The organism is Desulfotomaculum sp. 1211_IL3151, from assembly GCF_036763075.1.
Lineage (GTDB): Bacteria > Bacillota > Desulfotomaculia > Desulfotomaculales > Desulfotomaculaceae > Desulfotomaculum.
Genome location: NZ_JBAIYV010000011.1, coordinates 1 through 57,671 on the forward strand (window position 1 = coordinate 1; position 57,671 = coordinate 57,671).

Below are 57,671 nucleotides of genomic sequence, written 5' to 3' on the forward strand. Positions count from 1 at the left end.
ATTAAACAATTCATGGATTGTGTGAAAGTACCCTTTGTATGGTATCAACTTGATTCCTTTGACAACGACCCTGTAAAGTTTTTCGAATATTTAGTAAAGGGCCTCGTGACAGCTTTACCAGATTTTCGGGTTATTTTACCCGAGTTTAACCCGGAAGATATAAAGGCCGATAAAAAATTTTATAGACTAATGGTTTCTATTATTAACGAACTAGAAAATAAAGCGAATAATGGACTGATTATTGTTTTTGATGATTTACATTCGCTAAAAGAGACAGATGTATTAGAGTTTATAGAATATTTTATTAGTTATATTCCGAGTACAGTCCATGTCATCATTTCCTGTAGGTATCAACCAAATTTTTATCTGTTAAACCTCAAGGCCAGTGGGAGTATCGTAGAAATAAACCAGCAGGACCTGAAATTCACGTCAACAGAAACTACTATGTTATTTAATGTAACAGATGAGTGCTGTTTTGATGAAGAATATCTCGCAGCAGTTCACGGTAAACTGAGCGGCTGGGCTTTGGGTTTAAAGCTCTTTAAATTGGCATTTAGAGATGCATTGGATCAATCAACGGATACTGCATTATTAAAGGCCAAGCATGAAATATTTGACAACATCTTCAACGAGTTATATATGGGTCTCCCACCGGAAATTCAAAAATTTTTACGGTATACTTCCGTACTCGAAAACATGACGCCGGGGGCCTGTAATTATATGCTTGAAATACAGGATGCTGGGAAGAAGTTAAAATATATTGAGAAGAAAAACCTCTTTATTACAGTTACAGGTTCGGGGGACAAGATTTCATACAGGTATCATGATGTTTTTAAGGAATATTTAGTTAGTTTGATTGAAAATAAAAATGAAGTCTATGCCAAAGCTGGCCACTACTATTTACAAAGTGCGTCCAATGAACAAGCAGTAGAATGTTTCAGATTAGCCAATCATGATTTCATGCTGATTAAAGCGATCGAACAGACAGGAGAGCAAATGCTTCAACAAGGAAGATTAAAGACTGTCGAAGCTTGGCTTTCCGTACTGGAGGAAAGGGGGCTTTTAAACAGTCCAGTATTAATCATGCTAAAAGTAGAGCTTCTGTCTTATAGCGGAAGTTTTGGTGAGGCAGGGGACTGGATTAATCAAGCCTTCAATTTATTCAAGGAGACTGGCGACAAAGAAAGGTTGGTGAGAACAGCAATCCACAAGGCCAGGATTCTTAGGTATCGAGTTTCCTTTTCAGAAAGTACAAAATTTATAGACCGCTTTATGGAAGCTACAGAAGAAATTCCGGATATGTATAGACTGGAAATAGCTGCTGAAAAGGTTTACAATCAATGGCTGACGGGAAATATAACGGCAGCCATCGAAACGGCAAAATTAGCCCTAAGCCATAAAGAAAGCCGGAAGAATGAGAAAGCAGCGGCAAGACTTTCCAAGTATATGGCTGTTTTATACAGCCTGCGAGGGAGTTACTCCACTGCGTTGGAGCTTTATCAACAGATTTTAGATTCCTGCCAGGGCAATGAGGATACCCTCGAACAGGGGTCCATTCCACTGTATATGTCCTGTATATACAGAGAACGGGGCGATCCGGCAAGGGCACTTGATATGATGAAACGATCGTTGGACAGGAAACAAAGGGTCGGTTTTACCGAGGATTTGCATCTGATTTATTTCAATATAGCAATTACCTTACTCGGTTATGGGGAACTGCGAGAAATTGACCACTACTGCCGGCTAGCACAGGATGCTTTTAAACAAGCCGGAGGACAGCTTACATATTATGAAATGATGCTGAAAGCTTTTCAAAGTGCAATTTTAACATATTTTAAGGGAGAAGCTTCCCAAGAGGCAGAATCTTTGATGGAAAAAACGGTTAGTACTCTTAATAATGAATCGAAGTATCTGCTGGTTTATATAACATCTTATTTCGTCATTTATTATCTTAAATACAAACAGCATGAGAAGGCCAATGGGCTATTAAAACTGGTTCTAGCTGTGGAAGAAGCCAGCGGACTTAAATCTCAAGTAGCCATTCTCTATGGTCTAAAGGCCGTGGTCTTAAAAGAAAAAGGTGACCAAAAAGGTGCAATTGCATTTACTAAACAAAGTTTAGAGCTGGCTGCGGCTGAACGGTATGAAAGGTTTTTTCTGACCTTTCCAGAGCTGTTTCCCTGCCTGGAAACTGCTTTTGTAAATGGGATCGAACAGGAATTTGTAGAAAAAATAATTTCCCGTTTTGATGCGCGGTTCATGCCACTGCTTTTAAACTTACTAAAGCATCCAGACACCAAAGTCCGCGGCAAGGTGGTAAAGCTGATAAAAAGCGGTAATTACGGGCCAATACGAAAGGAAATAGAGTTGCTTTTCTTTGATCCCGATATACGGGTGAGAGACACGGGGTTTGCTTTATTAAAAGAGATGGCTGCAGAAGAGGAACAAAGGACAAAACTTTTTATTCGTTGTTTAGGAAACCTAAAGGTGTACCGATACGATGACTGGAACAATCCCTTGGTTTGGCGCACATCAAAAGCAAAGGAGCTTTTTGCCTATCTCTTGCACTGGCAAGAACAACCTGTTTTAACCGAAAGGATTTTGGCCGACCTATGGCCGGATACCAATATTGATAAAGCCCGCAATCTTTTTCATACAAATCTGACACATGTAAAAAAACTTCTAAAACAGTGTGGGCTTAAAGATAATTTGCAGAAGCACCAAACTGGATATGCACTGGCTGCTCGGGGCATGGTCTGTGATCTTTGGCTGCCTAATGTCGGTGGATGCAGCGGTGTATATCTTGAGGATATCTATTCTGACTGGCCGGAGGTCAGGCGATTAGAACTGGAGCAATAGGTTCATTTAGCTTCCTCTACAGGAAGATATTTATCGGGGCACGGGATGTGCCCTTTTTTGTTTTGCAAAACAGCAATAATCACCGAAAATTGAGCACGGATTTAATATTCTGTTTTCTATAATTTACATATAATTAATGTGCGCGAAGTAGCTCCGTGTTTCTCTGCATCTTGTGGTCTTCTTAGCGTATGTATTTCCGGGAAAACAGTTCAAGTGAAAATTGTAAAATGAAAAATGGAAGGGCGTGTAACAGTTTTTTAATTGGCTCGTGCCCTGACAGGCTGGCAGGCGCAATTGAAAGTAAAGTCTTGTTTGGAAAATGTTTGGAGATGCGATGTAAAATTCTCTTAGGAAAAAAGCCCCATAATGATGAACGATCTGAATGTAAGTGTATGGTGCTGCTAAGTTTGTTACCTAAAATTGGATGGTGGCAAAAGTTGAAATTTACAGTCTCAACCACAGATAAGGCACGAATAAAAATATTATTGCTGGCACTGACCCTGCTGGTGGTAATTATGACCTATACAGGAATCCTGAACTACATGACTTATGCAGATAATTATAAAAAATCCCTGGTAACCACTTATTCTGTTGCCGGCAATGAGTTAGTTAGGAAAATAGAATATGCCTTATATTACGGGAAGTCGCTGGAAAATTTTTACGGCATGAGCGATACCTTAAAGGAGTTAAAAGAAATTGTTAAAGAGGTTGAGCAAGTCAATATCATTTCGCCCGATGGGGAGATCCTATATGATTTGAACGGTTTTGCAACGAATAAAACATTGCCTGAGGAGTTGCTAAAAACAGCTTTTTTTCAGCAGGGGATGATAAATGATAAATGCAGCTACCAGTCATTCGCAGGGAAGCATTATATATTCCTAAAGATTTTTGGCCCTGATGCAAAAGCTATTGCTGCCTTGGAAATGGTTTTTCCAAAGGAATTATTTCAAAACTCGATCGATAAAAACCAAAAGGAATTAGTTGTATATTTGGGTGGAGTAGTCTTAATAGCATTTTCTTTATTATACCTACTTCTATTAAAGACCAACCTTTTAACCACAGACAGTAAGGTAAATAGGAAAAGGATTTTTATTACTTTTATTGCAGTTTTAAGTTCGGTTCAGTTGTTGTATTGCGGCCTTAACTATCATCTTTTTAAAAAGGCCTATGTCAACTTGGCCCTGCAAAGTAAAGGCTTTGTCGAGATCACGGTGGCCCAAAACATAGAAAAGGTTTACCGCATGGGGATCAGCTTGGAAAATGTGGACGGGGTAGAAGAATATTTGGAAAACATTAAGGCCGGGCTGCCATTAATTGAAAGCATCGATGTTATAAAGCCAGGCAGGGGTGCGGCGGAAGTTGTGCTTGATCCAGCTAATTCCCTTGAGGTTGCCCAGGTTAGAGCCAGTATTTCCTCTGCTTATATTGAACGGCTGATGTTCAAAATTTTGCTGGACATGATAACTGTCTTGGTGATTTCTTTCCTTTTTATGATTGAATTGACCCTATTGGCAACCATCTTAATGAGGAGAACCAGCTCCCAGGGAGAACAGGAGCTGTTTAAACCACCTCTTCTGCATGCTTCCGAGTTAATCAGAGGGTTAATATTTACTGTTAATATTTGCGTTTTTATGTCTATTACCTTTGTTCCCATCGTGATGCAAAAGTTAGATCAACCCCTGCTGGGCTTACCCCGGGACGTGGTGCTGGGGCTGCCAATTTCTGCTGAAATGCTGGGAGGTATCCTGGCCATTTTAGTGGCCGGGTTACTGATAGATAAAAAGGGCTGGAGAAAAATTTTTTATACCGGCGCAGTATTGATCGCAGTGGGAAATTTGTTTTCGGGGCTAAGCTCCAGTGCGATTCTTTTTATTTTTTCCAGAACCCTAGCCGGCCTGGGCATTGGCTTTATCTTAATGGCTTTGCGCAGTTTAGCGGTCTCCTTGCCGGAAAGAAATATTGCCATTGCAGAGTTTTCTGCTGGTTCCATAGCTGGATTAAATTGTGGTGCAGTTATCGGGGGCATGTTGGCCGACAGAATTGGCTATCAGCCTGTTTTTTGCTTATCTGCAGCCATGGTGCTCTTTTCCTGTGTTTACGTAAACAGGTTAATGGCAGGTTTAGAAATTGGGTGCAGGGTTACCAGTGAAATCTCTGCCTGGCATAAGTTTATCAATTTTATATCCGACAGAAGTGTCCAGGTATTTTTGTTGTTGATATTCGCTCCCTTCTTTATTGCCGGAACATTTCTGGATTATTACTTCCCATTGTTTGCCAAAGGACATGGTCTCTCCCAAGGGGACATCAGCCGGGCTTTCTTGTTAAACGGCTTGTGCATCATATACCTTGGCCCGGTTTTAACCAAGTTTGTGACCCACTTCGGGGATAAAAAAGGGATTGTGGCTTCTTTGTGCGTGTGTGCTTGTGCGTTGGCGGCTTTTACCCTTTGGGGCACCATTCCCGCAGCTATTGTAACAGTTATTCTACTGGGTATTGCCGAAAGCTTCGGGGTGGCCATGCAGACAAGTTATTTTTTAAACCTAAAAACAGTTAAAAACTTGGAGATAAGCAAAGCCATTGCCTATTTTAGTGTAATGGTCAACGCCAGCAGGATGGTTGGTCCTATTATTTTTGGTTTCACCCTAGCCCTGGATCTGAGAATGGGAATGGGGTTGATAGCTGGGATTTTATTTATTTTGCTGATCATATTTATGCTTATACCTCATAGATACCATGAGCAAAGCCAATAAAAAGGGGAAATGGGGGCGGTGATATGAATAGGATTACCAAAATACTGTTGATTTGCCTTTTTTTATTATCTACAATAACTGGCTGTTTTAGTGCAGATTTGGCTAAACAAAGAGCAAAACAGGCTGGCAAAGGAGCTAGCATTATGATTGGAGTTCCTGTTCCCCGTGAATTTACCGAAAAAAATACCGGCTTTTTAAAGGGTCTAACCTTAGCCCTTGAGGATATTAATGCCAAGGGCATAAATGGTAAAAAAATTCAGTTGGAAATTGCGGATGATCAGGCGGTTTTTAAAGATGCTGTGGACATCGCTCAAAAATTTTCCCAAAACACCCGCATGACGGCAGTAATCGGTCACTGGTACTCAGATATTTGTATTCCGGTGGCAGCTATCTATGAAAAAGCTGGCATGTTGGACATCGTGCCCACCGTATCGAACCCTGAACTGACGGAAAATAATTTCCGGTACGTCTTTCAAAACATACCCAGTGATAAAAAAGTGGCAGAAAAGTTGTGCCGGTATGCTTTGCAGCAGGGGTATAAGAAGCTGGTCATTTATTATGAAGATAGCTCCTATGGGCGGAACCTGGCCGATGCCTTTGAAAGAGAAGCAGAAGCGAAGGACATGAAAGTTATTGATAGAAGTTCAGGCCTGGTAAGTGATGTAGACCTTAAAAAGGCCCATGATAAATGGCAGGCCTTGGATTTTGATGCTGTCTTCCTGGCCTTGAATATGCCCGAAGGTGCACTGTTCATTAAAGAAATCAGAAAAGTTAATCCAAGCATCCCTATTTTATCCGGCGATGGTCTGGATGTACATGAATTTATCGGAACCCTGGGAAAGGATAGCGAGGGTGTGGTCATTGCCACCATATCGAACCCCCATAATGAAAAACCTGAATTTAAGAAATTTGCCAACCGATATAAGCAGAGGTATGGTGAAGAACCAGATGTATGGGCTGTACAGGGCTATGATTCACTTCAACTAATTGCACAGGCAATTGAACAAACGGATAGCTGCTCACCGGCGGTGTTGGCTGCCTATCTACGGGATATGGAAAGCATGAAGCTTATTTCAGGTGATATTTCTTTTAACGAGGACGGGGAAATTCAGGGCAGAGAAATATATATGAAAAAAGTAGTGAAAGGCACCTTTGAATATCTTGATTAACCATAACAACCGGAGGGGGTAATGGCATTATGGCTGAAAATAAGGTTTTTCGAAAAGTATCCCTGGATCGCCTATCTTCACCGGAGGAGTTGGATCAGCGCCTAACAGTTACATCGCCGATGGGTTGGCTGGCCTGCCTGGCTATTATTCTACTGGCTGCAGCCGGCATTATTTGGGGTATATTCGGGAAAATACCTGACAAGGCCATGGGTGAAGGAATTATTATTTCCAGCGGCGGTGTTACGAATGTAATTTCCCAGGTCGATGGACATATAACCGATGTCAAGGCCCAGGAAGGTGATTACGTCAAAAAGGGAGATGTCATTGCCAGGGTAGAACAAACGGAAATTGTCGATAAAGTAAATCAACTTAAAGAGGATTTGGAAGTTATCAAAAATTTGGACACGGATAACCCCCGGACAGCAGCTAATAAGCTAAATTTAAATGTTTATGGGCAAATAATTGAAAATATTGAGGATATGGAATACGCCAGGACAAACCTTGACGTTCAGAGAGCAAATTTAACATCTGCACATAAAAGTCAGGCTATCAATCTGGAGCAGGCTAAATGGGAACTGGAGCAGGCAACGTTGCAGCTGGAAAAGGACAAGGATCATTATGAAAAATCAAAATACCTGTTTGAGCATGCTGCGTTATCCCAACAAGAATTCACAGATGCTGAGCGTAATTTTATATTGAGCGAAGCAGCTTTACAAAACAAAAAAGAGAAACTGCAGAATCTAATAGCGGAGGCCAATGTATTACCTCGGTCACAAGTTCTACAGGCTGAGCAGAATTTAGATGTATTAAAACAAAAGCTCAAGGATACCAGGTTGTTAATGGAAAAGGATTTGGAAAAACAAATTGCCAGGATGCAGTTGGAGCTTATAAATAGTAGTGAGATCACTGCTGATGTTTCCGGACGTGTTGTGGAGTTACAGGTTAAAAAAGGTGGAATGCTGGGAGCCGGCAACAGTGTTTGCAGTATTGCCAGACAGGAAAAAGAAGCAGAATCGCTGACAGTGGTAATATACATGCCTGTGGAGCAAGGAAAAAAAGTACGGCCTGGTATGGCGGTCAACATTTCACCCAGCACAGTTAAAAAAGAAGAGGATGGCTTTATGCTGGGAAACGTGAAGTCAGTTTCCGAATATCCAGCCAGCAGTCAGGGCATGATGCTTACCCTGGGCAACTCGGAACTGGTAAATCGATTGACGGGTCAGGGTTCGCCCATAGAGATTAGGGTGGAATTGGTAAGGGATAGCAATACAGTTAGCGGATATAAATGGTCCACACCCGAGGGGCCGGAAATGATCATTGATAGTGGTACTTTGTGTTTGGGAGAAGTTAAGGTAAGTGAACAGAGGCCCATCAGTATGGTTATTCCCTTTATAAAAAGGATATTGCCTATTTAATTAAGCGCTTCAATATTGGGGTGATTGCCTTGAAAAAAAAAGGTGAGATAAAAAAGGTTCCGTCTATTTTACAAATGGAAGCAGTGGAATGCGGTGCTGCATCCCTGGCCATGATTTTTGCCTATTATAAAAAATATCTCTCCCTAGAGCAACTTCGGGTTGATTGCGGGGTTACCCGGGACGGTGTAAAAGCAGTCAATATACTCAAGGCCGCCCGGAGACACGGATTTGATGCCAAAGGCTTTCGCAAAGAACCGGAAGGTCTGAAGGAGATGACCTTGCCTGCCATTATTCACTGGAACTTTAATCATTTTGTTGTTCTTGAGGGGTTTAGTGAAGGCAAGGTTTATATTAATGATCCAGGCAGTGGGCCTAAGGTGATTTCAGAAGAAGAGTTTGATCTATCCTTTACCGGAGTAATCTTGACCTTTCAACCCGGGCCAGATTTTCAACCCAGCGGTCAAAAAAGTAACTTTTTAGACTCTTTAAAAAACTGGGTCAAGGGTTCTCAAACAACACTGGTTTATCTGGTTGTTATTGGATTATTAATGGTTATACCGGGGCTCATTGTTCCTGCCTTTGCCAAGATATTTATTGATAATATTTTACTGGCCGGCAAGGAAGACTGGCTTAAACCTTTACTTTGGGCTATGGGCACAGTGGTTGTTTTACAGGCTGCCCTTACCTGGCTGCAGCAGTATTACCTACTGCGAATGGAAACAAAAATAGCCCTGACCAATGCGGGAAAATTCTTTTGGCATATTTTCAGACTGCCGGTGCTCTTTTTTCAACAGAGATCCGCCGGTGATATTTCCAACAGGATGCAAAGCAATGACCAGGTAGCTGCCTTTTTATCAAGGGAATTGGCCGAAACTGTCATCGGTATGATAACTCTGATCTTTTATTTAATTGTGATGTTGCAGTACAGTGTGTACTTGACCCTTATTTCCCTAGTTATTGGTGGCATAAGTATTGTCTATCTGATTTATTCGTCCAATAAGATCGAAACGATGAATAAAAAACTGTTGCAAGATAAAGGTAAGGTGATGGGTTTTTCTATTTCCGGCTTATATATTATTGAGACCTTAAAGGCAACTGGTTCTGAGTCGGACTTTTTTGCAAAATGGTCAGGTTACCATGCCAAGGAGATTAATGCCCAGCAGAAGTTAGGCCGAACCACGCAAATCCTATTTCACCTGCCAAATTTCTTAGCGGAGTTTGCCGATGTCATTATCCTGTTTGTGGGTGGGATTATCATTATTAACGGCAACCTGACCATTGGTTCCTTAATTGCTTTCCAGGGTTTGCTGGCCAGTTTCATGAATCCGGTCAACAGTTTGACCCAAATGGGTATGAGGATTAAGCAGGTTCAGGGGGATATCAACCGACTGGAGGATGTTTTTAAATACAAAGTTGATGAAAATGTCAACCGAGAGATAACAGTCAACAACGAAGAGGACAATTATAAAAAGCTGGAGGGATATATAGAGATCCAGGATCTAACCTTTGGCTATAACCCCTGGGACCCTCCATTAATTGAAAACTTTAACCTTACATTAAAGCCTGGTTCCCGGGTGGCACTGGTAGGTGGTTCCGGCAGTGGAAAAAGTACCGTGGCCAGGTTAATTACAGGTATTTATCAGCCATGGTCTGGGAAAATTCTGCTGGATGGCGTGAATAAAGACCAGCTTCCACGGAGTGTAATAACGAATTCGTTAGCTGTGGTTGACCAAGATATCACGATGTTTGATGGGACTATTAGAGAGAATCTCACCATGTGGGATGCTACGATACCGGAATTTGAGCTTATACGTGCTGCCAAGGATGCCTGCATCCATGATGTTATTTCTACCAGGGATAAAGGATACGAGTACAGGGTACGTGAAGGCGGCGCGAACTTTAGCGGCGGACAGAGGCAACGATTCGAAATTGCCAGGGCTTTAACCGGCAACCCTGCGATCTTGATACTGGACGAAGCAACCAGTGCCCTGGATGTGCAAACGGAAAAGATGGTTGATGAAAACATTCGCCGGCGCGGCTGTACCTGCGTGATTGTTGCCCATCGTTTGAGTACAATTCGGGATTGTGATGAAATAATCGTCATGGATAAAGGAAAAATTGTTCAGCGCGGTACCCATGAGGAAATGAAAAACACCGGCGGGCCTTACGCTGAGCTAATAAATGCCAGTTAGTACTACAGCAGTATCAGAGCAAATGGGGGTTGGACCGTGGACATTTTATTGGACTTGGAATTTAACGAGATAAGGGCTGAGGGCAACAACCCTTTAATCCTTGATGCCGGTAAAATGTGGGTTGTTAAAAACGGACAAATTGATATATTTGTTGCCAAGGTTGCAGCCGGTAATACAATTGGCCGCAGAAGATATTTGTTTACCTGTGCAAAAGGGGACATCCTTCTGGGAAATGAGCCCATTGTCAGGGAGCAGGAGCAGTACAGGTTACTGGCCGTGGGGAGCACGGGAACCAGTTTGCTGGAGACTGAATTTTTGCAGTTATTTAATGTGACTATTGGTGAAAATATCAAATTTCTAATGGATCTATTAGAAAAATGGGTCAGGCATTGGGACGGTACTGGTATTAAGGAAAAACCCCAGTTTGAACTGGCTACTACACGAAACGCTATACTGGATGCCATTGTTGAGTTTAATAAAGCAGCTTTTAACCAGGTTGTGGAACTATATATTACTGAAAAAAAGCAAGAATTATTAAGGAATAAACTAAAAAAAGAAAAAGATGATTATTTCATGGGTGCCGGTTTGCGCAAGCTGGCCAACTCAATGAAGCGGCAAAAAGAACCCACTGCAACTGAACAGGAATTTTCGGTGGATAATTTGCTGTTCAGGGCTTGTGCGGCGGTGGGCAGGGCTAAGAATATAAAAATTGTCCCTTCCAACGAGCTCAAAAAAGGAAACCCAGCGTCAAAGGATCTACTGGGGGATATCGCTAGATCATCCCAGATTAGAATAAGACAAATTATTTTAAAAGACCGATGGTGGCAAGAGGATAACGGTGCTTTGCTGGTTTACAAAGAAGAAGACGGGCGACCGGTGGCATTATTGCCACTGTCGCCGACAAAGTACGAGTTATACGACCCTTTCGACGAGACCAAGGTCGTTGTCGATGACAGTGTAGCCGGTTCTCTTAAGCCCCATGCCTATACCTTTTATCGTCCCCTTCCCCAAAAGGTCATCGGTTATAGTGATTTGCTTAAATTTTTAGCTGGTGGGATTTGGCAAAGGGATCTTACGATGCTTTTGACCATGGGTATTTTGGGGGGATTATTGGGCATGCTGACCCCCGTGGTGACGGGAATAATTTTTGACAGTGTGATCCCAGACGGTGAAAGGGTACTATTGACCCAAATCGGTTTTTTGCTTATGTCAATAGCAGCAGCTACCTTTGCTTTTAACCTGACCCGGGCCTTTGCCATGCACCGGATGGAAGGAAGAACAGAGTCTGACTTGCAAGCAGCTATCTGGGATAGGTTATTAAATCTGCCTGTACCCTTTTTTAAGAATTACACCGCCGGTGAACTGGCAGGGCGGGCTATGGGCATCAGCCAGATCAGGAGTATCCTGTCTGGTGCCGTTGCCAACACGGTTATCTCAAGTATTTTCTCAGTTTTTTATTTTTTATTATTGTTTTACTACAGCTGGAAACTGGCTCTTATTTGTACGGGTATTGTCTTATTCGTGATGTCTATCTCCCTCTTATTCGGCTATTTACAAATTCGCTATGAACGACAATTGGTGGATTTGAGAAATAACCTTTCAGGGAAGATTTTTAATTTGCTCAGCGGCGTAAGCAAAATAAAAACATCCGGAGCAGAAAAGAGGGCCTTTCATAATTGGGCTGAACAATTCAGCCAGATTAGGGATATTACCTATCAAAAGGAAAGCCTGGGCAATAAGTTAGTTGTTTTTAATTCAACTGTTAATGTTATCGCAACGGGGATAATTTTTTATGCCCTGATAAAAATGCAAAATGTAGAACTGGTGGCAGGTGAATTTATCGCCTTTAACTCGGCCTTTGCAAAATTTCTAAGTTCGATGCTGCAAATATCAAATGTGGTGTTACAGCTCAATATTATCAAGCCCTTATACGAAAGAACAAAGCCTATTCTGGTAACCTTGCCCGAGTTTGACCTGGAAAAAGCGGAGCCCGGTGAACTTCAGGGCAATATAGAGGTTAGCCATGTCAATTTCCGCTATGAAAAAGACAGTCCCTTGATCTTAGACGATGTCTCACTGGAGATAAGGCAGGGGGATTATGTGGGAATTGTGGGGCCTTCGGGCAGCGGCAAATCTACCTTGTTCAGGGTACTATTGGGCTTTGAGAAGCCGGAATCCGGACAGGTTTATTATGATCAACAGGATCTGGAAAATGTTGATATACGGGGCATTCGCCGTCAACTGGGGGTGGTTCTCCAGGGCGGTCAATTAATGTCCGGCAGTATATTTGATAACATCATCGGTGCAAACCCCGGTTTAACCATTGATGATGCCTGGGCAGCGGCCCGTATGGCCGGTATGGAAGAGGACATTAAAGGTATGCCCATGGGGATGCACACCATGGTCAGTGACAGTGGCGGCACACTCTCCGGGGGACAAAAACAGCGGCTATTAATTGCCCGGGCCATCATTTCCAAGCCTAAGATTGTTTATTTTGATGAAGCTACCAGTGCCTTGGATAATAAAACCCAAAGGATCGTTAGTGATAGCTTAGCCAGACTAGATGCAACGCGAGTCGTCATTGCCCACAGATTGAGCACAATTGCCGAATGCAACAAGATCATTGTTTTGGATCGGGGACGGGTGATCGAATCTGGCACCTATGATGAGTTGTTTGAACAAAACGGTGTATTTACTCAGTTAGCTAAAAGACAACTGGCTTAGTTTTCGAGGGGGTGGGACCATGCAAGGACAATTGTTATTTCTACGGGAGAATCATTTCGAACATACCAGTGATAAGTCCTGGGAAGAGATACCCTTGCAGGATGAACTTTTTGTCCGGGATTGGAAGGAATATATAAACGATATTTCTCAACAGGGCTTTATCGCTTCGTTATCAAAAAGATTGGTGCAGCTTAATTTTCCGGTAAGGGAAGGAATGAGCCAAAATTCCAATTACCAGTTGGCAACCAGGAGAGGGGCAGACATCTCTAAAATGCCTGAAACAACGAAGGTTGAACTGAAAGAGCCTGGCCATATTGAGGTGTATCTTTATCAAACATGGGCCGGCAGAATACCGGTAATACAGGTCAGTAACAGGAGTGATTTTGAGACCTTCGTGCGTGTGTTTGCTCACCGGAATGAACCGGTACCGATACCACCTTCCATGGGAGCCTGTATGATAAAAGGCTATAACAATTGGGATCGGGTAAAAAATTACAAGGAAAAATGGCAGAGAGATAACTCTTATAAAGAAAACGCAGATTTATTGTGGCAACTGGCATTTGAAAAGATGAAATCCCAAACGGAATTTTACAGGGATACCTTTTTAATCCTAAGCGACAAGGAATACAGCAATGTCCCCGCCAAGCTGCTGGGTATTGCCGATGCAGAGTGGCGGCGATTATCCTTGCTGCTTCGCCGGGAACATGAGGCCACTCACTATTGCACCCTGCGGTTTTGGGGCTCGGCCCGCAATCATTTATTGGATGAGCTGATTGCCGATTATATGGGCCTGGTTGCTGCCACAGGCAGTTATAAGGCCCAATGGTTTCTCTGTTTTATGGGTTTAGAAGATTATCCTGCCTTCCGCACCGGGGGTAGACTGACGAATTATTTAAAGGACAGGGAGTTATCAAGTAGTGCCTTTGAGGAATTAAAGTCTTATATCCATCAGGCAGCCCATAACCTGGAAGTGTTTAGTAACAAATATGCCCCCATTGTCTATCAGGGTGAGGGAAAATATCAGATGCTGTTAGCCATGGCCAAGTTGAATTTAATTGAGTTGGCATCAGAAGATATGGAGAAAAAATTACTCGATAGATTTGGAGGCCTTTTTGGGGGAGGTGCACAAAATTGAGTTTAGACCGTACACCTGTACAGGAAGCGCAATTGGATGTATCGGATGACTTTTCTGAAATATATAATAAATATTTTCCAAGGCTTTACAAGTACATCCTTTATAGGGTGGGTGACCTTAATACCGCAGAGGATCTGGTTAGTGATGTATTTGAAAAGGCACTGGCAAAATACAACACTTACTGCCCGGATAAAGGTAAGTTAAGTACCTGGCTATTTACCATAGCGAACAATACCATAACTAATTATTTTAAAAAGAAAAACCAGGATACAGAGCTAATTGATCTTAATCATGTAGAAGCAAGAGATCGGCTGGAGGACTTGATTATTGACCGGGAACTAAAAGCAGTTCTTCTGAAGTCAATGGCGTATCTGAATGACAGGCAGAAAAACGTAATTGCTCTAAAATTTGGGGCCTGCTTAACCAATCGTCAAATCGCTCAAATGATGAATATAACAGAAAGCAATGTTGGAACCATTATCTTCAGATCCTTAAAAAAATTAAAGGATGTATTGAAGGAACAAAATATTATTTATTGATCAAAATTGTGATTAGAGGTGTAACCAATGAATGATAAAAATTCCTTGGAGTCATTTGTTTCAGATATAGACAGAATAGTTTTTGGGGAGTTAAGTGTTCAGCTTGAGAGGGATGATTGTGATGATGAGTACAAGGAATTATTATTCCTTGCTCAGATGCTGGTGCAAGCAGATTATTCCCAGGAAAGCCAGGGACTGGTAAAAAAGGTGATCTCGAAAGTGCAGAAAAACGACGAAATGGCAGATGATGAGCTGGATATGGTTGCCGGCGGGGTGAATATGAACAAAATGACAGATGAACAAGGGAAAAAAGGTGGCCTATAGGCTGGGAGTATCACTAGGGGCTGATGTATAAATACTTCCATGCCGTTAACAGCATGTCATGCTGAGCGACAGCGAAGGATCTGGGAGCTAACCTTCCAATGCAGGAAAGATCCTTCGCTATCGCTCAGGATGACATAGGTTTATGGAAGCCCAAAAAGGCTGACAGCTGACGGCTGATGACTGATGGCTAAAAGCCCAAGGCCCATGGCCCACGGCTCATGGCTATTTTCAGAATAGCTGATGCAACCTAGGTGCCTGGCTCTCGCCGCAGCAAATTCCTTCAAACTAAGATAACCCTACAAGCGGGCAAGTGCCTGGCACCGTCGAATGACTGTAAAATTAACTAAATAGTGCAAAAAGCATGTGATACCTTTCAGCTTTGGTTGTATAAGAAAGTAGCAACTTAATTACTGGGTATGCTGTAGTTTAGTTAATAACTGAGGCAGGTTCGGGTTTTTCCCGGAATAATAATAAGAGGAGGCTAAAAGTTATGGAATCAACTGTTTTAACAACCTATGAACTGAACCAACTAATTGGCAAAAAAGTCGGTGAGAATGAGGAATTTCGTCTGGCACTATTAAATGATCCCATCGCAGCACTGGAAAAGGAATTTGCGGTGAAGTTTCCCGAGAATATTAAAGTGGAACTGCACGTGGAAAGCAGTAATGTGCTGCACCTAATTATTCCGGCTGCAAATACCGACGAATTGACGGATGATCAACTGGTAGATGTAGCGGGTGGTATGATAAACCCGGGAAGTATGGTGGTTGCATATGGGATAACACCTGGTATCTGGAATTGGCCTAAGTGGTAGAAAAAACCATGATGCTTGGTAAACCAGTAACGGCGGTCTGGGAAATAACCATGGGCTGTAACATGAGGTGCAAGCACTGCGGCTCCGGCTGCAGTACTGCCCTCCCGGGGCAATTATCCACCGAAGAAGCCCTCAAAGTATGTGATGAATTAGGGGCAATGGGACTCCAATGGGTAACTATTTCCGGCGGCGAACCTACCACCAGGGATGACTGGCCTTTGATCGCGGCAAGGTTGCATAAAAATGGTGTGATTCCCAACATGATTACCAACGGCTGGCTATTTGATGAAGGGATATTGGAGCTGGCCATTCATGCCGGCGTGGGAACCATTGCCTTTAGTGTGGATGGCCTGAAGGAAACCCATGATTTCATACGCAGGGAAGGTTCCTTTGTGAGAATCATGCAGGCCATGGAATTATGCCGCTCCAGGGAGATAGACGTAAAGGCCATCACAACTATCAATAAGATGAATCTGGGTGAGTTAAAGGAGCTTAAGAAACAACTGGTGCTGCGTGGCGTCAAGGGTTGGCAGGTACAGATGGGATTTCCCATGGGCAACATGGCCAACCACAGCGGCATGGTAATAGAGCCGGGAGATATTGATACTGTAATTGATTTAGCCTACCAGTGCATGGTGGAGTCTTCCATCGAAGTTATATTGGGGGACTGCCTTGGCTACTTTAATCTAAAAGAAATCGAATTATTCAAGAAAAGATGTGGGGGCACCTACTCCCGGCAGGGATGTACCGCAGGCAAATACACCTTTGGGATACTTCATAATGGTGATATTTTAGGCTGTACCTCCATCCGGGATAAAGAATTTATAGAAGGTAATATCAGACAGACCCCCTTAAAAGATATTTGGGAAAACCCGAACCATTTTAGTTGGAACCGCAACATGAAGAAAGAAAGCCTGGCAGGTTTTTGTCAAAAATGCCGGTTTGGGGATCGGTGCCTGGGTGGCTGCTCCAATAGCAAACTGACCATCGGGGGAAGTGTTTATGCTGAAAACCAGTATTGTTCTTATAATTATGCCAATAAAAAAAGAATTAAGCAGTACGAGCACATAAAAACCGAAGACCTTATCGCCATGGCCAGGAAATTTGCTGCAAAGGGGTATTGCCAATTAGCTGAAACAGCCCTCTTTGTAGTCCTGCAAAGAGCTGGTACGGAAAGTAATGTGAATTTATTAAACCTTTATGGCTACGTCAGTTTTAGGTTGGGTAATTACCATGTTGCACTGAAAGCAAATGACAAAGTACTTCAACTGGAGCCCAATGAAGTTTATGCCCTTAAAGGAAAAGGGCTATGTCTTTCGCGCTTAGGCAGCCCGGAGGAAGGCATAGCACTTTTAAGGAAAGCAGTGTCCTTAACGGATGAAAACTTTATGGATCCTTATTTAGACCTGGCCATTGTATTGTCCGAAAACGGTCATCAAGAGGAAGCGATTTCCGTTATTGAACAGGGCCGGCAAAGGTCGCAGCAATTTGTGGCGCAAAGTCAAAAATTATATCAGCAATTAAAGGGACTCGGTTAAATAATATATCAAATTGCTTCAACCTTTGGGGTGACGAGATGATTGAACAGGGAAAAATAATAAATCAACGGGATTTACAAGTTAACCCCTGCGTAATTAGGATGCTTGATACGAATGATCTGCCTCAACTAATGGCTTTACAGGATTTTGTTTTAAGTTTAATGAAAAGCAGGAGTTTTTGTGTGCCTTTGTCCCCGGAAGAACATTATCAGATCATGAGCGGCAGCGGAGAATCCATAGGGTTGTTTATTGGGGACAGACTTTACGCTGTATGTTCCATTTTATTTCCCGGTCACCGCGAAGATAATATGGCCCGGCAGCTTAATTTCAATGATGAAGAATTGCTTGGTGTGGCCCAGCTTGAATTGTCCATGGTTCATCCCGATTTGCGGGGAAATAATTTGCAAAAGAGGATGGCGGATATACTAGCCCGGCGAGCAAAAAAGAATTACAGATATTTGTTTACCACGGTATCACCCTATAACTATCCCAGCATTAAAACAGTTACCTCCATGGGTCTTCATATTGCCAAGTTATGTAATATGTATTATCGATGGGCTAGGTATGTTGTGTATAAGGATTTTATTAGACCGTTAAAGCTGGATAAAAGCAGCATCATCCAGGTGCCCAACACTTCTTTTGAAGAACAGCAGCGGTTATTTGACAAAGGTTATTTTGGTTTTTCCCAGTCTAGGGATGAGGAAGGTATCACAATCATGTTTGCCAAAAAATTGAGGAAGCAGCATTGAAAAAGACAATCATAATTTCTTTCATTGTCATTAGTTTGTTAACGATAAATTTAAACGGGCTAGTCAGCCTTAATCTTTCCCAGGCCACGGCTGGAGAAGATGAGCTTACCCCTGTTATCAGAAAAGATGGCAGCAAGTGGCGCATCGGTTATTGTGAGAGTGAGGGATTTATTACCTACTCCAAAACCTTGGTGGGAATTGTGAATGGTTTGTATGAAAGGGGTTGGCTTACTGACCTTAAAGGGTTTGAGCGGGTCAGCAACAGCAGTGATGCCAAGGAAATTTGGCAGTGGCTGGCAGCCAGGGAGGTTAGTCCTTATATTGAATTTGTTTACGATGCATTTTACAACATGAAAAATTGTGATAAGGATGCAGTTATTAAGCGTTTAAAAATGCAGCAGGATTTGGATCTCATGGTGGTGATGGGAACGGAGGCGGGTGTTGCTTTAAGCGAGGAAACCCAGGATACCAATGTTTTCGTATTTGCCGCTTCGAATGCTGTGCGTGCCGGAATTATTGATTCAGTGGAAGATTCGGGGCGTGATCACCTGTGGGCTCATATGGATCAAAGTCGCTTTGAGCGTCAGCTCAGGGTGTTTTACGATATTATGAAATTCAAAAAGTTAGGCATGGTTTACGAGGATTCAGATATAGCGAGGGTATACTCGGCGGTAGATGAGGTTGAAACCCTGGCCGCAGAAAAGGGCTTTGACGTGGTCAAGTATTATGTTGCTGAACCCCGAAATCCGGAGGATTACCAACGCTACTATCGGGAGGTTCGAGAAGCCTATGATAAGCTGGCGACCCAGGTGGATGCAATATTTGTCACAGTTGCTTCGCTGGAAAGTAACATGCTGCCCGAGTTATTTACGCCCTTTTATCAACAAAAAGTAGCAATTTTTTCCCAGTTGGGCAATGTGGAAGTTGCAAACGGGGCACTGCTGACTGTGTCTGTAATGGATGAATTAAACGTGGGACGTTTTGGCGCCGATACCCTAATCAAATATTTTCGGGGCGCCAAACCCCGGCAATTAACCCAGTCATTCCAATCTGCACCAAGGATTGTATTTAATACCAAGGCGGCCGAAAAAATAGGTTTTAAAATACCCTTTGAATTAATTATGGTTACGGATGAAGTTTACCAGGAAATCCCGGTGCAGAAGAGGTGAGAAATTAACGAATTGGTCAAAAGCCCTAGGGCTTTTTGATAAAAAAAGAAAAATAAGGAGGTTATCACATGACAGAGTCAATGAAGAGTTTTTTTGAAAAGCTGGGCAAAGATGAGGCTTTGCAGAATAAGCTGAAGGAATGCAAAAGCCCGGAGGAAGCCTTTGGGGTTGCCAAAGGTGCGGTTGATGGATTAAGCTTTGATGATTTTACTGCCACCATGAAGAAACTCAATGAGTCTCTCTCGCAAAAACAGGGTGAACTTTCCGATGCGGATCTGGGGCAAGTTGCAGGTGGCTGGAGTGATGCTGAAACAGCACAGATTGTTAGTTCTACCGTTACCGCAGCAGCACCTGCAGCTGCAGCTGCTGTTTAGCGAAACAGAAGTCGGAATAAAGGTAGGGCGGCTTGGGCCGCCCTACCTGCTTCTAACATATCGGTTTTGCGGCAAAAAATTTTATACCATAAGGTGGATTTTAAGATGATCTGGTCTAAATATTTTCAAAACCCTACCTATATGGAAATGACACGAAAAACATTATTGAGTGAAGACCTAAGGCCTTTAATTTTGAAGTTTTGCATGATCAAACAGGGCATGAAACTGCTGGACGTAGGCTGTGGCACAGGCTGTTTCACCCGTTATCTTGCTGCCGGGGCAGAAAACTTAAAAATTGTCGGCATCGATAACGATGCCTTATTTATTCAGCAAGCTCAGGTGGCAGCTCAGAATAAAGGTATGACAGATCGGCTGGAATTTATTGTTGGGGATGCCTGTGGGCTGCCCTTTTCTGAAAATAGCTTCGATGGGGTGGCAAGTCATACTTTTTTCACAAGTATAGAAGACCCTAAAAGGGCCTTGGCGGAGATGATGCGGGTAACCAGGCCCGGAGGAATGATTATATCCATCACGGCCATGTCCTTTGTTGACCAGACCTGGCATAGGGGCTACTATCCGGCCCAGTGTACCTGGCATAAAGAATTATGCCAGTTGGAAGCAAAGGTATGGCAGATGTACCAGGCAATTAATCCCCTGGCCAATTACACCGGAGGAATACCTTCATCTGAAATACCCCATTTTTTTGCCGAAGCAGGCTTGGGGAATGTCTGTTTGTATCCCATTGGCAAGGCCTTCTCCCTAAGCAATGCGGCGATGGCTGCCAGTGATAAGCAGGAATATATCTTGGGCATGTATGAGGCCGAAAGACAAAAGCTGTTGAATTATCTGGAGCTTGAGGAGACAGGTAAATATATTAGCAGCGAAGAGTGTGCCCAGTATCTGAGTCTTTTGCTGGCCAAGCGAGATTACCTGCTTCAGAATATTGGAGAAAACCTCATCTGGGAATGGCAGGGAGGGGCAAATGTGCTGGTGACAGGGGAAGTTGAAAAAGAAAAATACATTCAAAAGAGTGACAAGAATGGATGATTTGAGATATATCCGGTTTAAGGATGCCTTACCAGTAGATACAGTTTACAAAATCAAGAACATTCTCTACGGTATGGGTATTCTAACCATTGACAATTGGCTTGACACCGGAATTGAAGGTTGTTATGCCCTAAGGGTTACGATTGCCGGTACATCCATGGGTACCAATGGTAAAGGAACGGACCCAGCTTATGCCATGGCCAGTGCTTATGCAGAGCTTATGGAACGTATGCAGAATCATATGCTCTATCTTGGCGGCTTAAGCGATGAAGCCATCGCCCATGCAGATTTTCTAGTGACCCCCGATGAAAGGTATTGTTCCTATGAAGAAATTGCAGCAATGGATAATGTCCTGTTGAAGCATGTTATTTCCATGACTATGGGGCAGTCCCCTGAAATCAACAGCAGACACAGGCTGGCGTGTATCAAAAGCTGGACCCTGTTTAATCCACCGGGCCATTCTCACAGCGCCATTACGGTTCCCTTTTATAGCTATGTAAAGAGGAAGCCCCAATATCTAGTGTATGATATGTATTCCTCCATCTATGGCAGCAATGGGATGTGTGCGGGAAATACCCCGGAGGAAGCCCTGGTCCAGGGGTTATCAGAAATATTTGAACGTTATGTAAACAAAAAGCTGATCACGGAGCGGATAACTCCACCAACCATACCGGATCGTTATCTGATGAACGATCCCGGTTTGTATAAAATCATCCAGGGCATTCAGCAAAGCGGACGCTATAAAGTTGTGGTAAAGGATTGTTCCCTTGGGAAAAAGTACCCAGTGGTAGGAACCATCATCATCGATACTAGCAAAGGTACCTTTGGTCTGAAGCTTGGGGTCCACCCATCCTTTCGAATCGCCCTGGAAAGAACCATGACCGAAGCCTTCCAGGGTCAAAGCATTGAAAGTTTTAGCCAAAGCTGCAGCCTGGGTTATGGTGACGACTTCCTAGATCACAGGGATAATGCTGTCAATATTGCCAAGGTTGGAGCAGGTCAATATCCTGCGGCATTACTTTTAGATAAATTCAGCTATGAATTTACACCCTTTATGGCAGAACCTGTGCAGCCCAACAAAGCCATGCTGCAGGGCATGGTTCAGCTTCTGGTTAACCAAGGCTACGACCTGCTGGTGAGGGATGTTTCCTTTCTTGGCTTTCCCAGTTATCAGATCATTGTGCCTGGGTTCAGTGAAATGTATCCGGTGGATCTATTGAGGACAAAGGAACTTAAAACATACACTGCCTTATCTAAAACAGTTTGTAATCTTAACCAGGCTTCCAATGAGGAGTTGGAAAGAATCGTTCGGTATATCCGATTTAAAAGGTATTCACTGTTAGAAAACCAGGTGCACATGATTTTAGGCAGACCCCTTGTTAAAGCACTGCCCGGTGGCAGTAGCGCTGTGGATTTTCTGATGGCTGTGTGTCTATGCAAGCTTGGCAGATGGGACGAGGCCTGCCGGGTATTTAGGTCTATGGCTTTAATTCATGATGCTGCCGAAGGTGATCAATATTGCTATTATAACTGCCTGGCGGATTATGCTAAGGCAAAATCAGCCGGCTTAGACCGGGCGGAAACCCAAGCTATTTTGCAGCAATTATACCCAACGGAGATTGCCCAAAGGGTCTGCCGCCAATTAAATCAGCCGGAGCAGGTTTTTGATCGCATTTACCCCAAATTTAGCTGTTGGGACTGCGATAATTGTCAGGCCCTTAAATACTGTTGCTACCAGGAGACTGAGAAAATATATAAGGCGATCAAGGAAAGATATGCGGCCAATCCACTAAAGCAGGAAAGACTGGCTGAAATCCTTCATGGCGGAGGTGTTTTATGAGCCTACTTTTGCATAACAAGTATAAAGAAATTCCGCCGTTGGACACAGTACATAAAATCAGGGGCATCTTGCATGATCTGGGGATTGCTACTATTGATCGGTGGATAGACTCCAGGGTGGACGGGTGTTGCTCCTTGCGGGTGGAAATTGCGGGAACAGCAGTGGGCCAAAACGGCAAGGGGGCAACGCCTGAGTTCGCTCTGGCCAGCGCCTATGCAGAATTAATGGAGAGAATCCAGAATGATCTGCTTTATCCCGGTGATTATGACGAGGCTGTCTGGCAATACGGTGGTTTTTATTATACGCCGGATGAAAGACTGATGAGTATCAAGGAACTGGCGGCAGAGCATAACCCATGGGTAGATAAGTTGCTGGAAATAATCAGACAAAGGAATGAACAAATTGAGTCCGGCAGTGCGATGCTTGGCCCACTGGCGGCAAGACTTCTCAATTTTGCCGGAGCGGCAGATGAAAAATATGAATCACTCAAACAGTGGAGTTTCTCCCGGCCAAAGGGCTGCAGCCATGATTTTGTGGCCATTCCCTTTCTCAGCCTGCAGACCGGAAGAGTGCACGATATGCCAGTGTCTATTCTCAGGGCCATCTATGGCAGCAACGGCACCTGTGCGGGTAATACCCGGGAAGAAGCACTGTTACAGGGCTTGTCCGAGCTGTTCGAACGCCATGCCAATGTGCGTCTCATTAATGAAAGTCTTTCACCCCCTACCATACCTGAGTGGTATTTAAGTAAGTATGAACGTCTTTACGGCATGATTAGGCAAATAGAAAAGCTGGGGCCTTACAGGTTAATGATCAAAGACTGTTCCCTGGGCGGCGAATTTCCCGTCATCGCGGCTGTTTTGATTAATCTGGCTGCCCGAACCTATGTGGTTAAATTGGGAGCTCATCCGGTGTTTGAAATTGCCCTGGAACGAACCCTTACGGAGATGTTCCAGGGCCGGGATATTTCAACTGCAGCCCAGGCCTGCCGCATTGCAGAGGGCTTTGAACAGGTGGGCGGGCCGGACAATTTACACAATATTCTAAAGGTGGCAGCGGGACAATACCCGGAACAGTTTTTTTACGAAAAGTACAGCTATGCATTTACACCCTTTGCCGACCATAAGGGGAAAACCAATAATGAACTTCTGGCGTATGTTATTGGCCAATTGGTTAACCAAGGTTATGAAATAATGATCCGGGACGTTTCCTATCTGGGATTTTGCAGCTTTCAGGTAGTGGTACCCGGCTTCAGCGAAATTTTTAATTTTGGCAGCCAAAGGCTAAGAGAAAAAAACAGCTTGGATGTAATTAGAAATATCCTTAGAAAGCTACCCGAAGCCTCGGATGCTGAGGTGGAAAAACTGGTTAGATATTTGTCATATAAAAGGAATTGGCTTCTTGAAAACAGCCTGGAGTTTAGTGCCGGAGTGCCTTTAAAACAGGACTTACCCGGTGGTCAGTTGAGCTGGGATCTTTTACTCGCGGCTTGCTGTTATAAACTGCGCCGATTTAAGGAAGCGTATAGGGGATTTCGCTATGTTGCGACGCATATGGAGAACATGAAAGATGCCCAGGCAGCTTATTATGCCTGTCTAAGGGATTATGCCGGAGCGTTAATGAGAGGTATGAAGCATGGAGAGATCGTTGGTTTTTTAAATCATTTTTATGACCGGGATATTTTAGATCGGGTTGTGCAGCAGGCCGGAGTGCCTCAAGAAATTCTGAAGTGTCTCTATAAATCCCTCGCTTGTTTTAATTGCCAAGCATGTGATGTCAGAACGAACTGCTCCTATGGGGTAATCCGGGAGATGCGGCTCAGGTTAAAGGAAAAGCAGATGGAAAACCCGATCGATCAACAAAAACATAAGGCCTGGGGGGATTAAAGTGCCGGATGTATGTATTGTTTCAATGCCTTACGATGTACTGCACATGCCTTCCATCGGTGTGGGGCAGTTGGTTTCGGCAGCTAAGGGAAGGGGTATTGATGCCAAGGCGGTTCATACGAAGTTTTGGTTTGCAGAAAGAATCGGTATTAAAAACTATAATATCATTTTACATTTGTTAAATCCAGCTAGCCTTTTGGCCGAATGGACCTTTTCAAGGGCTGCTTTTCCCGACTTTCATGTTGATGACCACCAGTATCTTGACCTGGCGGTAGCCTCCTATCATGAGCAGGAATTTGTCGAAATTGTCCTGAATAAATTAAGCGAACATAAAAACATCTTCAAATTTCTGCTGGAAATAAGAAAAGAAGCCACTGCCTTTATCGATGAGGCTGCCACCAGGATACTGGAGATGAAGCCCAGAATTGTTGGCTGCAGTTCAATGTTCCAGCAGCACTGTGCTTCACTGGCACTGCTTAGGAAACTGAAGGAATTGAACCCGGAAATCGTAACCCTCATGGGTGGAGCAAACTGTGAAGGGATCATGGGACAGACCACATTAGAATGTTTTCCTTGGCTGGATTTTGTCATGTCCGGGGAAGCAGACTTAAATTTTCCGGATTTTTGCGAGAAGCTGCTTGCCCAGGGAACCGCTGTCAAGGTGACGGATTTGCCCTATGGCATGCTTTCCCGGGAGTCTGTGCAAATAGTCAAGCATAACGATACCACCTGTCCTGTGGCGTCAATCGATGATTTGAATCTTGTTCCCGTGCCTGATTATGTAGACTACTTTGCAGAACTGGAAAAATATTCGGATAAAACAGATATCAAACCGGCTTTAATGATCGAGACCTCAAGGGGATGCTGGTGGGGTCAAAGGCATAAATGCAGTTTTTGTGGGCTCAACGGAAAAAATGCCAAGTATAGAAAGAAATCGGTGGATCGAGTAGTTGATGAGATTACTGAATTGTCGCAGGGATATGCAACGTATAAGTTTTTTGCCTCGGACAACATTATGGCTATGAGCCATTTTAAAGAACTTTTACCCCGTATCTCCGAAACCCAGCCCCCAAAATACACATTTTTTTTCGAAACCAAAGCCAATTTAAATGAACAACAAGTAAAGGCACTGAGAAGGGCTGGCATCAGCTGGATCCAGCCAGGTATTGAAAGCCTTCACGACAATTCTTTGAGACTGATGAACAAAGGTAATTTTGCAGCCGGCAATGTTGCTTTGCTTAAATATGCCATGGAAAACGGCATCAAAGTAGCGTGGAATTACCTTATTGGTATACCGGGGGAGGATGATAACTGGAATGCTGAAACAGCCCAGTGGCTTCCTTTGATTTATCATCTTGAACCGCCGAACAGTGTCAGCAAAATAAGATTTGACCGCTTTAGCTCCTATTACGACCAGCCGGACAAGTATGGTCTAAAGTTGTCCCCATTTAAAACCTATGGCTACATCTATCCCCTTGACAGTTGTGAAATTGAAGACATGGCCTGCTTTTTTGAGGACTATACCCAGGCAGCAAGAGGTGCAGGTTTAGGTGCCCAGCGGATCAAGGCCTGTTTTAATGAGTGGAACAGGGCCTTTTATTCAGGTTGGAATTTAGACTTAGGTGGTGGCCTGCTAAGCATCAATAAGAGTGATAACAGGCCGCAGCTGATCATGTCTGAGTTGGAAGATATGACGATCATTACAGACACCAGGGATTGCGCCTTGCAAAATGAATATTACTTGGCGGGGCTTGAACATAAAGTGCTTCAATTTTGCAAGCAGCCCAGGCTGTCTGTTAAGTTGCTGGAAAACTTCAACCGGCATTACGGTTTGGCAGTAAAACCCCAGGAATTGGCTGATGTTATGAATAGACTGATGGAATATAAGCTGGTATTGAAGCTGGGTGGCTGGGTATTGAACCTGGCAACAAGCGAAACCATTTACAATAAGAGGGCCAATAGGTCCGTACCGTCCCTGGCCTGGCTTCAGGACATTTGATAGGGCATGATCAACCGATCTGGGCAAATAGACTGGAATGCAACAAACACGATACCCTACAACTTAATGGCTGTAGGGTTTTGTTCTGTGTAATTATAAGGTAAAATAGGTTGGTAGTAGCCCGGCTGATGGCTAATGGGAGGTGTTGCAGTGTTAAAAAATGCTGGAGAAATATTAAAACAATATTTTGGTTACTCATCCTTTAAAAGTGGCCAGGATAAAATATTAAACAGCATTTTACAAGGTAAGGATACCCTGGGTATTATGCCTACGGGTGGCGGTAAATCGGTTTGTTATCAGATACCGGCATTAATGTTTCAAGGCACCACCTTAGTTATTTCGCCCTTAATATCTCTTATGAAAGATCAGGTGGATGCACTAAATAGTTTAGGTATTGCAGCCACCTATATTAATAGTTCCCTGGCAGGCAATGAAGTGGAAAAAAGGATCTTTGATGCCAGTGGCGGCAAGTATAAGCTTCTTTATGTGGCCCCGGAAAGACTGGAATCTAAAAGATTTATCAATAGCATCAAATCCATACCCATCAGTATGCTGGCAGTGGACGAGGCACACTGTGTGTCCCAATGGGGGCATGACTTTCGACCCAGCTATCTGGCAATTAGCACATTAATTAAGGAACTAACCAAAAGACCAGTGATTACGGCATTTACGGCAACGGCCACAGAAGAGGTAACCCAGGATATTGTACGATTACTATCGTTAAAAAAACCAAGCATCTATGTGACCGGGTTTAACCGTGAGAATTTATTTTTTTCAGTTATCAGGGGGGAAAATAAAAAGGATTTTATTGCCGATTACATTGCCAGCCATAGGGGACAAGCCGGCATTATTTATGCGGCCACCAGAAAGGAAGTGGATAATCTTCAGCACTGGTTGCAGCGAGAAGGTTATGCGGTGGGGAAATATCATGCTGGCTTAACGGACCAGGAAAGAATCCGCAGCCAGGAAAAATTCCTTTATGATGATCTGCAAATTATGGTGGCCACCAATGCCTTTGGCATGGGCATTGACAAATCAAATGTTCGTTACGTGATTCATTATAATATGCCTAAAAATATGGAGGCCTATTATCAGGAGGCGGGTCGTGCCGGCCGAGATGGGGAACCGGGTCAATGTATTTTGCTTTATAGCTCACAGGATGTACAAATACAAAAATTCTTAATCGAACAAAATCAAGTAGCACCGGAAAGAAAGGCAAACGAATACAAAAAATTACAGGGGATGGTTGATTATTGCCATACCACTCACTGCTTGCGAGAAACGATTTTAAAATATTTTGATGAAGAAAATGCTCCGGAAACATGTAATAACTGCAGCAATTGCAAGGATGACAGGGAACTCGTGGACAGAACCGTAGAGAGTCAGAAAATCATGTCCTGCATTTTGCGTATGCAGGAACAATATGGTATTTCCCTGGTAGCGAACGTCCTCAAGGGCTCACAAAGTAAAAAGGTAGTCCAAAATGGATTTAATCGCCTATCCACCTATGGCTTAATGAAGGAGTACACCACCAAGGAAATCAGTGACCTTATGCATGTGTTAATTGCCGAAGGCTATATTTATTTGACCGAAGGACAATACCCGGTTGCTAAACTGCAAGCCAAGGCCATTCCGGTGCTAAAGGGTCACGAGAAGTTTTTCCAAAGGGTTAGAAAAAAAGAATTGGTAAATGAAACAGATAACTCCCTTTTTGAACAACTAAGAAAGATGCGCAAGGAAATATCCCAGCGAAATAATGTACCACCCTATATTGTATTTTCCGATGGCACCCTAAGGGAAATGTGTAAGCATTGCCCCACAGATGAAAGGGAAATGCTTACTATAAAGGGAGTTGGGCAAGCAAAATTGGAGCAATACGGCCAGGACTTTCTAAAAATAATTAGAGATTTCGTGGGAGCAAGTGTTCCAAATGATAAAGGGCATGATAAAAAGGAGCAGCCCAGTCATGTTGTTTCTTATCATATGCTTCAAGAAGGTCTTTCCATCGAAGAAATTGCCAAGCAGAGAAACTTAAAGCCGGTAACCGTACAGGATCATATCTTTCGCTGTGGCGTGGAAGGGTACGAGATCCTTTGGGATCAATTGATTCCTCAAAAATTTGAAAAAATAATTTTAGAGAAAATTAAAGAATTGGGTGCGGAAAAATTAAAGCCCATTAAAGAAGAACTTCCTGCCGAAATTGATTATATGGCCATTAAAGCTGTCATCTGTAAATATAAAATATTTAAGGCATAAATCGAATACCCTTTCGACATTTGTTTGGTACTAAAAGCATATTTTAGTATTGATACAACAAAGGGGGGTGTTAACCATAACCCTATCAAAAATCCTTTATCAAGTAACATTGGCGGGACCGCTGCAAGTTGAGAGTGGAAATATTTTTTCCAGCGAGGCAAAGGATCTTGTGGCGGCCAGTGGTTCTACTATTTATGTCTATCGTCCAGCCAATGATACTTATAAACCAGCAGCCGTTTTCAATCTGGGGCAGCCGATATTAAGTTTAAAAGTAGGCTTTAGCTCCTTTGGTCAGAACATCATATTTGCAGGAACGGAAGATCGAATCATTGCATTGGCCAATATTGGCGGGGTTCTCAGTCAATTGTGGCAAACCGAACCGGAACCTGGTGCCAACATAATCGGTATAACGGTGACAGATTTAGACGGGGATGGCAGAGAGGAACTGGCTGCCATTGCCAGTGGCAATGACACACTCTATGTGTACCTGCTGACCGGGGAAAATATCACAGCCCTAAGACCACAATTGCTTTCCATAAGACAATTACCCGGTTCCCCCAGGTATATTACAGCCTTTTCGCCAGAGCCCAACAAGCCAAAGTTATTGGCCATAGCCTATGGGGAGAATAATGCTTCGGCCATTGTTACGTACTTTTTAACGGAAACCGGCTTTGATGAAGGACCTGGACTGGTAAATCTACCCTATGGGATTTTGGGATTAGCTGCCGCTAATTTGCTGCCCAATCCGGGGGAGGAATTGGCCACCGCGGGCAATGATGGGTTGGTAAGAATTTATACAGCCAACAACCAATTGCAGTTGGGCATGGTGACAAATAATTTAGGAACGGTTGTTTCAGCGCTAACGGCTCAATCGGTAGCGGAAGAAAGATCTTTATTAATAGCCGGTTCCCCGGCGGGGTTTGTTTTTGGCTTTTTCAGCCCCGGCCTAACCAATGAACCGGATTGGGTAGTTAAAGCGGCAGGGCCTATCAATGACCTAGCCATTATAAGTCAAGATCGATTTATCGTAGGAACGAATAATGGGATACTCCAGGTGTGGGAAGTAAAATATCCGTTTTAGTTTTGGCCATGTGCCATGGACTTTGGGCCATGCTATCGCTAGCGGTTTAAAGCCCATGGCCCAGGGACCAAGGTTCATGGCCGTTATTGGACAGGTAGTATAGGAGAGGGTTGTTTTTGTAGATGCACGGCAGGAGTATTTCACTTAAAGGAGAATTTAATAAAATTGTAGTTTTTTAATACACATTTTTTAGGAGGCCATCGTGAGTCTATATTCTTTTGACGGACAAGGTTTAAAAATGATGATTCTGGGCAGCACAAACTTGCTTGCCCGACATAAATCAGAAATAGATTCCCTAAATGTATTTCCTGTACCAGATGGGGATACCGGAAATAACATGTATCTAACCCTTCTAGCTGCGGCTAAAGAGGTTCAAAATATAGAGTCAACCCATATTGGTGAAGTTGCAGAGGCAGCGGCCCAAGCTTGTTTGATGGGGGCAAGGGGTAATTCGGGAGTTATTTTATCACAACTTGTGCGGGGATTGGCAAAGGCCTTGGCCGGCAAGGAAAAGGCGAATGCCCTGGAGGTTGTTGAGGCCCTGGAAGAAGGGGCTAATTTAGCCTATCAGGCGGTTATGAATCCCGTAGAAGGTACGATGCTGACAGTAATGAGACGCAGCGCAGAGGCGGCTAGAAATGCGGTGCTAAGAAACTATGATTTACTGAGGGTTATGATTATAACCTTACGAGAAGCAAGAATGTCACTTAGCGAAACACCCGAACTATTACCGGTTTTAAAAGAAGCAGGAGTTGTGGATGCTGGCGGTAAAGGTTATGTCATTATCTTGGAAGGAATTCTAAGTATCTTAAAACGGGCTGAGGACATTACTCTGTTAATGGATTTTACTGCCCGGCAGGAGAACAAATATACGAAGGGTGTTGGCCGGGAATTCGATACGGAAATTCACTTTACTTATTGTACGGAATTTCTTGTCAAAGGTTCAGATATTCCCCTGGACACACTTCGTCATGAATTGGCCCCCTATGGTGACTGCCTGATGGTTGTTGGCTCAGAACAAGTGGCCAAGGTACATATTCATTCCAATCACCCCGGACTGGTGTTGGAAAGCTGTTTAAACTATGGTTCCATCCATGAGGTAGCGATTCACAATATGAAGGATCAGAGTAAACAGTTAAAAAAAGATTCCGTTGAAGAAAAAGAGTTTGGCATTGTTACGGTGGGTACCGGGGAAGGTATTATCGATATTATGAATAGCCTTGGTGCGGATGCCGTAATAGTTGGTGGTCAAACCATGAATCCTAGCACAGAGGAGATCGTCCGAGCCATACAGGGAGTGAATGCCAAGGGTATTCTGGTTCTTCCCAATAACAAAAATATTATTTTAGCCGCTGAACAAGCTGCCGGCATGGTTAGCAATAAAGCGATCAAGGTCATACCAACCCGTACAATTCCCCAGGGTTTAAGTGCACTGCTCGTTCAAAATCCAATGGGAGATTTAGAAGATAACTTTCAGAGAATGAGTGAGGCTGCTCAGTCTATAAAAACCGGTGAGGTTACCAAGGCTGTTCGGGAGACCACCCATAATGGTCTGAAAATCCAACAGGGTGACCTGATTGGACTAGCGGAAGGAACGATTGTTGCCGTAGGAACAGAACTTATTTTCGTTTTAAAAGATATGCTTAATCATATGCTGGCTGAGGATCATTCGCTGGTGACCCTTTATTATGGAGCGGAAATCGGAGACCGGGCAGAGGAAATACGGACGGAATTACAAAATATTTTTCCGGATATTGAATTTGAACTCCATTATGGCGGACAGCCACTTTATTATTTCATCTTATCAGTGGAGTAAAATTAGGCGGGTGATGTCATGCCAACGATAAATATCGTCACAGATTCTACTGCAGATTTACAGGGAGATTTATATCAGAGGTTTAATATAAGCAGAGTTCCTCTGAAGGTGATAATTGGCCAGGATGTGTATCGTGATGGGATTGATATTTCACCTGATCAATTTTATAATCGGTTGCTGCAAGGGGATTTTGCTACCACATCTCAGCCTTCCCCCGGTGACTTTGCACAGGTTTTTCGAGAGAAAACTGCGGCTGGGGAAAGGGTACTTTGTCTCACCTTGTCCGCTAAGTTAAGTGGAACCTATCAATCCGCTTGTATTGCCAGTAGTATGGTTACCGGCCGGGTGGAGGTAATTGATACTCAGTCAGCCACATGGGGTGTCGGTCTCATGGCCATTGCAGCTTCCCGGGCTGTAAATGAAGGAAAGACCTATGAAGAAGTAAAAAAAATTATTCATCAACTGACGATTAAGATGAGAATTTTGTTTCTTGTGGAATCACTTGATCACCTGGAAAGGGGAGGGCGAATTGGTAAGGCCCAGGCCTTTTTGGGTTCCCTGCTAAATATTAAGCCTCTCCTTTGTGTAAGGGATGGCCTGGTGTATCCCTATGAAAAGGTTCGTGGCAAAGCCAAGGGGTTAGAAAGAATTATGCAAATTATTGAAAAAGATACTGCCGGGGCTGAAATGGTTTGTGCAGTTTTAGCCGGAGGTGACCCAGAGGCCAGAGGGGTTTTATTGCAAAAATCCAAGGAACGTTTAAATTGTCGTGAAATATGGCAGGGCGACGTGGGGCCTGTGATCGGTTGTCATACTGGGCCGGGAGTTACTGGAATAATTTATTATACTTTATAAGCAACAAAAAAAATCCTAGCGAATTAATCTTATAGAAGGTTTTTTTTCTTAAACGAAGAATACCTCTTAAGAATATCTTTAGGAGGGATCTTATGAAAAGGGTTGCTATCTTTACTTGTAAAAAGATTAGAGATGTTAGCTGTGTTGCTTGTTTGAAATGTTTTAAAGCCTCTGATTTAAAAGAGGGAGAATTTGCCCGTCATGAAGATGAAGTCAAAATTGTAGCCATGACCGGCTGTGGAGATTGCCCAGGCCTAGTAATGCCACGGGCACAGCTTTTATTGGAACAAGCCGATTACCTGGAAAGCGATATCGATGCAGTTCATATCGGAACTTGTATGGTTAAGGCCGTTCAGACTGCTGCTTGCCCCATTGATTTAGAGGGCTTGAAGAAAAAATTAGAAACAAAGTTTAAAGAAGTCATTATCGGTACCCATAATTACTAAGATAGAGTAAAGGGTCAATAGGTGCAAAACTGCACCTATTGACAAACCGATTGCCTTTGCCTTATATTATAAATAGTTAGAGGGGAGTAGCCCAGAGAAACGGGGTCAACAGTACGGCGCATTTAAGTGCCTGGCTTCGTTGTTGGTTTTCCAATGGCAAGACCTTTAACACAAGGTTCTGTATCAGAGCTTTGTGTTAAGGGTCTTTTATTTTATATTTTTAGCCATAAAGAGGGGGTGATGGGCAATAATAATATAATACAGAGAAATCAAGATTACCTTAATAAAAATAATGAAGGAGGGACCCGGGAAATGAATAATATAAAAGCTATTCTATTAATGGGGATACTCAGTGTTATATTAATAACCATTGGCCAAGCAGTGGGAGGAACCCAAGGTGCTACCCTTTTTCTTCTGATTTCACTAGGGATAAATTTTATTAGCTACTTTTACAGTGATAAAATGGCCATCAAGATGACCCGTTCACAACCAGTATCGGAACAGGAAGCTCCTGAATTGTATGAAATGATTAGAAATCTGGCTCGACGGGCCCAGCTTCCCATGCCCAAGGTTTATATTACCCCTTCCCAGCAACCCAATGCCTTTGCCACAGGTCGTAATCCCGAACATGCCGCTGTGGCAGTAACCGAGGGCCTGCTGCACCTTTGTGACCGGGGGGAATTGGAAGGCGTGCTGGCCCATGAATTAGCCCATATTGCAAATAGAGATATTCTTGTAAGTTCCATAGCGGCGGCCTTTGCCGGGGCCATTACCTGGATTGCCAATATCATTCAGTGGGGTGCTATTTTTGGCGGCATGAGGGGGGATAATGAGGAAGGCGGCGGCCTTGGTGCTTTGGTATTGGCCATCCTGGCACCCATTGCAGCCACCATTGTTCAACTGGCCATTTCTCGCTCCCGAGAGTATGGTGCCGATGAATTGGGAGCCAGAATAGCCGGTAAATCCGATGGCCTAGCCAATGCCCTGCTAAAATTGGAAAGGGCAGCCCACCAAATTCCCATGCAAGTGAACCCGGCTGCTTCCCATATGTTTATTACCAATCCATTGTCAGCACGATCCTTTGCCAGAGTTTTTAGTACCCACCCCACCACCGAGGAACGTGTGCAAAGGCTCCGTCAAATAAGATTTTAAACAAAAATGGGGCACTCTGTTATCAGGGTGCCTTATTACAACCCAAAGGAGGGCTACAATTGATTGTTGGTATAATGACTGTTGAACTACATATTAGTGGTGCCACCACCTTAAAGGAAAAAAGGCGAGTCTTGAAGAGTATGATTGATAGAATTCGCAGCAAATATAATGTGTCAATTGCAGAAGTAGACAATCAAAACCTCTGGCAGAGGGCGACCCTGGGCGTGGCGGCAGTTAGTAATGAAACCAGCCACGTAAACCAGATGTTGGATACGGTAATCAAAACGATAAAGTTTAATGGAGAAGCAGATTTAATGGATTATTCCATCGAAATCCTTTAAAATTACCTTAATGGTAAAAATATCTTGGTATGGAAAAGATAGCAGGAGGACAGGTAATGACACGGGTAGAAGAATTATTAAAACAAATCGAAGACTTAACCTTTGAAGAACAAAACATCCTGTTTAACCTTTTAGCGGATACCCTTGATAATTTTGGTTGGTTTAAGTTAAACGATATAACTTTTAAATAAGGGGGTATTTTTTAAGTGACAGCCAAGGTTTATTTTGCTGATACCAGAGCCAATGTAAAGCAAAATATGATTGATAAGTTACAGCGGCTTTATGAAAGATCCGGCATTAAGGATATTGTTGCCCCAAAGGATCTGGTAGCCATTAAGGTGCATTTTGGAGAAAGGGGCAACACGGCCTACATCAGACCACAATTTATCAGGCGGCTAGTGGACAAGGTAAAAGAGCAAAAAGGAAAACCCTTTTTAACAGATGCCAATACCCTATATGTTGGCAGCAGGTCCAATGCCGTTGATCATTTGCAAACAGCCATTGAAAATGGCTGGGGCTACTCGGTTGTCAATGCGCCATTGGTTATTGCCGATGGTTTAACCGGCAAGGAATATACCAATGTAGAGGTTAACCTTAAACATTTTCAAGAGGTTAAAATAGGTTCAGGAGCACTCCATGCAGATGCCTTTATTGCCATCAGTCACCTGAAAGGTCATGAATTGACTGGTTACGGTGGTGTGCTAAAGAACATTGGTATGGGGCTGGGTTCACGTAGTGGTAAGCAGATGATGCATTCGGATGTTCGTCCTAGAATCAACTTAGAAAAATGTACAGGCTGCAGTAAATGTCATGCCTGGTGTCCGGGCGAGGCAATTGCTTTAAGGGATGAAGATAGAAAGTCCTTTATTTTGGAGGAGCATTGTATTGGCTGCGGGGAATGTACCGTAAGCTGTCCCTTTGGTGCCATTGCTGTTAATTGGAAAACGAAACCGGATATCATTCAAGAAAAAATTGCCGAATACACCATGGGTGTTCTCAAACACTATCCAGGCAAGTGTGGTTTTATTACCTTTGTCAATAACATTACGCCAGAATGCGACTGCTGTGGTTGGAATGATGCTCCCGTTGTGCGGGATATTGGTATTTTGGCATCCTTAGACCCAGTGGCACTGGATCAGGCCTGTGTGGATTTGATTAACCAAGAACATGGCTTGCCCGGTTCCAGGCTGGAAGGTCAACCCCACGGCTCAGATAAATTCCGCGCCCTTTGGCCCCATGCGGATTGGACTAGGGGACTGGAGTATGCAGAAAGCATTGGTCTGGGCACCAGAAAATACGAGCTGATAAAAATCTAATAGATAAAAATAAAAAGGGTGTCGCAAAACTACGATTAGTAGGCAAGCGACACTTTTTTATTTAGATTGCAAGGAACGACCCCTGTGTCGTTCCGCACCGCATGAGAACAGTATTGTTTTGAATTTACCACAAAATTACATGTAACCATAGGTTATAGAAAAACCACCAAATATAACTTTTGTTCATAATTAACATAAAAGGAAATGATGATAAGGTAGTCTAATATTAATTAAAGTAATAGATAAATCTACTGATGGAGGAAAAAACATGAGACCAGAGAGCATGAAAATATTTGATGAACTCCGTAATCTAAATGTGCTTACGGTTCAAAATGCCAAAAGAGACGGGGAAAAAGTTGTTGGCTGTTATTGTACCTACACACCCCAGGAGTTAATTCTGGCCGCCGGGGCCCATCCGGTGACCCTCTGTGGGACACGTCAGGACCCTATTCCCGCAGCGGAAAGGGACTTACCAAGAAACCTCTGTCCATTGATTAAATCCAGCTATGGTTTTGCGGTCAACGGCAAATGCCCTTATTTCGAGGCTTCTGATGTGCTGGTAGCCGAAACAACCTGTGACGGTAAGAAAAAAATGTATGAGTTAATGAGCAAGATTAAACCCATGCATGTGATGAATTTGCCCCAAACCTCCCAAGGGGAAGCCGCTCTGGCAGCCTGGGCCCAGGAAATGGTTGTTCTAAAAGACTGGCTGGCTGAAAGGTTTGAAGTAGAGATCACAGAGGAAGATATCCGTAAGGCAGTTAAGCTCATGAATAAGGAAAGGGATGCCATGAGACGCCTGCATGCCACCACGAAGGCTAAACCCTCCCCGATAACTGGTGTGGATTTATTGGTTTCCGTTTGGACCAAGGGATTTAATATTAATAAAGAAGATGGGATTGCTTTGGTGGAGCAGCTCACAGCAGAAATTGAAGAATTAACGGCCCAAGGCCTTAGCCCCTTCACCAAGGAAACCCCGAGAATTTTACTAACTGGTTGCCCAGTTGGTTTCGGATCGGAAAAGGTTGTTCGGTTACTGGAGGAAAGTGGGGCAGCTGTGGTTGCCTTTGAAAATTGCTCCGGCTATAAGGCTTTGGATAGATTGGTGGATGAGAGTGAAACCAAAGATGTCATGGTGGCACTGGCAGAAAAATACCTAAACATTCCTTGCTCCTGTATGACACCCAATGATGGCAGACTGGAATTAATTCATAAAATGGCTAAGGAGTATCAGGTAGATGCCATCGTGGATTTAACCTGGCAGGCCTGCCATACTTACAACATTGAAGCCTTTGTCATCCGGGATTATGTTCAAAACCAACTGAACTTACCCTGTATGCATTTGGAAACGGACTACTCTGAATCGGATGTAGAGCAATTGAGGGTTCGTGTGCAAGCTTTTCTTGAGTTAGTTCAAGGAGAATAAAGGTATGATTACAGCTGGCATTGATGTGGGTTCAGTTTCCACAAAGGTTGTGCTCTTAATTGATGATGAGATAAAATACATGGTTCGTCCAACCGGTTGGAGTCCCCGGGATGCCGGTTTAAACACTTATCAAGAACTATTAAATTCTGTAGGATGTAAGACCAGTGATGTGGAAGCTATCGTTGGTACTGGCTACGGTCGGATTTCCCTGGGCATGATCGACAAAGCAGTTACGGAAATTCACTGTCATGCCAGGGGTGCCAATTACCTGGTTGGGCGGGGTGGCTTGTTAATTGATATTGGCGGTCAGGACAGCAAAGCCATTCTGATGAATGATCAAGGTAAGGTTATTGACTTTGCCATGAATGATAAGTGTGCCGCGGGAACCGGACGTTTTTTACAGGTAATTGCTGCTGCCCTGGGGGTTGATGTCAGTGAACTGGGGGAGTTGGCAGAGGGTAGATCCCCCTTGGATATTAATAGCATGTGTACTGTCTTTGCAGAATCGGAAGTTATTAGTTTACTGGCCAAGGGTGCCGATAAGCGGGATATCATTGCTGGTATTCATCGGTCCGTAGCAAGGCGGGTTTGGGGCATGGCCAGCCGTTTCGGAGCCAACCAATGTGTTATTTTCACCGGCGGCGTGGCCCAAAACCACGATGTTCGTAACCGTTTGTCCCAGGAAGCCGGTTGTCCGGTAATTGTACCAGAAATCAGCCAGTTGGCCGGTGCGCTGGGAGCAGCCCTTTCTGCCAGGGAACTAACGAAAAAGCATTAAATTAACCTCAAAAATGTCGTGGCCAAAAGCTACGGTATTTTTATATATGCTCGGCATGGGCCTTACCTGTAGGGTGAAAGTCTCAACGCGTAAGGCAATAAAGAGTTGACAAAGGTGGACGAGAAAGTATACTTACAAATAACGACTTATTCTCAGGGCGGGGTGAAATTCCCCACCGGCGGTATCTCAGTTATACTGAGGAGCCCGCGAGCGCTCTTTAACTTTAAAGAGGTCAGCAGAACTGGTGAAAGGCCAGTGCCGACGGTATAGTCCGGATGGAAGAGGATACGGCAGTCAGTAAAAATCTGCTCTTAATAATTATTTTAATTTATTTTGCATGAGTGCATGCTGTCTGTCTGGTGTGCCCTGATTCAAGTAAGTCCGACTAATTATTTAGGAGGAATATACTGTGAATCAAAATTTGCTAACTCGATTTGGAAATGCGACCGAAAGAATGGAAGCTGCTCTTGACGCACTCCGTAGTGGTCAGGGAATTTTAGTTACCGATGATGAAGACAGGGAAAACGAAGGGGATATTTTTTTTGCCGCTGAGTCTCTGACCAATGAGCAAATGGCCCTGTTAATCCGTGAGGGCAGTGGGATTGTGTGCTTGTGTTTACCGGAAGAAAGAGTCCAGGCTTTAGATTTACCGATGATGGTGGAAGTGAACACGAGCAGTTTTGAAACGCCTTTTACGGTTTCTATTGAAGCGGCAAGCGGAGTTACGACGGGTGTTTCCGCTGCTGACCGTGTAACTACTGTCAAAGCAGCGATTGCTGACCCTGCAAGACCCAATTTGCTGCGGCGTCCCGGATATATTTTTCCTTTGCGGGCTAAACGGGGCGGTGTGTTGGAACGACAGGGACATACAGAAGCTAATGTAGACTTAATGCGACTGGCTGGCTTAAAACCTTATGGTGTATTGTGTGAATTAACAAATTCCGATGGTACAATGGCACGGTTGCCTGAAATCGTGGCATTTGCCGAGAAGAATAATATGATTGTAGTTACAATTAGCGATATAATTGCTTATCGAATGGAAAAGGAAATCGTACCGCAACATGAACCGCAGTATACCTAACGGTACGTACGGTGGTAGGAGAGGAGGGGGGAAACACCCCCTCCTACTCAATTATCTTTCCTATATTTAAACATTAAATCGAAAATGCATGACGTCCCCATCGAGCACAAGATAGTCTTTTCCTTCCAATCGCAGCCTGCCGTTTTCTCTGGCTTGGGCCATGGAACCAGCCCTTACCAAATCAGCATAGGAAACAACCTCAGCCCGAATAAAACCCCGTTCAAAGTCGGTGTGAATAACACCGGCAGCCTGGGGAGCTTTCGTTCCAGCGGGCACAGTCCAGGCACGAACCTCTTGGACACCTGCAGTGAAGTAAGTTTGTAGTCCCAGCAGATGATAGGCCGCCCGAATGAGTTTATCCAACCCGGACTCTTCCAGGCCCAATTCTTCCAAAAAGAGCTTCTTTTCGTCTCCCTGCAATTCAGCAATTTCAGATTCCAATTGGGCAGAGACAGGGACTACGGTAGCATTTTCCAGTCTGGCATATTCCTGCACTTGTTGAACCAGGGGATTATTTTCAAAATCCTGGATGTCATTCTCGTCTACATTGGTGACATAGATAATTGGCTTTATCGTTAACAAATGAAAGGACTTAATCAAACTCATCTCTTCTTCCGAAAACGCCATGCTTCGTGCTGGCTTACCCTGGGCCAGAGCTTCTTCCTTTAACCTTTGGATTAACTGATACTCCGTTTTCGCCTGTTTATCCTGGGATTTGAGTTTACTGGCTAGCCTTTCCTGTCGACGCTCCATACTATCCAAGTCAGCCAATACTAATTCCAGGTTAATTACTTCAATATCATTGATTGGATCAATTTTACCGGAAACGTGAGTAATATCATTATTAATGAAGCAACGCACCACATGAGCAATGGCATCCACTTCCCGGATGTGTGCTAAAAACTTATTGCCCAAGCCCTCACCACGGCTGGCACCTTTCACTAAACCGGCTATATCAACAAATTCAAAGGTGGTTGGAACGGTCTTTTTAGGCACCACCAATTCAGTTAGTTTGTCCAGACGCATATCAGGAACAGATACGACCCCTACATTGGGCTCAATGGTACAAAAGGGGTAATTTGCAGATTCCGCCCCCGCTTGGGTAATGGCATTAAATAAGGTGGATTTCCCCACATTAGGCAACCCGACAATTCCACATTTTAAAGACATTCAATTACTCCTTGTAAAAATATTTTAGGCATACCTTTAAAAGTATAGTAAGAAAAAATTTGCATGGCAAGTTAAAAAAATATTTAGTTATTATCGGCCATTGTTTGAAAAGTATAATTCTACTAAAACCCTGCGTTCTTAATTAACTTGTATGATTTGTATAGATTTGGGGTCCTGTAGAATGATATAGTATGAAATGAAGTGCTCGTTTTGGAATAAGCCAAGTTTGTTAAGAATTTGAGGTGAAATGTTTTCTATGCAAGGGACATTAATTAAACATTTAGGAAAACATGTGGGTGAAGAGGTAACGGTTCAGGGATGGTTGTACAATAAAAGGTCTTCAGGAAAGATTCAGTTTTTGATATTACGGGATGGTACTGGGATGGTTCAGGGAGTTTTAGTAAAGAAGGAAGCCCCGGAAATTTTTGATCTGGCTAAAGAACTTACCCAAGAATCAGCCATAAGATTAAAGGGTATTGTGCGGGAAGAACCCCGTTCAATGGGGGGCTATGAGCTTACAGTCACTGGCTTGGAGATTATTAACCTGGCCCAGGAATATCCTATCTCCCATAAGGAGCATGGGGTTGACTTCCTAATGGATCGCCGTCACCTCTGGATTCGTACACCGAGGCAAAATGCCATTCTGCGTGTCCGGTCTGAAATAGAGCAAGCAGCGAGGGATTTCTTTCACCAAAATGACTTTACCCTGGTGGATAGCCCCATTATTACCCCGGCAGCCTGTGAGGGAACGACGACACTTTTTGAGTTGGACTACCACGGAGAAAAGGCTTTCTTATCACAGAGTGGTCAATTGTACAATGAAGCATCTGCCATGGCAGTGGGACGTATGTACTGTTTTGGGCCTACCTTCCGGGCGGAAAAGTCGAAAACCCGTAGACACCTAATGGAATTTTGGATGATTGAAGCCGAGGCGGCTTTCTTTGATTTTGAAGATAATATGAAGCTACAGGAAGAAATGGTTTACTTCATTGTTCAGCGGGTACTGGAACGCTGCCGTCAGGATTTAGAACTATTAGGACGGGATATTAGTAAACTGGCAGCCATCAAATTACCTTTCCCACGCCTTAGCTATACGGAGGCAGTGGAACTCTTAAGAAGCAAGGGTGAAGCCTTTGAGTGGGGTGAGGACTTTGGTGCTCCCCACGAAACAATCATTTCAGAATGCTTTGACTCACCTGTATTCATTCACCGTTACCCCACTGAAATCAAGGCTTTCTACATGAAGCCAGACCCTGAGGACCCAAGGGTTGTGCTGGGGGCAGATCTAATTGCCCCAGAGGGCTATGGGGAGATGATTGGTGGGGGACAGCGTATCGATGACCTAAAGCTTTTAGAGGAAAGATTGGCAGAACATAAATTACCTAAGGAAGCCTTTGAGTGGTATCTGGATTTACGCCGCTATGGCAGTGTATCCCACTCTGGCTTTGGATTAGGCCTAGAACGTACCGTTTCTTGGATTTGTAAGTTGGATCATGTTCGGGAAACCATTCCCTATCCTCGTATGCTTTACCGTGTCTATCCATAATATTTTTCAAAAGAAATCGCCTGGGATATAAAGGCGGGAAGTCACAAGGATAAATTGTGCCCCCCATAAGGTACATCGAATACGGATTCAAAAAGGGGCTGTGTGAAAACATAGTCAAGTAAACCGTCTAAAACAAAAAGTTTTAGGCGGTTTCTTAATTTGTATTAAAAAATAAATGGTAAAATATGTGTAGAAAATAAAAGTAGGCGATTGAACTTGTCGAGGAAGGGTCAAAGGGTTCACAACAAAGTTGTATTTAAAGAATATAACCAGAACAAATTGATGTTACCAATGGATTTAGAAAGTATAATACCACCTAATCATATGGTTCGGGTAATAAATCGTGCTATTGATAAAATGAAGTTGGAACCTCTCTTGTCTAAATATAAAGAGGGACGACAATCAGTTGGACGCGGGAGCCAGTATCGGAAACCATCCGGCCCCATAAAAGGAGCAGCAGATTTTTGCCCAAGGGATTTTGTTTCTCTTTCACACCCGCCGCCCCTTTTTCTTCCACGTCAGAGGATTTCCACATAGCCCTCGTCACCGTTTATCCGAATGCGCTCCCCGTCCCGGATGCGCTTGGTTGCGCCGACAACGCCAACCACGGCGGGTAGGCCGTACTCCCGTGTGATGACCGCGCCGTGGGTCATCATGCCACCCACCTCGGTGACCAGCCCCGCAATGGAGACAAACACCGGCGTCCAACTGGGATCGGTGAAGGAGGTCACCAGAATATCGCCTTTTTCCATAACCGCGTCCTCAATGGATAGGATTACGCGGGCCCGGCCCTCGACCATGCCGGAGGAAACCCCCAAACCGGGCAGCGCCCCGGTCGGGATATTCTTTTGATAGGCCATCTCCGGCACCTCGCCGTCCGAAAAGATAACCCGGGGCGGGGTGAGAGTGGTAAAGTGGGCATAGTCTTTTTTGCGGCGGTCAATGGTGGCATAATTCACACAGCCAGATCGGACCACCTCCCGCAGCTCTTCAAGATACAGGTAGAAAATATCGCTGGCATGCTGCAGGATACCTTGCTCCGTAAGGCGCTTTGCCTCCCGCATGAGCGCCCTCTTGTATACGTCGTAACGGCAGATCCAGAAGTATTTGGGATACTCCCGCGTGCCCACATAATTGCGGAAAAAGGAGATGTAACGGCGCAGCTTTTTCGCTTTGCGGGCGCCCAGCTTTTGCTGTGCCAGTACCGCCAGTTCTTCTATCAGCGCTTCCATCTCCCTGCGGCCCTGTTCAAAGGACGATTTGCCATGCCACTTTGGCAGGGTGCGGATGTTGGTGAGCATTGTACCCACCAGCTCGGCGGGATTTTCCCGGAAGCGGGTCTTGGAGATGTCAATTTCACCGGTGGCCCGCATCCCGTATTTCCGTAGGAACTTTTCAAAAGTGTCCGCCACGGCACTGCCGCCCTTCACTTGGCGCAAATCCTCCATTTGGAAGGCTTCCCCTGCGGATTCGAGATACCGCACCACCGCCGGATACGCCCGGGCCAGATCTGCCACTTCGCTCAGGGCAAGCCCCATCTCGGAGGTGGGGTTGTGCGCCACCGATTTGGAAAGGCGATTGCTGAGGTTCTCCTCCCCTGTAAGAGTTTTACCCATGGCGTCAATTTTTTGAATGATCAACTGGGTTGCCAGCACCATGCCAAAGCCGGAGGCGTCGTAAATAATTTGGGAAAGCTGCTTTTCATCCTCCAAAATGGCCTCAATGGCCGCCATGCCCGAAAGAGGTTCCAGCCGCTCCTCCAGCTGGGCAACGAGGCTGCTCATGCGGTCGATATAGCAGTCGATGTCGGCGGGGTCGTTGCGCCGGTAGAGCCGAATCCCCTCCCGCAGGATGGGCAGCCAGCCGCTAAAGGAGGAGAAGCTGCCGGGGCCCTTGGGGATGCTGCGGATATAATCTTTGCGCGACAGAACATCTTCTATGGCCACATGGGTCAGAGGGTCGGTGGCGGACAGCTTGGTACGAATCATCTTTTTGCCGTAAGCCGTCTTCATGTCGTGGGTGACGTCAATATACAGCCGCCCACCCACCTCCACCATGCGAAACAGGGCGATCAGCTTCATAAAGGACATGCCCAGAGGCAACATCACATCGGTCATCATCTGCATATGCCCCGCTGATACAAAGACCCGTTTGAGGCCGTCATGACTTTTGGGAAGGGGATACAGCGTGGTGATGGTCCGGGACTGCACAATGGAAAACCGTCCGTCTACCCAGCACCACTCGATATCCTGAGGCGTGCCGAAGGCAGCCTTGATCCGCTTGCCGATGGCGGCGAGCTTCCACAACCCACTATCCGTAAGGGGCGGTGCGGTCTTGCTGTCCGTTTTGATCTTCTCTCCCCGCAGACGCCAGGTAAAGGGCGTTTTGCGCCCGGACACCAGCTCCTCGCCCAATCCCTCCACCGCCTCAATGACACAGGTAAGCCGGTCGGAGGTCATGGGGTCGGCGGTAAACAGCACACCGGAAACCTGAGCAGGAATCATCTCCTGCACCACCACGGCGATGGCCACATCCTCATGGCGGTAGCCGTTTTTGACACGGTAAGCCACTGCCCTATCGTTGTACAGGGAGGCGAAACAATCCATCACTGCGCGGGGGACGTCGACGGCCCGCACGTTCAGGTAGCTGTCCTGCTGCCCTGCAAAGGACGCATCGGGCAGGTCCTCTGCCGTGGCGGAGGAGCGCACGGCAAAGAGGGTGTCCGAGGGATAGGGCGCGAGCGCCGCTTTAAGCTCCCGCAAAAATTCCTCCGGAATGGGAATATCCCGGATTGCCTGCCGGATTTCGTTGCTCGCCCTGGCCACTTCCGCCGGGATGGAGGCCGCCTGCAGCGCTTCGCCCCGGGACGCAACCACGCCGGCGCAAAGCGCCCGGAATGCCTCGGTGGTGACGACAAATCCGCCGGGCACATGGATACCGTCCATGGCGGCCAGTCGGTGGAGGTTTGCCCCCTTGCCGCCGGTCAGAGAGAGTTCTCCGGCAGCGCTGTCGGTCAGATTCAAAAGCATACTCATTGATACTCCTCCTTGTAAAACGCCTGACGCATCAGATGAAGGTATTTATCCATTTCCGCAAAGACATCCTCCAGCACGAAATTGTCCTTGTGTTCAGCCAGAAGCCCATCGGTGGTCCATGAAATAATTTTGATCACTTTCTCCAGCTCAATGCCCTCCCGCAGCTTAGTCGCGTCAAGTCCCGGCAGAAAGGTTTCCTTCCACGGTGGAAAGCGGCCTACCTTGACTTGGGCGATTGACTCCCGCAGCTGTTTGTCCGTTTCCCGGCGGACGGAAAGGAGAAAGTCCAACACATAAGGGTACTCGCTCACCACAGCCAGCTTGATCTGCTCCGATTCGCGGATGCGCTCAAACAGGTCCTCCCGATCGAAGGACTTCACAATGCGGTTATACACAAGCCCGTAGGCAAATTCATAGAGATAGAGGTACAGCTTTTTCTTGTTGCCAAAATAGTGAAAAATGAGGCCCTTGGAGATATCCGCTGCCGTGACGATTTCATCCATGGTCGCTTTTTTGTAGCCGTTTTTGGCGAACTGCTCCATGGCCGCACGAACAATCCGCTGCTTTTTATCCTCAGGAATATGAGGCCCCTGCATCATCATCCCTCCAATTGACTGTTTTGGTCAATTTTTATTATAGCGACATTGACTGATTTAGTCAATTTCGAGTTTTAAGAATAGGCACTCAGAAGAGTATTCCCAACGCAGGATGAAGTGACAATTCATAACAAAACAAAAGCAGAACGGGTCTTTTCGTCCGTTCTGCTTTTGTTTTGTTATATTTTCGGCTGTTATACAGCCGCGTCTCTGTGTTGGAACAGGGCAATCCCCGCACCGGCCAGCAGCACTGCGGCAACACACAGCACCGCCGGAGCGGCCGCCGGCTGGACTGCCTTCAACGGTGTGATCCAGGAGAAAGGCGAAAGGGCGTAGAGTACTTCCGGAATCTGCTGCTGCTCCCAGAAAATCTCCATTAGGACGAACAGGGTGAGCAGGCCGTAGCTGATCCCGGTCATCCACCTTGGCAGTGCGCCGAAAAGCAACAGGGCAATACCGCCAATCGCCCAGAGTGCCGGAATCATCCCCGCCATTTTAAAGAAGAGCCGGGTAAGCGCCCCGTCGTCCCCCGTGCCGATGACCGCGCCCAGGCCCACACAGAAGCCGGACATCAGCATAATGGCCGCCGAGCCACCGAAGATGTAGACCATGTGGCTGAGTACCAGTCTCTCCCGCCGCACCGGCATGGACAATACGATTTCGCCTTTGGCCGCCTCCTCCTCGCGGAGAATGCCGGCCGACATCATCACATAGACGGAGATAAGCAGTCCAAAGACGTACAAAAACAGCGTCAAAAACGCCCGATCCATCCCGCCCAGCCGCGCAATCAGCTCAGAGAGCGCTTCCGCTGAGCTGACTGCGCTCACCATCAGATAGCTGGCCCACCCCAACATAAAGGAAAGAACGGCATAGAAGCAAAGCCAGGAGAGAAACAGTCCCTTTTGCCTGCGCCAGGCAAGGGCGGAAAGACTCCGCAGGCCCGGCTTGGCAAAAGCCCGGCCCCTTCGCTGGGGAACAAGTCCTCCGCTTACATCCCGCCACGCCATCAGATGCAGGGACAGCGCCGCAAGTGTCGCGCCCAGCGCCAGCGGAATCAGCAGCAAATGGAACCGCTCTTCAGCAAAGGGGTTAATCAAGAGCGGCCAGTCCATCGGGTTAAGATAAGCGAGTGGATTATGCCTGCCGCTCACATTCCACAGAATGTGCAGGCAAAACAACAGCCCAAACAAGCCAAAGGACATCCCGCGCGCCGCCCTGGCGCTCACAAAGAACTGTGCGACCAATCCCGCGAGAATCCCCACCACGCAGGAGGCGGCGAAAAAGCCCAGGCAATGGGCAAGTGAGCCAACAAACCCCAGACCCAGCGCAGCCATTGCCAATACCGCCAATATAGCTGACAGGGCATTGATTATGACCATATTTACGAGCGCCGCCGCCAGTGGCGCCAGACTGCCGGTGACGTTAGAGCCCAGCAGTTCCCGCTTGCCCTGTTCCTCTGCCAGCCGGGTATGGCGAATCATATAGACGATGCTGAAAATTCCACCCAGCAGCACCAAAAACACCTTGGTGCGCCAGGTAACAAATCCAGCCACTGAAACATCCAGCAGCGGGCCGTGCATGGCCTCGGTCAGCGGATCGATGAGGCTAACGCCCATCTCGGCGAGAGCCTCCTGCGTGGGGAACAGTACCAGCGACGACACCGTATTGATGGTCACCCACAACCCTGGCAACAGCAGCCAGACGAAGGTGAAAATGCGATTCTGCCGTAGATACAGCCCCATGAGGGAAAGGGTGCCGTGAAAATATTGCTTCACGTTAAGCCCCCCTTTCGGCGTCCCTTTTGTAGTAGTTCAGGAACAGGGCTTCCAGTGTGGGAGGGGTCTGTTGATGGATGAGCGTTTTCAGTTCCTCCATACTGCCCTCTTCGATGATTTTCCCCGCACGGATAACGCCGATTTGATCGCAGACCGCCTCCACCTCCGAGAGGATGTGGCTGGAGAGGAGCACCGTCTTACCCGCATCCCGCGCCTCCTTGAGGCATTGCTGGAATACGCCCTCCATCAGCGGATCGAGGCCGGTTGAGGGCTCGTCAAGGATAAGCAGCTCCACATCGGATACAAAGGCCGAAATCAGCGCCACCTTCTGGCGGTTGCCCTTGGAGTAGGTCTTGCATTTCTTGGTGGGATCCAAGTCGAACCGCTCAATAAACGCTGCCCGGCGCTCCTTGGAATAGCTGCCCCGCAGCCGACCGAGAAAGTCGATGATCTCGCCGCCGGTCATGTTGTCCCAGAGCTGTACATCGCTGGGGACATAGGCCAGACGCCGGTGCAGTTCCACATTGTCCCGCCAGGGGTCGCCGCCCAGCAGCTTGACCTCCCCCGCGTTCTTTTTCAGCAGGCCCAGCAAAACACGGATGGTGGTGGACTTGCCCGCGCCGTTGGGGCCGATAAAGCCGTAAATGCTGCCCTCGGGCACCTTCAAGTTGACTCCATTCAAGGCGACGGTTTTTCCAAAATGCTTAGTTAAGCCGTGAATTTCAATAGCAGGCAATGTCTTTCCTCCTCACTGTTTGTAAAAGCACTTGCGCAATACATCCAGATACTGGTCAAAGTCGAAGCTCAGGGCCTCCATGTCGATGTCCTCCGCCCTTTGATCTCCAGTCAATTTAAGGGAACGGTTTCCGTAGTTTTCCAATGCCCAGATGGTTAGGTCCCGGATTTTGTCGGCGGGCACATCCTGTCGGAACAAAGAGGTATCCAAATTGCCCAGCAGACACTGATAGCCGTAGTCCGTCATCTTTTCCAACTGCTCCTTCAGCTCGGCGGCGATTTCGGAGGACTTTTCCACGGTCAGGCGCTTGATGAACTCAAACATCGGGGGGTATCGCTGGTAGACAGCCCCCTTGAGCATGGCGGCCCGGCGGTACCGGGCAAGCAAATCGCCACCGCAGTGGCCGATCTGCTCATAGAATTCCCGGCTCACCACCCCAAACACATACTCGCAGAGGAAGAGGAACAAAGCCTTCTTGCTGGCGAAGTAGTGGAACAGCGCCCCCTTGGAGATACCCGCCGCCTTTACCATTTCGTTGGTGGAAGCCAGATCATAGCCCTTTTTGGCAAATTCCATCAGGGCCGAATTGATGATAATATCCCGCTTTTCTTCTTTTAGACCGATGAAGTTTTCGTACATCATTACCACCTCCTTATGTACATTGACCACTTTGGTCGGTAATTGCAGCATAGCACAACCGACCAAAGTGGTCAATAATGAAATTACGAAGGCACATGCCCATTGAAGAGACAAACGCTACAGGATACGGACATGATTTTTGTAACCGAGCCATCGCAGGTTGACCCTTTTCGTTATTTACCAGCAAGATACGGTTATTGAAGCCCTGGCTGCCATAGGCATTAGCACCACCGCGGAGGAACTGGCTACGTTAGGTCAGGATATATACGAGATCAAAAACCAGACCAGGCAACTTCTAGGCTATCAGTTGGACAAGCTTGAATTCCCGGAGCGCTTTTTTGAGACACCTAGTTTAACGGGTGCTTTGGCAAGGGAAAAAATGTATAATTTTTTGGAGATTTATAAAAAACAAACAGGCCGGTAGTTTGGCTGAGGATTAACCGTCAGCTTTTGGGTGTAATGAGCCTGGGCTTTTTGTGCATATTATGCTTAGGGGTATTTGATGGATTAATGGCATGAATTTTGTAAAACGACTTTCGGGAACACTTGTTCTATGATAAAATAATACGAAAGAGCTTACATGTTAATATCGGAGCTGGTAATAAAAGAAAATCTTCTGTCATCCTGAGCTAGCGAAGGATGACAGGCGGCTATGCCTTAACGGGGTGGTAAGATTGGAATTATTGGAAAAACTAAGGATTTTATCCGATGCGGCAAAATATGATGTATCCTGTTCGTCCAGCGGCAGCAAGCGCAAAAATATTGCTGGCGGCCTGGGCAACGCAGACCAGAGTGGCATTTGTCATAGTTGGTCTGACGATGGCAGATGTATTTCCCTTTTAAAAATACTTCTTACCAACTACTGTATCTTTGATTGTGCCTACTGTGTAAATAGGGTTAGTAACGACCTGCCCAGGGCTGCCTTTACCCCGGAGGAAGTGGTTGATTTGACCATCAATTTTTACCGGAGGAATTACATCGAAGGCTTATTCCTTAGTTCCGCCATCTGTAACAACCCGAATCATACCATGGAACTGTTATTGCAAACGGTACGAAAACTAAGGTTAGAGGAACGTTTTAATGGCTATATCCACCTAAAGGCTATTCCTGGGGCGGATTGGCGATTAATAGCCGAGGCTGGCACCCTGGTTGATCGAATGAGTGTAAATATCGAACTGCCTTCCAATGAAGGGTTAAAACTACTGGCACCGCAAAAAAGAAAGGAAACCATTCTTAAACCAATGGGCCTTATCGGTTCCCATATTTTTGAAAGTAGAGAAGAAAGGAAAATCTCCAGAAAAGCTCCTTCCTTCGTGCCAGCCGGGCAAAGCACCCAATTAATTATCGGTGCCACACCGGACACCGATCTTAAGATTATTAATCTATCGGAAAATTTATATAAAAATTTCGATCTTAAAAGAGTGTATTATTCAGCCTACGTACCAGTATCCAATAAACCAGTACTACCACAAATCGCTAGCCCACCACTTAAGCGTGAAAATCGGTTATACCAGGCCGACTGGTTGCTTCGTTTTTATGGTTTCAAGGCCCAAGAACTTCTTTCCGAAGATCAACCGAATTTTCAGCTTGACCTTGATCCTAAATCCGATTGGGCCTTACGAAATCTTCATATATTTCCGGTGGAAATAAACAAGGCGGACTATCCTTTAATCCTCCGGGTACCAGGCATAGGGGTGAAAAATGCAAGGAAAATAATAACGGCCCGAAGATTTCACTCTCTGGGCTTTGAAGATTTACATAAGATGGGCATTGTCTTAAAACGAGCGCGCTATTTTATCACCTGTAAAGGCAAATATTATGGTGAAGTACCTTTTAGGGCAGAGGCAATCAAAAGCCGCCTATTGCCCCACTCCAAAAAAGAAACCTACACCCAATTGGCCCTGTTTACCGAGCAAAGCTTGGGTTACCAGTTGGAAGATGCCCAGGCTTGTATTACAGGGGAGATTTAACATGATTTATTTTATTTATGATGGAAGCTTTGAGGGGTTATTAACGGCTGTTTACGAGGCTTATTACCGAAGTGAGAGGCCGGATTATATTGTTTACCAAGATGAATTTCAGCAGGATTTATTTAGTCAGGCCATAACCATTCATACGGATCAAGAGAAAAGTGCCAAAGTCTATCGGGCCATAGAGGATAAGATATCCTTTTATACCCTGCAGCAGATATTTTATGTTTATTTATCAGAATTACAAGGTAGTGGAACACTAATTTATCAATATCTCAGATTGGGATTCCAGTTCGGACCCAAAATAAATTCTAATTTGACTGAGGATACAGTGAGAAAGGTATATGAACGAAGTCAAAGGGTTAGTAAAGAAAGGCACCGTATGCTAGGGCTAATTCGTTTTCAAAAATTAGCCAACGATTGTTTTTATGCAACGATGGAACCGGACCATAATATAGTTGGGCTAGTGTCACCCCACTTTGCCAATAGATTGTCAGACCAAAATTGGATTATCCATGACTTAAAAAGGAAAATCGCCGCTGTATACAACAAAAAGGAATGGCTATTAACAAACCTGGACATCCCACAAGGGCTTACCTTGGCTGCAAATGAAGCCTACTACCAGGAATTATGGAAAAAATATTTTTCCAGCACAGCAATTCAAAATCGGATTAACCCCAAGTTGCAAAAACAGTTTATGCCCATCCGATACTGGAAGCATCTGATAGAGAAAAAATCAAGCAAATAGAAAACCGCACCCTTTTGGTGCGGCTTAAATTTATATCTAATCCTCCCGATCGATATGGAAATGATTGTGATGAATCTTGAGCCGATGTTTTATACCACATTCAGGACAGGATAATGCTTCACCGTCTTTAAAGCGCATTTCACCGATGTGCTTACCGCAACAGATAATTTCGATGCCAATCAGGGATCCATCGTACTTTTGGTTGACCCGATAACCATAATTAGGTTTTAGAGTTTCCATTTTAATCATCCCCCTTGTGGTTACTTTATTATTTCTTCTCCATGAAGTCCAAAATTCCTGCCGATGTTGATGTTGAATTGAGTTTTGGTAATAAAATAGAAAATTATACATACTTTTGTCAAAAACATGAAACTTTTGGTAATTTCTTTAATATTTGTTTATATATAAACATGTTTAACGTTAATATATAGCTATATTTTAGTTAGATAATTATAATTAATCCCTATGCCATAAAACTACACAAAATTACATGATTTGATTTTCAGATCCATTGTAAATAATATTTAGAGTAATATTCTTAAATTTCCAGGAACATAGCTCTTGATTTATTTCTGCAAAGTAGTATAATCTATAATTGTCGCAGGAATGCGGCATATTCAAAGTACAGTGAGTAGTCGCTGTTGCGTTTTAGACGCAGCAGAGGAAAGTCGAGACACGCACACAGGCTGAAAGAGCCAATAGGCAGCGGCTTGTGTAAGATGGTGCCCGGCGCAAGCCGGGGCAGGGCGACCTGACGACGGTGAAAATAACTCCCTGAGTTATTAGTAACCCTAAAGTGCCACAGAAACGATGTCACCGGGCGACCGGTGAATGCAAGGGTAAACTCCACCAGCGTGCAACCCAAATAGGCAGGGACAATTGTCACCTGCGGGTAGGGGCACCTCGCATAGCGAGGAAGGGGATTATTCCCCTTAGATAGATGACTACTAAAACAGAATCTCGCTTACGGCTGTATCTTTGGATATTATTTTTTTAAAATGGACTTGCACAGTTTGTCAAACTATGCTAAAATAACTTTTGTCGGAAGAGCTGGGGGCGTGGCGCAGCTGGGAGCGCGCTTGAATGGCATTCAAGAGGTCAGGGGTTCGATCCCCCTCGTCTCCACCAAAAAAGAATTGAAAAACCCTTGGAATTGTTGAGATTCCAAGGGTTTTTTGTTTTTTAGAGAAGTGCCCCAAAGTGCCCCGAAATGCCCAAAAATTTGATTAGTAAGTTTACTAAACCAAAAGGAAGCAGAAAGAGCTACCGGCTAATGAACATTTGACTTAAAAAGTGAAACAATTAAGCCCAGGAACCCAGTGCTCTTACTTATCGTCTATCTAAATAAAGATAGGTAATTGCACATCTTCTAGGAGGGGTTTAGTTGAGGGAAAAATATATTGGTCTTTTCACGGCGTTTCTTTTAATTAGTATGCTTGTCTCTCCAATCACAGTTTTTGCGTCAAATAACAATTTAAGACTAGGGCAACCAAACCAACATGTAGATGATATTGTTTTTAAAGAAACAATAAAGGGAGCCCTTAAAAGTAGCAGCGAAATGAACTTTGTTTTACCGAAAGGAGTTACTTTTACATCTTTGCCGATAGTTGAAGTTTCTAACGGTAACCTAGAACTTGATACGATTAGGGACGAATTTAAGTTGGATGGAAGAGAATACATTAAAGTTAAAATTAAGAGCGAAAGTAGTATTCCAAGTACAATAAAAATAAGAGATATTAGGCTTACTGTAGACCGAACTGTTCCAGATGGACCCCTGTATTTAGAACTCACTGGCACATCAATTAGTGAAACAGGTTCTGTTTTCCCAGGGGAAGATGCAATGCAAATACAACTTGGTGAAGTAGTTGAAGCATCAACGGATATGCATGTGGCTTTTAAAATTGGATCTCAGGTTTATTATCAAGGTAGCAATGCGAAGGTAATGGATGCTGTCCCATATTTAAAGGAAAGTCGTACTTTTGTTCCACTTCGATTTTTAGTTAATACTATAGGAATCACAGACAAAGACATTGCTTTTGATAATGGTAAAGTTACAATTAATAGGGGTTCTAATTTAATTGAGTTATCGGTAGGTAAAAATGAAGTTATTGTTAATGGAGAAAGCTATACTACAGATGTTGCGCCAGAGGTTCGGGATGGGCGAATTATGTTACCAACGCGTGCTGTTGCAGAAATTTTGGGAGCTAAAGTAGACTTTGTGGAAGACCAGATTATTATAACGATTACAAATTAGTTTAAACTTATAACGCCTTCGGGGCGTTATTTTTATGCCCTGATACCAGTTGGTGCCAGGGCAATTGTTGCCGGGAGGTGGGGGGAGAACGTGACCCAGGAAGAAATCACAAAGGTGTTAATTAAGATTGTGCAAGAGGATGTCCGTGAAATCAAGCAAGATAACAAAGATATCAAAGCCAGTATATCTGACAGCCTCCGGCGGGTACACGAGAGGACTGGATGAGCGAATCAAACAAGACCCGGTATACCGCAAATGCCCTTGTCAGGTCTTTGGCTGAAGCACTGGGGAAAGAAGTTGATTGAGACAGGCCTACCTTGACCGCCACAGTTAAATAATTGACTAGCTCCGAGGAAACCCGGGGCTTTTTTATTTTTCTGTAACATCTCTGTAATATCCTGGTGTTAGAATTTACTCAAACTAAAAAAATGGGGTGTGTTTATGAAAATAACCGTTAACGGCAATGTTGATCAAAAAGAAATTGACAGTATAGTCGCAGAAGAAAAGGAACGCCTTGCAGCAATGGGCAAGGAGGTAGGCACTATTGAAATATCAGTGGTAAGTTCTGGGGAGTTAGAAGTTAAGACCTGGGCAAAATCTAATGTTCGCCGGGTCAGGCGTATCACGGGGTATTTGAGCACGGCTGACAGGTTCAACGATGCAAAGCAGGAAGAGTTAAGGGATAGGGTAGTACATAGTTAGTTGGAGCCCCTGCTGAGAGGTGGGTTACATCACACCACCCGGTGGGTTTTCTGTTTTCCCAAAAGGAATAACCCCTAGTTAGGGGGAACTAGGGGTTATTCCCAAGGAGAGAAACTAATGTGTTAGTGAGGCATTCACCCAATGGTATAATATGGTTAATGGGCCAAAATGTTACTATAAAACAGAATTTATATATTACCCACCGCACGCATGTTTTTCATACTCAAACCAAACGAGTGTGCGGTGTTGATTGTTATGTATAAATTGTATCGACAGTCTGTAGAAATCCACCCTGGTCCAGACGGCCAGTCCCTTAGTTTTCAGTGGAAAGGCTACTAGAAGTATTTAGGACCATTTAAGTAAAATGATCATATTATGAACGAAAGATTATAAAGGTGTTGATGCCCATGGCCTCTTATATCCGAGTGCTACACGCTTCCCCAGATTCGCCAGCCGTTGATGTCTATGCGAATGAACGGACATTAGCAAAAACATTAACCTATAGAAATTTTACCGAATACATTCCTTTACAAGAAGGTAACTATAACATTAAAGTAAGTCTTTCAGGGTCGCAAGGGGAAGCTATTGTGCAAGATAACATGAGAGTTTACCCTAATTCTATCTATACCGTGGCAGTGATAGGGATGCAAAGGAAAATCTGCATTATGCCCATATCCGACCTAATAGCCAGTGTGGGCTTAAATATTAATCTCAAGTTGGTTCACCTTTCCCCGGATACGGCTAATCTAGACATTGGACTTCAAAATGGAACTAATTTATTTAAAGACGTACCCTATTGCGAAACAACTAATTATATTACTCTTCCATCCGGCACCTATACCTTTCAGGTAAAGGTTACAGATACAGATAACGTGGTACTGACAGTCCCTAATCAGAAACTAACTTCTCCTAAAGTCTATACCGGATATATTGTGGGACTTAGTAACAGCAATCCTCCCTTACAGATGCTCACCCCACTTGATGGAAGTTCATACTTGAACACGAATGATAGCCCGTCAGGGAAGTTAATAATAGATTCAAAGAAAGCAGATGTTAACGGTGATCAAGTTGTTGATACAGTTTTTTTATCTGGAGATAAGCCTGACCCTACAAGTCCTTTTACGGAAAACTTATCAGTATGTGTGGAAGATGGAAAAAACAATAAAATTATCTGTACGGTACCCCCCTCAAATGCCGGTTATAATGCCAATCTTTTTTTGGGAGATTTCAATGACGATAATGTTGCGGATATTCTTATTCGCATAGAATCAGGTGGTAGTGGAGGTTATTTATTTGCGTATGTTTATACCGTTCTTAACAACAGACTAGTAAATATCTTTGATTATGAAGATTTTAATGCAAATAGTCAGTATCAGGTAAATTTTATGGATAATTACTTAGTTGAAGTTACTCAAATAAACAACCAGAATACCTTTTCGATCGATCTAAGTAACCGTAAGGAGGAGTTTTCCGATATATATGATGAAAACGGAAAATTAATTCAGCCTTTACAGGGTAGTGTGTTGCCATTAGGTGGGCTTATACCCCAAGATACCGATAACGATGGTAATTTTGAACTAATTGCGATCCAACGCATTATCGGAAGGTTTAATGCGGAAACCCTTGGCTATGTGAAAACAACCTTGGATTGGGATGGAACAGGTTTTACTACAATAAAAACAGAGATTGTTACCTCGATAGATCAATTCTAATATAGCTATGGACTAATGACGAGGTTCATAGTTTTTGCTTATCTACAAGATCGGACACTTGATAAAACCGAATCAAAAAGCTACAAAAGACCTGAACAGTGAAGAAATGTGTAGGTCTTTTGTATTTACTCCTATATCCTTAATATTTCCAAAACCTCATTTATTCCCCTTGGCTAGCTTAAGGAATTCCACCGGCTTCATAAAAGAAACACTTCCTATGAACGCAAAGAGTGGTTTCGTGTGGGTGATATGAAAACAACTGTTCCCTCAAAGGTCCAAATAAAAGGCCGATTGTTCCAAGAAACGTAATACACAAAAGTGAATTATGCATGTCCCTTTTGATAACGAAAGAAACTTTTTCCTCTTAATGCTTTTAGTTAATTGACAAAGGAAAGTTTCTCGGATATTATGTTATACGATATATCGTATAACATAATATCAAGGAGAGGGATAATGTGTCCTATTCAGGAGGCCCGATGACGGAAGCAATGTATTATATCCTCTTGGCTTTAATGAATCCGAATCATGGTTATCAGTTAATGGCTGCAATTGAACAAGTATCAAATGGGCGCATAAAAATGGGTCCAGGAACGTTGTATGGCGTTCTTACAAGACTGCAAAAGGATAATCTCATTGAAATATTAAGTGACGATGGCAGAAGGAAGACCTACGCTATTACGGAAGAAGGCAGGGTTGCCCTCAAAACGGAATATGAAAGGTTAAAAGAGATGATTCAGGATGGAAGAATAATAGAAGGGTGATTATAGATGGGCAAGATAGTAAAAAGACTAATGCTTGACGATATCTATGCTATTGGTCGAAATGAAAGCTGGTTTTCTGCTATGGCAAGTGAAGGTCTGCATTTAAAAAAATCGGGGCGTCTATTTGTTTACTTCGAAAAAGGGGAACCAAAGAAAACCAAATATAGAATGGATTATCTTAAAGAAGCACCTTCGCAGGAACAACTTGATGTTTATCATGATTGCGGTTGGAATTTTATCACAAATAGTGGTTATTTCTATATTTTTTCTGCTGACGAGAAATCATGCACCACGGAGCTACATACTGACCCAATTGAGCAAGGGTTTTCCCTGTCAGAGCTAAATAAGCGGCTTAGGAATAATTTAATCATTATATCGATTGCCATGTTACTGTTCTTGGGCATGATGATAAGCATCTATTATTTCAACGATGAGCCCTTTTTATTAATGATTAAAGGCCAGTTTGTCCAGCAAATGCTCCTTGTGATTGTTGAGCTGTACGTTTTTTATTCGGTAATACGCAACTATATAACGATTCACAAGCTCAAACAATCTTTACTCCAGGGTGCGGAAATTAATCACAACGAGGATTATAGGAAAGCCAGATTGCTGGGGGGTATATTGGCAGGTATATATATGCCCCTGGCGTTATTTACAATTATCATACCCTTTGTTGAATTTGCTAAAAGCAAAGACTATACACTTCCGGAAGGCAACGCCAATCTGCCAATTATCCGGCTTGAAGAAATAGAGAAAAGCTCGAATCTTATGCGTGAAACAGGTTATAATGGCAATAATGTTGATTGGGCAAATCGGGTTAGCTACGATTGGAACCTGCTAGCGCCTGTTCAGTATGAAATAGATGAACATGGAGTCGTTCGTGGTGAAATGTGGGAAGATAAAAGCGGTGTATATTCGCCGAGTATAACCACCCGATACTATAAGTTAACCTTTGG

The 57,671-nt window shown here is 44.4% G+C and carries 47 protein-coding genes, 1 tRNA gene, 1 other RNA gene and 1 riboswitch (1 of these 50 running past the window's edge); of the genes, 42 read left to right on the top strand and 7 right to left on the bottom strand.

The window, feature by feature from the left end; translation table 11 throughout:
* The 30 genes from V6C11_RS01670 to ribB all read left to right on the top strand — a co-directional run.
* On the top strand, nucleotides 1–2,859 hold a 2,859-nt coding region (locus tag V6C11_RS01670), incomplete at its 5' end, for a hypothetical protein (RefSeq protein ID WP_333529343.1).
* 437 nt (nucleotides 2,860–3,296) lie between these two features.
* Nucleotides 3,297–5,609, top strand: coding sequence for an MFS transporter (locus V6C11_RS01675; protein ID WP_333529344.1), 2,313 nt, complete (start codon nucleotides 3,297–3,299; stop codon nucleotides 5,607–5,609).
* A gap of 23 nt (nucleotides 5,610–5,632) precedes the next feature.
* On the top strand, nucleotides 5,633–6,778 hold the full coding sequence (locus V6C11_RS01680) for an ABC transporter substrate-binding protein (RefSeq protein ID WP_333529345.1): 1,146 nt from the start codon (nucleotides 5,633–5,635) through the stop codon (nucleotides 6,776–6,778).
* A gap of 29 nt (nucleotides 6,779–6,807) precedes the next feature.
* Nucleotides 6,808–8,193 (top strand): NHLP bacteriocin system secretion protein, encoded by a 1,386-nt coding sequence (locus V6C11_RS01685; RefSeq protein ID WP_333529346.1) that lies wholly within the window; start codon nucleotides 6,808–6,810, stop codon nucleotides 8,191–8,193.
* 20 nt (nucleotides 8,194–8,213) lie between these two features.
* On the top strand, nucleotides 8,214–10,385 hold the full coding sequence (locus V6C11_RS01690; RefSeq protein ID WP_333529347.1) for an NHLP family bacteriocin export ABC transporter peptidase/permease/ATPase subunit: 2,172 nt from the start codon (nucleotides 8,214–8,216) through the stop codon (nucleotides 10,383–10,385).
* A 36-nt stretch (nucleotides 10,386–10,421) separates the two neighbouring features.
* Nucleotides 10,422–13,109 carry an NHLP bacteriocin export ABC transporter permease/ATPase subunit gene (locus V6C11_RS01695; RefSeq protein ID WP_333529348.1) on the top strand — a complete coding sequence of 896 codons (2,688 nt, stop codon included), beginning with the start codon at nucleotides 10,422–10,424 and terminating at the stop codon, nucleotides 13,107–13,109.
* 19 nt (nucleotides 13,110–13,128) lie between these two features.
* On the top strand, nucleotides 13,129–14,244 hold the full coding sequence (locus V6C11_RS01700; RefSeq protein WP_333529349.1) for a DUF7005 family protein: 1,116 nt from the start codon (nucleotides 13,129–13,131) through the stop codon (nucleotides 14,242–14,244).
* Nucleotides 14,241–14,783: an RNA polymerase sigma factor gene (locus V6C11_RS01705; protein ID WP_333529350.1), complete on the top strand. Its 543-nt coding sequence runs from the start codon at nucleotides 14,241–14,243 to the stop codon at nucleotides 14,781–14,783. The genes V6C11_RS01700 and V6C11_RS01705 overlap by 4 nt, the downstream gene beginning before the upstream one ends.
* A 27-nt stretch (nucleotides 14,784–14,810) precedes the next feature.
* On the top strand, nucleotides 14,811–15,107 hold the full coding sequence (locus tag V6C11_RS01710) for a hypothetical protein (RefSeq protein ID WP_333529351.1): 297 nt from the start codon (nucleotides 14,811–14,813) through the stop codon (nucleotides 15,105–15,107).
* 490 nt (nucleotides 15,108–15,597) lie between these two features.
* A complete protein-coding gene (locus tag V6C11_RS01715) occupies nucleotides 15,598–15,921 on the top strand; it encodes an NHLP leader peptide family RiPP precursor (protein WP_333529352.1) in 324 nt (107 codons plus the stop codon).
* Nucleotides 15,915–17,459 carry a radical SAM/SPASM domain-containing protein gene (locus tag V6C11_RS01720; protein WP_333529353.1) on the top strand — a complete coding sequence of 515 codons (1,545 nt, stop codon included), beginning with the start codon at nucleotides 15,915–15,917 and terminating at the stop codon, nucleotides 17,457–17,459. The genes V6C11_RS01715 and V6C11_RS01720 overlap by 7 nt, the downstream gene beginning before the upstream one ends.
* Before the next feature lie 38 nt (nucleotides 17,460–17,497).
* A complete protein-coding gene (locus tag V6C11_RS01725) occupies nucleotides 17,498–18,208 on the top strand; it encodes a hypothetical protein (protein ID WP_333529354.1) in 711 nt (236 codons plus the stop codon).
* Nucleotides 18,205–19,377 carry an ABC transporter substrate-binding protein gene (locus V6C11_RS01730; protein ID WP_333529355.1) on the top strand — a complete coding sequence of 391 codons (1,173 nt, stop codon included), beginning with the start codon at nucleotides 18,205–18,207 and terminating at the stop codon, nucleotides 19,375–19,377. Before V6C11_RS01725 ends, V6C11_RS01730 begins: the two co-directional genes overlap by 4 nt.
* A gap of 68 nt (nucleotides 19,378–19,445) precedes the next feature.
* Nucleotides 19,446–19,751: a Nif11-like leader peptide family RiPP precursor gene (locus V6C11_RS01735; protein ID WP_333529356.1), complete on the top strand. Its 306-nt coding sequence runs from the start codon at nucleotides 19,446–19,448 to the stop codon at nucleotides 19,749–19,751.
* A 105-nt stretch (nucleotides 19,752–19,856) separates the two neighbouring features.
* Entirely contained in the window at nucleotides 19,857–20,798 is a 942-nt protein-coding gene (locus tag V6C11_RS01740) for a class I SAM-dependent methyltransferase (protein WP_333529357.1), read from the top strand.
* On the top strand, nucleotides 20,791–22,638 hold the full coding sequence (locus V6C11_RS01745; RefSeq protein ID WP_333529358.1) for a YcaO-like family protein: 1,848 nt from the start codon (nucleotides 20,791–20,793) through the stop codon (nucleotides 22,636–22,638). The genes V6C11_RS01740 and V6C11_RS01745 overlap by 8 nt, the downstream gene beginning before the upstream one ends.
* A complete protein-coding gene (locus V6C11_RS01750) occupies nucleotides 22,635–24,524 on the top strand; it encodes a YcaO-like family protein (protein WP_333529359.1) in 1,890 nt (629 codons plus the stop codon). The genes V6C11_RS01745 and V6C11_RS01750 overlap by 4 nt, the downstream gene beginning before the upstream one ends.
* 1 nt (nucleotide 24,525) lies before the next feature.
* On the top strand, nucleotides 24,526–26,523 hold the full coding sequence (locus tag V6C11_RS01755) for a RiPP maturation radical SAM C-methyltransferase (RefSeq protein WP_333529360.1): 1,998 nt from the start codon (nucleotides 24,526–24,528) through the stop codon (nucleotides 26,521–26,523).
* A gap of 150 nt (nucleotides 26,524–26,673) precedes the next feature.
* Nucleotides 26,674–28,779, top strand: a complete 2,106-nt coding sequence (gene recQ / locus V6C11_RS01760; RefSeq protein ID WP_333529361.1) for a DNA helicase RecQ — start codon at nucleotides 26,674–26,676, stop codon at nucleotides 28,777–28,779.
* A 67-nt stretch (nucleotides 28,780–28,846) separates the two neighbouring features.
* A complete protein-coding gene (locus tag V6C11_RS01765; protein ID WP_333529362.1) occupies nucleotides 28,847–29,860 on the top strand; it encodes a VCBS repeat-containing protein in 1,014 nt (337 codons plus the stop codon).
* A gap of 202 nt (nucleotides 29,861–30,062) precedes the next feature.
* On the top strand, nucleotides 30,063–31,676 hold the full coding sequence (locus V6C11_RS01770; RefSeq protein ID WP_333529363.1) for a DAK2 domain-containing protein: 1,614 nt from the start codon (nucleotides 30,063–30,065) through the stop codon (nucleotides 31,674–31,676).
* An 18-nt stretch (nucleotides 31,677–31,694) separates the two neighbouring features.
* Nucleotides 31,695–32,531, top strand: coding sequence for a DegV family protein (locus tag V6C11_RS01775; RefSeq protein ID WP_333529364.1), 837 nt, complete (start codon nucleotides 31,695–31,697; stop codon nucleotides 32,529–32,531).
* Nucleotides 32,532–32,623: 92 nt separating this feature from the next.
* Nucleotides 32,624–32,977, top strand: coding sequence for a CGGC domain-containing protein (locus V6C11_RS01780; RefSeq protein WP_333529365.1), 354 nt, complete (start codon nucleotides 32,624–32,626; stop codon nucleotides 32,975–32,977).
* 312 nt (nucleotides 32,978–33,289) lie between these two features.
* Nucleotides 33,290–34,129 (top strand): zinc metalloprotease HtpX, encoded by an 840-nt coding sequence (locus V6C11_RS01785; RefSeq protein ID WP_333529366.1) that lies wholly within the window; start codon nucleotides 33,290–33,292, stop codon nucleotides 34,127–34,129.
* A gap of 59 nt (nucleotides 34,130–34,188) precedes the next feature.
* Nucleotides 34,189–34,470 (top strand): DUF503 domain-containing protein, encoded by a 282-nt coding sequence (locus tag V6C11_RS01790; protein WP_333529367.1) that lies wholly within the window; start codon nucleotides 34,189–34,191, stop codon nucleotides 34,468–34,470.
* A 56-nt stretch (nucleotides 34,471–34,526) separates the two neighbouring features.
* Nucleotides 34,527–34,661, top strand: coding sequence for a hypothetical protein (locus tag V6C11_RS01795; protein WP_333529368.1), 135 nt, complete (start codon nucleotides 34,527–34,529; stop codon nucleotides 34,659–34,661).
* Nucleotides 34,662–34,676: 15 nt separating this feature from the next.
* A complete protein-coding gene (locus V6C11_RS01800; protein WP_333529369.1) occupies nucleotides 34,677–35,786 on the top strand; it encodes a DUF362 domain-containing protein in 1,110 nt (369 codons plus the stop codon).
* Between the two features lie 268 nt (nucleotides 35,787–36,054).
* Entirely contained in the window at nucleotides 36,055–37,212 is a 1,158-nt protein-coding gene (locus V6C11_RS01805; protein WP_333529370.1) for a double-cubane-cluster-containing anaerobic reductase, read from the top strand.
* 4 nt (nucleotides 37,213–37,216) lie between these two features.
* Entirely contained in the window at nucleotides 37,217–37,990 is a 774-nt protein-coding gene (locus tag V6C11_RS01810) for an acyl-CoA dehydratase activase (protein WP_333529371.1), read from the top strand.
* A gap of 144 nt (nucleotides 37,991–38,134) precedes the next feature.
* Nucleotides 38,135–38,281: riboswitch (FMN riboswitch) on the top strand.
* Nucleotides 38,282–38,399: 118 nt separating this feature from the next.
* Nucleotides 38,400–39,071 (top strand): 3,4-dihydroxy-2-butanone-4-phosphate synthase, encoded by a 672-nt coding sequence (gene ribB / locus V6C11_RS01815; protein WP_333529372.1) that lies wholly within the window; start codon nucleotides 38,400–38,402, stop codon nucleotides 39,069–39,071.
* Nucleotides 39,072–39,137: 66 nt separating this feature from the next.
* Here ribB and ychF read toward each other — a convergent pair whose 3' ends face one another.
* Entirely contained in the window at nucleotides 39,138–40,241 is a 1,104-nt protein-coding gene (gene ychF / locus V6C11_RS01820) for a redox-regulated ATPase YchF (RefSeq protein ID WP_333529373.1), read from the bottom strand.
* Between the two features lie 256 nt (nucleotides 40,242–40,497).
* Here ychF and asnS point away from each other — a divergent pair, with 256 nt between their 5' ends.
* The gene (gene asnS / locus V6C11_RS01825) at nucleotides 40,498–41,787 is read left to right on the top strand and encodes an asparagine--tRNA ligase (RefSeq protein WP_333529402.1); all 1,290 of its coding nucleotides are present in this window, start codon (nucleotides 40,498–40,500) and stop codon (nucleotides 41,785–41,787) included.
* A 518-nt stretch (nucleotides 41,788–42,305) separates the two neighbouring features.
* On the opposite strand, the gene V6C11_RS01830 is transcribed toward asnS, so the two are convergent.
* From V6C11_RS01830 to V6C11_RS01850, 5 genes are all read right to left on the bottom strand, one after another.
* A complete protein-coding gene (locus V6C11_RS01830) occupies nucleotides 42,306–44,822 on the bottom strand; it encodes a phosphoenolpyruvate synthase (protein WP_333529374.1) in 2,517 nt (838 codons plus the stop codon).
* Complete coding sequence (locus V6C11_RS01835; protein ID WP_333529375.1) at nucleotides 44,819–45,424, bottom strand: TetR/AcrR family transcriptional regulator; 606 nt, start codon at nucleotides 45,422–45,424, stop codon at nucleotides 44,819–44,821. The genes V6C11_RS01830 and V6C11_RS01835 overlap by 4 nt, the downstream gene beginning before the upstream one ends.
* A 188-nt stretch (nucleotides 45,425–45,612) precedes the next feature.
* Nucleotides 45,613–47,193 (bottom strand): ABC transporter permease, encoded by a 1,581-nt coding sequence (locus tag V6C11_RS01840; protein ID WP_333529376.1) that lies wholly within the window; start codon nucleotides 47,191–47,193, stop codon nucleotides 45,613–45,615.
* A gap of 1 nt (nucleotide 47,194) precedes the next feature.
* The gene (locus V6C11_RS01845; RefSeq protein WP_333529377.1) at nucleotides 47,195–47,929 is read right to left on the bottom strand and encodes an ABC transporter ATP-binding protein; all 735 of its coding nucleotides are present in this window, start codon (nucleotides 47,927–47,929) and stop codon (nucleotides 47,195–47,197) included.
* A gap of 12 nt (nucleotides 47,930–47,941) precedes the next feature.
* Entirely contained in the window at nucleotides 47,942–48,568 is a 627-nt protein-coding gene (locus V6C11_RS01850) for a TetR/AcrR family transcriptional regulator (RefSeq protein WP_333529378.1), read from the bottom strand.
* A gap of 160 nt (nucleotides 48,569–48,728) precedes the next feature.
* On the opposite strand from V6C11_RS01850, the gene V6C11_RS01855 reads away from it, so the two are divergent.
* The 3 genes from V6C11_RS01855 (at nucleotide 48,729) to V6C11_RS01865 (ending at nucleotide 51,286) form a co-directional block, all read left to right on the top strand.
* Complete coding sequence (locus V6C11_RS01855) at nucleotides 48,729–48,992, top strand: hypothetical protein (protein WP_333529379.1); 264 nt, start codon at nucleotides 48,729–48,731, stop codon at nucleotides 48,990–48,992.
* Nucleotides 48,993–49,242: 250 nt separating this feature from the next.
* Nucleotides 49,243–50,538, top strand: a complete 1,296-nt coding sequence (locus V6C11_RS01860) for a putative DNA modification/repair radical SAM protein (protein ID WP_333529380.1) — start codon at nucleotides 49,243–49,245, stop codon at nucleotides 50,536–50,538.
* 1 nt (nucleotide 50,539) lies between these two features.
* Nucleotides 50,540–51,286 carry a TIGR03915 family putative DNA repair protein gene (locus V6C11_RS01865; protein WP_333529381.1) on the top strand — a complete coding sequence of 249 codons (747 nt, stop codon included), beginning with the start codon at nucleotides 50,540–50,542 and terminating at the stop codon, nucleotides 51,284–51,286.
* Between the two features lie 36 nt (nucleotides 51,287–51,322).
* Here V6C11_RS01865 and V6C11_RS01870 read toward each other — a convergent pair whose 3' ends face one another.
* The gene (locus tag V6C11_RS01870) at nucleotides 51,323–51,526 is read right to left on the bottom strand and encodes a hypothetical protein (protein WP_333529382.1); all 204 of its coding nucleotides are present in this window, start codon (nucleotides 51,524–51,526) and stop codon (nucleotides 51,323–51,325) included.
* Nucleotides 51,527–51,909: 383 nt separating this feature from the next.
* On the opposite strand from V6C11_RS01870, the gene rnpB reads away from it, so the two are divergent.
* The 8 genes from rnpB to V6C11_RS01910 form a co-directional block, all read left to right on the top strand.
* An RNA gene (gene rnpB, locus V6C11_RS01875) (RNase P RNA component class B) lies at nucleotides 51,910–52,258 on the top strand.
* An 80-nt stretch (nucleotides 52,259–52,338) separates the two neighbouring features.
* Nucleotides 52,339–52,414, top strand: a tRNA-Ala gene (locus V6C11_RS01880).
* A gap of 256 nt (nucleotides 52,415–52,670) precedes the next feature.
* The gene (locus tag V6C11_RS01885) at nucleotides 52,671–53,540 is read left to right on the top strand and encodes a copper amine oxidase N-terminal domain-containing protein (RefSeq protein WP_333529383.1); all 870 of its coding nucleotides are present in this window, start codon (nucleotides 52,671–52,673) and stop codon (nucleotides 53,538–53,540) included.
* Nucleotides 53,541–53,630: 90 nt separating this feature from the next.
* The gene (locus tag V6C11_RS01890) at nucleotides 53,631–53,765 is read left to right on the top strand and encodes a hypothetical protein (RefSeq protein WP_333529384.1); all 135 of its coding nucleotides are present in this window, start codon (nucleotides 53,631–53,633) and stop codon (nucleotides 53,763–53,765) included.
* A 216-nt stretch (nucleotides 53,766–53,981) separates the two neighbouring features.
* Nucleotides 53,982–54,242: an anaerobic ribonucleoside-triphosphate reductase gene (nrdD, locus tag V6C11_RS01895; protein WP_333529385.1), complete on the top strand. Its 261-nt coding sequence runs from the start codon at nucleotides 53,982–53,984 to the stop codon at nucleotides 54,240–54,242.
* 407 nt (nucleotides 54,243–54,649) lie between these two features.
* Nucleotides 54,650–55,954, top strand: a complete 1,305-nt coding sequence (locus V6C11_RS01900; protein ID WP_333529386.1) for a DUF4397 domain-containing protein — start codon at nucleotides 54,650–54,652, stop codon at nucleotides 55,952–55,954.
* Between the two features lie 455 nt (nucleotides 55,955–56,409).
* Nucleotides 56,410–56,715 carry a PadR family transcriptional regulator gene (locus V6C11_RS01905; RefSeq protein ID WP_333529387.1) on the top strand — a complete coding sequence of 102 codons (306 nt, stop codon included), beginning with the start codon at nucleotides 56,410–56,412 and terminating at the stop codon, nucleotides 56,713–56,715.
* A 6-nt stretch (nucleotides 56,716–56,721) separates the two neighbouring features.
* Nucleotides 56,722–57,671: the 5' portion of a DUF2812 domain-containing protein gene (locus V6C11_RS01910; RefSeq protein WP_333529388.1), read on the top strand. 259 nt of this gene lie beyond the right edge of the window; the window shows 950 of its 1,209 coding nt (coding positions 1–950); the start codon lies at nucleotides 56,722–56,724; the stop codon falls past the right edge of the window.

What these genes read in the sequence shown, in the direction of transcription:
- nrdD (WP_333529385.1), top strand. Translation starts at nt 53,982, where the DNA reads ATGAAAATAACCGTTAACGGCAATGTTGATCAAAAAGAAATTGACAGT.
- V6C11_RS01680 (WP_333529345.1), top strand. Translation starts at nt 5,633, where the DNA reads ATGAATAGGATTACCAAAATACTGTTGATTTGCCTTTTTTTATTATCT.
- V6C11_RS01810 (WP_333529371.1), top strand. Translation starts at nt 37,217, where the DNA reads ATGATTACAGCTGGCATTGATGTGGGTTCAGTTTCCACAAAGGTTGTG.
- V6C11_RS01785 (WP_333529366.1), top strand. Translation starts at nt 33,290, where the DNA reads ATGAATAATATAAAAGCTATTCTATTAATGGGGATACTCAGTGTTATA.
- V6C11_RS01850 (WP_333529378.1), bottom strand. Translation starts at nt 48,568, where the DNA reads ATGTACGAAAACTTCATCGGTCTAAAAGAAGAAAAGCGGGATATTATC.
- V6C11_RS01710 (WP_333529351.1), top strand. Translation starts at nt 14,811, where the DNA reads ATGAATGATAAAAATTCCTTGGAGTCATTTGTTTCAGATATAGACAGA.
- V6C11_RS01725 (WP_333529354.1), top strand. Translation starts at nt 17,498, where the DNA reads ATGATTGAACAGGGAAAAATAATAAATCAACGGGATTTACAAGTTAAC.
- V6C11_RS01700 (WP_333529349.1), top strand. Translation starts at nt 13,129, where the DNA reads ATGCAAGGACAATTGTTATTTCTACGGGAGAATCATTTCGAACATACC.
- V6C11_RS01715 (WP_333529352.1), top strand. Translation starts at nt 15,598, where the DNA reads ATGGAATCAACTGTTTTAACAACCTATGAACTGAACCAACTAATTGGC.
- V6C11_RS01805 (WP_333529370.1), top strand. Translation starts at nt 36,055, where the DNA reads ATGAGACCAGAGAGCATGAAAATATTTGATGAACTCCGTAATCTAAAT.
- V6C11_RS01870 (WP_333529382.1), bottom strand. Translation starts at nt 51,526, where the DNA reads ATGGAAACTCTAAAACCTAATTATGGTTATCGGGTCAACCAAAAGTAC.
- V6C11_RS01830 (WP_333529374.1), bottom strand. Translation starts at nt 44,822, where the DNA reads ATGAGTATGCTTTTGAATCTGACCGACAGCGCTGCCGGAGAACTCTCT.
- V6C11_RS01780 (WP_333529365.1), top strand. Translation starts at nt 32,624, where the DNA reads ATGAAAAGGGTTGCTATCTTTACTTGTAAAAAGATTAGAGATGTTAGC.
- V6C11_RS01795 (WP_333529368.1), top strand. Translation starts at nt 34,527, where the DNA reads ATGACACGGGTAGAAGAATTATTAAAACAAATCGAAGACTTAACCTTT.
- V6C11_RS01685 (WP_333529346.1), top strand. Translation starts at nt 6,808, where the DNA reads ATGGCTGAAAATAAGGTTTTTCGAAAAGTATCCCTGGATCGCCTATCT.
- asnS (WP_333529402.1), top strand. Translation starts at nt 40,498, where the DNA reads ATGCAAGGGACATTAATTAAACATTTAGGAAAACATGTGGGTGAAGAG.
- V6C11_RS01740 (WP_333529357.1), top strand. Translation starts at nt 19,857, where the DNA reads ATGATCTGGTCTAAATATTTTCAAAACCCTACCTATATGGAAATGACA.
- V6C11_RS01865 (WP_333529381.1), top strand. Translation starts at nt 50,540, where the DNA reads ATGATTTATTTTATTTATGATGGAAGCTTTGAGGGGTTATTAACGGCT.
- V6C11_RS01900 (WP_333529386.1), top strand. Translation starts at nt 54,650, where the DNA reads ATGGCCTCTTATATCCGAGTGCTACACGCTTCCCCAGATTCGCCAGCC.
- ychF (WP_333529373.1), bottom strand. Translation starts at nt 40,241, where the DNA reads ATGTCTTTAAAATGTGGAATTGTCGGGTTGCCTAATGTGGGGAAATCC.
- V6C11_RS01835 (WP_333529375.1), bottom strand. Translation starts at nt 45,424, where the DNA reads ATGATGATGCAGGGGCCTCATATTCCTGAGGATAAAAAGCAGCGGATT.
- V6C11_RS01750 (WP_333529359.1), top strand. Translation starts at nt 22,635, where the DNA reads ATGAGCCTACTTTTGCATAACAAGTATAAAGAAATTCCGCCGTTGGAC.
- V6C11_RS01775 (WP_333529364.1), top strand. Translation starts at nt 31,695, where the DNA reads ATGCCAACGATAAATATCGTCACAGATTCTACTGCAGATTTACAGGGA.
- V6C11_RS01735 (WP_333529356.1), top strand. Translation starts at nt 19,446, where the DNA reads ATGACAGAGTCAATGAAGAGTTTTTTTGAAAAGCTGGGCAAAGATGAG.
- V6C11_RS01745 (WP_333529358.1), top strand. Translation starts at nt 20,791, where the DNA reads ATGGATGATTTGAGATATATCCGGTTTAAGGATGCCTTACCAGTAGAT.